This window comes from Photorhabdus tasmaniensis, assembly GCF_011189505.1.
GTDB classification, from domain to species: domain Bacteria; phylum Pseudomonadota; class Gammaproteobacteria; order Enterobacterales; family Enterobacteriaceae; genus Photorhabdus; species Photorhabdus tasmaniensis.
Genome location: NZ_PUJU01000008.1, coordinates 1 through 57,671, shown reverse-complemented (window position 1 = coordinate 57,671; position 57,671 = coordinate 1). Strand labels below are relative to the sequence as shown.

Genomic DNA, 57,671 nt, shown 5'->3' with positions numbered 1-57,671 from the left:
CAGTTCGCGGGCGACCTTATTCAGCGCCTGAATTTCGATGGGGTCGCCAAGTATGGTAGCGGTACCGTGCGCCTCAATCATGCCCAGACTCGAAAATGGCATACCCGCTACCCGATATACCTGCGAGATGACCTCCGCCTGTCCCTGGATGCTGGGAGCCTCAAAGCTCACTTTTCTATCACCGTCATTGTTCATGCCGGATTCGACGATAACCGCGTGAATAGGGTCGCCGTCCGCGAGTGCGTCTTCCAAAAGCTTTAACAGCACTATCCCCACGCCGTTGCCGTTCACCGTGCCTTTACTGTCATCGGCAAACGTCTTACAGTGCCCATCGGGCGATAGGATCATACCATCCTGATACAAGTAGCCCCCCGCCACCGGGTCAGTGATGCATGCGCCACCAGCCAGCGCCATTTCGCACTCGCCCGCCAGAAGCGCTTTACAGGCCAGATGTACCGCAGACAATGAAGTCGAGCAGGCAGTCTGCACGTGCACCGCGGGTCCATTCAATTTCATGCGATAGGCAATTTGTGCAGCGAACGCAGCCGGGTCGTTATAGTTGCCGACATCGAACATTTCCGAGATATCCTGACTGGCTCCCGTGAATTGATCCAGTCGCGCCAGATTCAACGTAGAACCGATAAAAACACCGGCGTTTAACATCGACTCACCAGGGGACAATCCCGCGTCAAGAAAGGCGTTGAAACTGACTTCGTGCAGCACCCGGAGTTGCGGGTCCATTTTCCGCGCTTCCCGTTGCGAGTAGCCGAAAAATTCATAATCAAAGCATTCGGCATCCTCAAGGGAGGCTTTCGCAGGGACGTAATTGGGAAGGTCGATGATCTCGGGCGGCGCGCCAGCGGCCAAAAGTTCTTCCCGAGAGAAAAACGACACCAATTCCCGCCCCGCCGACAGATTGTTCCAAAAGCTTCGCCAATCCGGACTTTTGGGAAATCTGCAAGCAATGCCAATAATAGCCACTTCATTACCGGTATATTCACGCTTCATAATACTAAACTTCCTCTTACTTTACGCCGCCTGTCCGCCAGTCTGCTTTTACCTGACCGGGCCGACGAGAGAGTAGATTCTTGGGATGTCTGCTTGCCAGAATCGGATCGAACGACTTCGTTGTCTGCATTTTCGGCAGACAAATTGCTCTGCTTGATCCAATCTGCGAAGGATGCAATGGTTGGGTACTCGAATAAGACGGCAACGCCGATCTCCTGGTTGAATGCCTGCTGCATCTGGGATTGCAGTGCGATTATCTTTATCGAATCGCCACCTGCATCGAAGAAATTAATGTTTGCAGCAACGACCTTGTTTTCCAGAACCGTGCTCCAGATAGCCTGCACTTTTGCTTCTACAGCGTCTGTCAACGGCGCATAATTCATGGAAGCTTGCGTTTGCAGTCGTTGGGTCGCGTACTCCTGTAGTCGCTTACGATCAACCTTGCCGGTAATAGTGCGTTCAAAACCGTCTACAACCACAATGAGCGCAGGCGTCCACGACTCAGGAAAATGCTGGCGGATGTGTTCTCGCACACGGGCCCCCAGCATCGCAGGCTGTTCACCGCTATCGACGAAAAGATGCCATTGTCGTTTCCCCTCCCACACCGTCGCCGGCAGCAAACAACAGGCTTTAACCGCCTCTAACATCTCAACGGTGCGCTCCAGTTCACGTGGCTCAATGCGAACGCCGTTCACCTTCACCTGATCGTCAATCCGCCCCAGGTACTTAAAGCCAGAGTCACGAGAAAAAGTGACCGCGTCGCCAGTGCGATAAAAAGATTGTTCATTGTATTTGACGAAATATTTATTAGATTCAAGCGAATTGGTCGCGTAGCCATAAGCGACCGCCCGGCCTCCCACCCAAAGCTCACCGCGGACACCCGCGGGTAATGGCTTGCCGAATACGTCTGCACAGTAGGCGGTAACGTTTTGAATTGGCCAGCCTAAGGATATTTCCGTGGCAAGAGACTGTTTGGCGTTGAGGCAATCCACAGTTGTCTCACTGGGACCATAGTGATTGTTGACGGCGTAGCCCTGCTTCAGCAAATCGTCCCTGAGCCGTTTAGGTAACTCTTCGCCTCCGAATACCCACAATCGCATAGCAGGGAAGAATGGCGCACCTTGAATGAGTTGTGCGATGGCCCCAGGAATAAAGTTGATTAAAGTGATTGACTCATCCCGCAGCAGATCGATGAACGTCTGTCGCTCCAACAATCCATTGGGTGATGGATATATCAGGGTAGCGCCGACAACAAAGCTACCAAACAGATCTTCCACACTGGGGTCGAAATTCAGATCAGTCAGCCCGAGCACCCGGTCAGCAGGCGCAAGGCCGGTTTCCCTGACAAACCAATCCAGCAGGTTCGCCACCGATTCATTACGGATGGAGATGCCTTTAGGCGTGCCGGTGGTTCCTGAAGTGAAAATGAAGTAAAACTCATCTTTAGGCCGCCGGTTGCGCCATAGCGTCAATTCATCAGAGGACGGCGGCAATGTCATCTCCGCCTCAACATCCAACAACAAGTGACGACCGATGTCAGCGCTGATCTCCCCGTTCAGAGAAGCGCCACATAAGACAATGCTGCAATCCGCCAAAGCTAACAGGTTTTTTTTGCGTGGCAGCGGATCTTTTGGGTTTACATAGAAGTAACTACCGCCACTGAACAGTATCGCCAGTATCGCCTGAGTGGATAACAGCCCCTTTTCAAGGTGGACAGCCACTCTGTCGCCAGGGACGAAACCCGATACCTGTAGCCGTTCCTGCAAGGCGCAAACACCCTGCAACAGCGCGTGATTGCTGATCCGATGCTGTCCGACGATCAAACTTATCTCTGGGGGAGACTCACTAAGGCGCTGATAAATACCTAGCAGCAATGCATTGATATCCGGCATTTGCGCATTTTGCTCCCCCATCACCAGAGAGAGTCCCTCTGCGCCGTCCGGACTGAGTTTTAAAACCAGATCTTCAACCAACACATCCGTGGAACCCTTAACCCAATCCGCCGCCAAAGATTCAAAAGCGTTAAACACCGTTTTTACCGCGTCAGGATCACCTTCAAAAGCCTCTCCCGCACTTAACCCGACTTGCCATCGTTCCACGCCAGAAACTGTCAGAGTCAGACCGAAATGCGTCGTCTCTTCGCTGTGTAAATCCGTCAGAAACGCACCATAACCGGTGTCCTGTAACGTGGCATCGATGGGATAGTTATCGAAGACGACGATAGAGTCATAGAGTTCGTCACGTATCCCCGCCTCTTCTCTTATCGCCAGGGGCGGCGTTTTTTCATGTTTCTGCGTCTGTTGTAGCGCCTGAAAAACAGCGCGCAACGCCGTCTCTAAGTTCCATTTGCCATCGAGCGTAAAAATCAACGGCACAGTATTAATGAACAGCCCCAAAGGTTGGCAATCGGTGTTTTGCGTCAAAGCCGCTCCTCTTCCGGAAAACGTGCAGCCGAAAGCGACAGTTTTTTGGAAGGTAAACTTGGTCAGCACCAGTGCCCAACACAAATAGACGAAGCTTGCCGGAGTAACACCAGCGTGGCGACAAAGCGACTCTATCGCCGCTTTGCGCTCTTCGTCCCACATGCTGTTCACCACCACTTTTTCGCCTGGTTTTCGCTTGGTCGCGGCATGTTCAGAGGAACGGAACAGTGGTTCAACCAGCAGTTTTGTCGTCGCAGAGGCTTCGCCGTCAGGCAGGCGTTGAAAAACACTTCGCCAGTATTCACGACTGAGCCCCAGATCGTCTTTACTTAACCCTTTCCAGAGTTGTTGCGCATACAGTCGTGAGGTCAGAGAGACGATCTTTTGTTTACGCAATCCCTGTAGCCAAAGGGAAATCAGCAGCGAGCTACTCCAGCCATCCATCAGAATATGGTGAAAAGAGAAGGTGATGCTTACGGTTCCCGCAGGAACATCGTGGAAGCAAACGATCCGGAACACTTCTGTGTCCAACTCAAACGGCGTCGTTTTCGACTGAGCCAGCCAATCAAGGCAGCGTTGTTTTCTCGACGGCAGCGGGTCAGCCGGATCAACGCGGACATATTCAATCGGGATTCGCGGCAATGCGTATATGACCTGATGGGGAACACGAATCCCTTTCCAGATAAAAACCGATCGCAGAGCAGGCTGTGACTGCTGTATCTGGCACCATACATCAAGAATCTCTTCTTCACTGACGTCAACTTTCAGGCTGATTGCCACGCCGATGTGATAGGCGCTATTTCCATCTTTTAATGCATGAAACAGCAACCCGTTCGCTTGCGGCGTCATTTGCAGCAATTCTTCAATATAGTTGGTAGAGTTGGACTGCGTCATACTCAACGCCCTACCGCATCAAACAAGCTTTGCAACTTCATCTTCTCCATAGACAAAGGGAGACCTCCGCTCTCCTCAATAATCCCCAGCCACTGCTGTGTGCGCTGGTGGAGAAAGTCGCATTCCTCAGGGTTCATATTTTTTTCTTTCATCCTTTGTTTTACCTCATCCCTGATTCGCCGCAGTCGTTCTATCGCCGCCAAATCCGCTATGTCAGGCAGTCTTGAGCTGTAAAGATGGAAATAGCAACACCTGAAAAACTGCTCCAGCCGATTCGCTGTGGCGCTTAAGTCTTCAGCGAAAGTGAAAATTTCATCCGGTTGGCACAGAGGTAGCATAGGCAATCCGGCACGCTCAGACAGATAGCTCAATACGGTTTTCGGTGAAATTTCCAAATAGCGGGTGACACCGTTCTGCGCAACATATTGCAAGCTTTGCAGCCATTGCACCGGAGACGTCAGGTGCTGCAAAATCGATGATTTCAGGTTCTCCGCTGGCAATTCAGCGCCACTGACGTTGCAAACAAGTCTGGAGATAAGCGCATCCGGCTTGCCTGCGTCAGGCAAAAAGTCAAGCCGCGCCTCTAATTCCGCTTTTGCCTCCGCCATTAAAGGCGAATGAAACGGGCCACCGATTTTCAACGGATAAAACAACCCTCCCAACGCCTCCATACGAGGCGCGAAGCGTCGAATATCAGCCATCACACCGGAAACTGTCGCCTGATCAAACGCATCGATGGCGGATATGTACACCTCCACGCCGTCGTCTTTTCTGGCTTTCTCAACTTCCTGAACCACGACTTCGGCTGGGATGTGCAATACCCAACACATTTCGCCCTGATCGTAATTGCGGGCGCAGGCCTCCACCACTTCCGAACGGATGTTCACTATTTTGGTCAGTGTCGCCAGATCAAGATACCCGGCAGAGCACAGGGCTGGATATTGTCCCAGGCTGTGTCCCATCACAAACTCGGGAACCAGTCCACAATACTTCCGTAATATGTCGGCGATGGCGACTGTCGTCGCCGTGAGTGCCAGTTGGGCGATACGCACTTGTTTCAAGGTATCGCGCTGGTCGCCGTGGATAACATCGTATAAATCGACCTGAGACAGCTCCGACACTTCTTCCAGACAGGCCCGATACTCGGGATACTTTCTGAATTCGGCAAACATGTCCGGTTTCTGCGCCCCCACTCCGGGAAATAAAAACACTGTCTTCGCTGAGTCGATAGCGGTTCTCATGCTGAGGCTCCATTAATAATGAGATCGAGCTCCGATTGCGAGAGCTGACAAAGAGGAAAATCCGAAGGGATCAACGCCCGCTCCGGACAATGAGCAGTCTGTCCATCATGAAATGCCTTGTTCCAGACATCGTTCCAGGCCGATAACTTTTCATTCAATTGCGTCAGGTAGCGCCGGGCATCATTACCGTCAGCGCCAAGAACACCCAACCTCAACTCAACGAAAACAGAACCGGACTCGCGACCATCGCGAATAAGTATGTCAAAGTCGGCCACACTCTTTTCGTCGAGATGTCGAAAACCACCCGACAGGGAATGAACCAGATTGAAATGACTCCATGTTCCGCAACTGCCCAGTCCGAAACCAATGTCGTTGATGCAGATTAGTGGCCGCACACCCGTGCCATTCAGCCCCAGTTGGTCTTTCCAGTCCAGACTGCCTTCATACAGGCACGACTTCAACGCGCGCAAAAAGTCGCACGGATGATCTAAGGGAACATTAAGATTCAATTGATTGAAGCCGGTAAACCAACCCACCGCGTTCGCCATTGCTGCATTCCAGATAGCGGGCATTTCCGCCTCGGAGAATAAGCGTCCGTGATTTTCAAACAGCACGGCGGGCTGCTCCAGCAGCACGCCGTTATCCTGCACAACCTCCATCAAAGCGGCAGCGATCAACTGTGAACGTTCAGCTTTGCAGCGTTGCGCCATGAACCCTAAGTTATCGCCGGAAACTGACAGTGCCAAAGTGACGGCAGCAACCGCCGGCAGATAAAAAGCGTCGTCATGTAGCACAGGTTCTGCATAAGAGGTGTGATCCCGCAACCATTTCCCCCAAAGGAACGCTCCCTGCTCCACATCAGCATTAGCCTGGGCCACCGATTCATTCAGCGCCTGATCCAATTCATCCAACAAGAAAATCCATGAGTGCACATCGCAAATAAGGTGATGGCAAACCCAGATCAGATAGTTTTTGTTCGAAACCGGATCGAACACCACTTCATGAACGCTGGGTTGATTCTCCAGACAGACCTCACCTTGCAATTTATTTAGTCTGTCTTCAAGGTGCTCCCCTTGTGCCAACACCTTTCCTTGCACCAACATATCGCAGCCATGCTGTTCCGGCTCCGAAGACGAAAAATGGAATTCGCTCAAATCCCGATTTGCCCTCAGGGAGAAGATTTTATGCCTTGCTTTTACCGCTGCGACGCCAACGTTTATACGCCCGGCGGAAACGGACCGTGGCAGTTCAAGCACCACTCCCTGTTGCAGTCGATCACCGTGTTTAAAGCGGTGTTGCTGGAACCAGCGCACACTAGGTAAATACTTCACCCAGTTTGCTTCGGATCCTTCTATTATGGCCGATATGGCCGAATCGGTTACCGCGTCCTCCGGCTTCTCCGCACACGCTTTTTCAAGCACAGAGCCTAAAGCTATCGAAGTTAACAATTCACTTGCGCCGATCCGAACACCTTCTCTGGCTAGCAACGCGACAAACCGGATCGCTTTGATCGAGTCACCCCCTTGCGCCAAAAATGAGGCCGTCAGATCCACAGTTTGCGGCCAGATCGGCCTTAAAAACTCTGCATCCAGCCATGAAGGGAGTTTGTAGGCTTCCTGCTCCCCCTGACCTTTCTCGTCAGTTGAACGAATATCAGAAGCATCAACCGCCACCCGCCTAGCCTCGGCGGTGAGTACGGCCATATCAACCTTACCATTAGCATTAACCGGCCAGGGCTGCACAGTGCAGTACAGCCCCGGCAGCCAAGCCTCAGGAATTTTGCTTCTCAAGCTTCTCTGGAAATCATGGCTGTCATACGGGACAGGCTTACTGCTGCACAAAGTGACCGTTTCATCTCTATCAATTCCATCAACATCATCAACAATCAGTTTCAGCACCTTCAACTGCCAATGGTGATCATCGTCTTGCCCAAGGTGCGTCAGCGTGTCTTGCACAGCTTTTTCAATTTCCGCAGGATGAATCCGGTGACCACGCACTTTAAATTCATCGTCGATGCGACCAACACAATGAAACACACCCTGTTCGTCCTGCAAACCCAGATCGCCCGTGCGATACCAACGGAGTCGCCCATCAGCGCTGCGCACGAATTTTGCTTCTGTCTGAATACTGTCGTTAATATACCCATCCGCCAACACCGGACCGCCGATCCATATTTCGCCTCTGAATCCACGGGGCATATTTTGGCCCCAGGCATCTCTTATCGACATTTCCGCTTTACCCAGCGCTTTGCCGATAGGCATAATCACACCGTTCGTCTTGCTGTTCCCGCCAGGCCCGCTCACTGAATAGATGCAACACCCTACTGTCGCCTCCGTCGGCCCATACTCATTGATCACCTTGCTGCCAGAAGGATAGAAATCAAGCGCTTTATTCACTAACACGACGGACAAGTTTTCTCCACCGACAACAAAGGTCAACGGATTGTGTCTCTTGGGGCTATGTTCAATCAGTAATGAAAGATGAGACGGCGTACATTTAACGCCCGTCAATGACTCATCGGCGAGAAGAGTCCGCAGCAGTGCCGGATTATCGCGAATGTCCTGTTCGTAAGCTTGTATAAAACCGCCCGATAAAACAGGGATCAGAATAGCAGTCTGCGTCAAATCGAATCCAAAGGAGGTGAACAAAGGCATATTAAACGGTGCCCCGGCAGCGTAAGCCTCTTTGGCCGCCAGCGCATAGTTCGCCAGCGCAATGGGAGAAATCGCAACGCCTTTAGGTTCTCCGGTCGATCCGGATGTATACAGGATATAAGCAGGGTTGCTGTATGCCTGTTTCGACCACGTTGGTTCTGGTCGCTCCTCTGGATGCGACATTTCTTCACATAACGCCTCATCCAGCGAAACGCGCAACAGTGGCAAATCCAACGCTTCCGCCAGATCCCGATCCGTACCCATGTAAATGCAAAGAGAGGCCCCCGAGTTACGGATAATAGTCGATAACCTGACCAAAGGCGTAGTGGGACAAACAGGAACCACCGTCACATTTTCAATAAGACAGGTCAGATAGGCGAGTATCGTTTCAGGAGAGCGTCTTCCCAAGATCAACACCGGATTGTGCCCGGAATGCTGGCCCCGCAACTGCACGCTGAACTGACGAATCCATTGCAAACCCTGGCGGTAAGTCAGGTTACCTAGCTCTACGCCTATACCTTGTCTGAACAACAAATTGTCAGCATAGCGTTCAAAAGCGTCGCGTAAATGAACGCCTATCGATTCTGCTCTGCAATCTAAACAAGCGTTGACTTCTTCTGTTTGCCCCATCACTTCAGCGGCCGCTTCCATTGCATAGTCAATGACAGTTTGCAGGAACGCGCGACATTGGTCGGATGACCACACCTTGCGAAAATCCGCATCAAGCTTGAAGCAGCCGCCCTCGAAGCGGTCGTGGATGTGAACAGTGGCGAACAGCGCCTCCACCGCCTGAATGTGATTAATCTCTACTTCTGCACCTGAGACAGTATGCTGAAACACGCCTGTTTGATAGGAAACACCGAAGGCCGGAATAATCCGCTTCCAGTCTTGCGATACAAAATCCCCCCAACGGGTGCCTGGGGCATAGCGTGAATGCACAATGGCTTTTTGCAGACGGTTTTTAAGGGTGCGATAGCAATCCGCCACCGTCTCCCCCTCCTCACGAAACACCGGAACCAAGACTGGTGCCACCGCCATAACGATTGACCGTTTTTCATCCTCGTTCCAGCGATTCAGCATGGGTGCCTGCAATAAAGCGCCATTGCCGTCTTCAATCACCATTTGCGTATGCGCGACAGCAGCGAAAAACAGCCGGAAAACAGAACCGCCGCTGCTCTTGAATCTGCGCAGCATGTCGTTTTGCGCTTCGCTCAAAACGACCCGTACACGCATAGAGCGAGGCTCCAATCCGCGATAGTCGCCAATCGGATAGCGGCAGGATATTTTGCTGGCACTTGCTGACTGCGTGTCGCCAAAAACACTCCGCCAATACGCGGCGTCCCTTTCCATGCGCCGGGAGCTCTCGTAGTCCCGCTCTCCCTCGGCAATAACAGAAAATAAGGGGGACGCCGCCTTCCCCATGCCCAGAGCTTCCTGCTCCAACGCCTCCGCCAAATGCTCCATCAGTATCGCCAACGCTGCACTGTCCGCCGCTGCATGATGCGCCTTCACAAACCATCCCGACTGTTCTTGTCGGAAACGCACAGCGAAAATTCGTATCGGTGTGAGTGACAATTCCTCCTCCACCAACAGTTGCCGCTCTGCCCAGCTATCGAAAGCCTGCCCAGGCTCCGGATGCCTGCTGAAATCCACCTTTTCCACTTCAGCCTGAGGTGCGTCGTGCCGGACTCCACGCCACTGTATTTCCAACTGTCCGGTTTCCAAATGATCGGTGACAAATCCAATATGGAATACATCCTGAGAATCCCGGACAGTTTCAGCCGCCCGCACCAGTTGATCCAGAGAAAGGGTTCCACTCAGACGCACAACGCCGCCCAGATAAAACCGATGGCCAGACAGATGAAACGCCTCCATTTTAAAAACGGTCTGTTGTGACCGGGATAGCTCAAAAATCGACTGATTCATGACTTAAGCTACCACTTTGGTGAAAAATAGATCCCGCATATTCCTGGCGATGGCTTTCCTATCAAGTTTCCCTGAGCTGGACCTCGGCAAACTTCGAGTCTGCCAATAACGGGTAGGCAACATGTAAGCCGGCACTTGCGCAGAGAGAAATTGACGAATATCCTGCGGATCAAACACCTCTTCCCCTACCGCGATCGCCGCGACAAGCCATTGTTCCTGCTCTTCGTCCTCAACCATACAGACGACAGCCTCGGTAATAGAAGGATAGTTGAGCAGATGATGCTCTATCTCCCCTAGTTCAATGCGCAGTCCGCGTAGCTTAACTTGCGTATCCTTCCGGCCCTGGCAGAAAAAGCCTCTTCCTTCCTCATACCATCCAAGATCACCGGTCAGGTATATCCGTTGTTGAAGTTCCGGGTGGAAAATAAATGCTTTATCGGTCAGGTCCTTCTGGTTGTAGTAGCCCTCGGCCAGACATATCCCGCCAATGGCTATCTCGCCTTCTTCCGAATCTGCTTTCAACGCCAGACTATCCTGGTCCAAGACGTACAACTGACACCCGGTGAGAGCCTGCCCAATGGGGATGACTCCCGGCAAGGTTTCCACGCAATCATAAAAACTGACGTCGATCGCCGCTTCCGTGGGACCGTATAAATTAGTCAACAGACAACGCGAAGCGAATACTTTCTGAAATTGATCAACCAGAGAGGCAGACAGCGGCTCCCCGCTCACATATACCTTACGCAGCGCCGGCAACAGCAAGGTATCCACATTGCCTTCCTGAAGCTCTTGCAGAACCGGCTTCAATAAACTGGGGACAAAGTGGACAACGGTAACATTCTCGTTTTCCAGTGCAGCCACTATACCTCTGGGAAATGACTCCAATCCCGGTTGCAGTAGATAATGACTCGCACCGTTCAAAGCAGGTAAAAATAGCTCCCATAAAGAGACGTCAAAAGTCAGCGCAGTTCTCTGTAGGATAGTGTCCGAATCCGTCATCTCACTGTGAGTCTGATGCCACTCCAGCCGGTTTATGAAAGCGCTATGATTTACCAAAACTCCTTTTGGCGTGCCGGTCGTACCGGAAGTAAAAATTAAGTAGGCGGGATCGGCGGCCCGCAATTGGGGCACTTTTTTGCCAGCGTTTTCTAAACGCTGAAAAGTGGATATTTCTGTCAGACGTTCACGCCTGATCAACTCCAATTCGGCATTAGCCTCAATAAACAGACTCTCCTGCGTCACATTGCAAAAAGCGATACGGCATCGGGCCGTCGCAAACATAGACGCCAACCGGGCGACAGGGGTTTTTACATCAACAGGAAAATAAACGCCGCCAGCAAGCAGTACCGCATATGCTGCCACCAGAAATTCCGGGCTACGCTCAAGACCAATGGCGACGCAATCACCCTGGCATACGCCGCGCTCATTAACCAGATAATGCGCCAGCCGTTGCGCTCTTTCGTATAACTCGCTCCAGGATAAAGAGTTGCCTTTTCCCCACCGTATCGCCGGGTTCTGGTTATCTTTCGCCGTGCTTTCGAAATAATCAGTAATAAGTTGACCAGTTTCCATGATGCCGAAATCCTCTGATTGCTGGCTTTGTTGCTCCCAAACTTCATTACGTCCAGCGTTACAGACGAACGCCAGGTAATAGCACCCCATCAGCCAGACTAAGCAGTCTGTCTTTTCAGGGTGAAATAAATTTAAGGAGTGGTTTATGAGATAGTCTGTGCAAAGTTGCAGTTGTACCGATTACATACCTCCTTGCCGATCAACATTTTTTGCAGCTCATTGCTACCTTCAACAACTTGCAGTATTTTCGCATCCCGATAGAGCCGGCTGACGCCATTACTCTCATCGCAACCGTGACCACCATGAATCTGCACGGCTTTCGCCGCGGCAACGCCAGCTTCCTGCGAGGCGAAAAGCTTGGCTTGAAGAATCTGCTCAAGAGCATCTTCATCCCTTGCTTCTTTCGCTTTTGTCGCTGATAAACAAACGAGTTGAGAGGCTAGCAGGCTACCGGACATTTCTGCCAGGTAACCGCGAATGATGCCTTGGTCCGCAAGTAACGAACCAAAGGTGGAGCGGGAGTTGGCCCTGCGAGCAGACGCCGCCAATGCCGCCTGTTGTATTCCCAGCGCCGCCCAGGCCACACTGATGCGACCAAAGTCCAACGCGTTGTTAGAGATGAGGTTTTGTCCAAATCCAGGCTTTCCTACAATATTTGTCTTAGGAACCCGGCAATCGGTGAAATCCAACACCGCCAGATATGCGCTCTTAAAGCCCAGCATATTTTTCTTGGCGGTCACTTTTAACCCTGGGGTATTTTTGGGAACTAATACGGCGGTATCCAACCCCTGGTATTTACCGAATACCAGAAATAGATCCGCGATCTGGGCGAAAGTAATCCAGGTTTTTTGCCCATTAACCCTCAGATAATCTCCATCTTCTTCAAACTTAGTCGACAGGTTTTTAGAGTCGCCACCGGCGGAAACTTCAGTTTGCGCGAAGGCACCAATGATTTCGCCCTTCACCAGCGGCGCGAGAAAGCGCTGTTTCTGATCTTGAGAACCCCAATCCTCGATGGTTTTCAACACCATTGAGTGAACATTCAGCAAACCGGTGAGCGAGCCGCTCCCGGCACCGATGGCCATGTTCAGCAATCCGAAAGTCGTGGCATCAAACCCCAGACCGCCGCTCTCAGTTTTCGCTAAACCACCTAACCAACCGTTATGCGCAAGTTTTTGCACAACATTTACGGGCGTCGCTTCTTCCAAGTCCCATTCATCGGCATAAGGAGCGACTTCAATAGCTGAAAATTGCTCAAATGCCTGTAACCACGCATTTTGCGAAGGTGACAAAAAGCGATTAAGCATTTACCGCCACCTTTCTGTCTAAGAAGTTGCAGACCGCCTGAATGCTGGAAAAATTGGCATTATCAAGGTCATCGATTTCAACCTTAATTTTGAAGTTTTTTTCAAGAAAGGAGATTAACTGGATAGCGGCCAAGGAGTTAACCAAGCCGGTTTCGAAAATATTGACTGAATCGTCTAAATCTTGCTTACCAGCAAGTTTGCACAGGTATTCAGACACTAACTTTTTACGCGCGGATACGTCCATTACTTACTTTCCTCTGTGAGCTCAATTTCATTGATCTTTTCTTTACAAAACCAGCCTGGAAACCGCTTATATGGACTAGAGCAACCGCTCAGGTCACTGATTTATTTAAAAAATCAATGATAAAACGAACTGTTCCAGGGCGCACAAAACAGTGCAGAATAAATATCCATGCGGGATGGCATGGAAAAATAGTTAACCACGAGATTAGCCTTTCTCAGGGTAATCTGACTTAAATATAAGCATTTTGGTCAATACGTGAAATTATTGTTATATCCATGTAATAAATGTAAGCTTTTTATGTAACTTTTGTCAATATACGTAAATTCAGTCAGCATCTCCGGCTCGCTAATTTTCCTGTACTGTTTCCGTAACACGTCTATAACCTCTTCCTGAGTCTCCCTCTGTTTAACATTCCACACTGAATCTTTAGATATTTGGACTAAACACTTAGTGGAATCAACAACGCGATTAACACAATGAAATTGCAATTCCCTGTTATCAGAGGGCAGCTCAGGAAAATCATCAGCTTTAGTAATGGTGTTTATAATTTATCGACGAAGATGTTTAAGCCTCACCAACCTGAACACTGACGAATGAACCATAATGGCATTGAGTTTACCCAGCCCATAAGAAGGGAAAAATTACAGGCACACGCCTCGCATTTTTATCGCTGGTTATCCCATGCCGCGAGTAATGATGTGAACAAGATGGCCCGCATTAATACCACTCTATTTATGATATTGGCAAACCGTTATCGCGTCTTTAATTAGCCGGTGAACACAATACCGCAAACGGCAATATAAAAGCACTGGATGAAGCCAGGGGGCATTATCAGTTTGTCGGGTTCAGGGAGCATTCTGATAAGAGTTAAATTATTTTTGTTGACCCTGTTTATTATATAAACGAAGATGTCAGAATAAGTAATATTAAACTGATGTAAGGAAGGCGTATGACATATAAAAAATATAATCCCAGTGTGGAAGGTTACATGGGGGATTTTTTAAGGGGTAATGTGGGGATTAATCAGCTAAAGCCTCAACATGAATTTTTTGATGCCGTAGGATTAGAAAAGGCATTAAGTGATAATACTCAATACCATATTGTTCTTACGTTATCAGAAGCCAAAAGCATTATTAAAGATATAAATCCTTTTCGTTCACCGAATCCATATGACGGAGAAGCATTTACAAGAGGCATAGAGGAGGAAAACAAGAAAAAAATCCTATGTCGTATGTATTTTCTGTCACAGATCCTGTTTCTACCTATGCCGGAAGTATCTATGATTTACATGGGTTCTATGAAGTTTGTAGAGAGTTTAAGAGGTTAAATATCACCGCGACAATACATGTAGGAGAAAACGGAAATAGGTATATTCACCTGTCGGGACATGCAGGTCTTAGACGCTTTGTCAGGGGAACACGATACGGTGCCAATCACCCTAAAATGCTAGCAATGGGGATAGGCCAGCAAGGTCTTAATTCAAGTATTGTCAAAGGTGTTAAATTCTGTATTATCTTTTCTATTGGTTACCGAGTGATAGAAAGTATTTTTAAGGATGAATATACCTTAGCCGATTTTATCGGCAACATAACAATGGATATGGCTAAGACAGCTATTATCGCTGTTGCCTCTTGGGCTGTAGGTACAGTTTTAACTGCTACAGCTATTTTAGGTGGCAGTATTGTCGCTGTTGCTGGAATAGTTTTGGTTACTGGTATTTTGGTAGCTTATGGTTTAGACATTCTTGACAAAAAATATGGAATAAGTGAAAAATTAATAGCGTTTTTAAAAGAAGCAATGAAAAGCAAACCAAGAACACCAGCAGCAGACTTACAATATTTTTTTAATGGATTAGGAAGGTTGAGGTGAATAATAAATATTTTAAAGCATTAGGAGGACTAATACTGTTATTAATAGTGACATTTATGATGTGCTTAGTTATTAATTCTGTTGTTTCATTAATACTAATGAAAGATGAGATAATATTTTCTAGCACAGTTGTCATATGTTTTATGTCTTTTCCTCTATTATTTTATTCTATATCAGGCTCTATCTTTTTCTTTATCTTTGATAGGCTGCCTAAATTTAACAAGTTGATTGTTAAGTACCTGAGCATGCTGATGATTGCATCATTTATCGTTAGTTTTCCGATATCTTTTTATGTTAGCTATAAGTTAAAAAATGAGGGTTATTTAACATGTGATAAAATATCGTGGATGTCACCAACAACTTATGTGAAAAATTTATCATTTTGTGAATGAAAACTTTGGTAAATATTCCGCCCTCATGCTTTCCTATGTTTAACCTCTGAAACATAGAGGCTTTTTTATTATTTATCATGATGTTAAATAGTGTTTTAAGCATATAAAAACCAATCGCAAAACATCATGAAAAAATTACTTGAATTGCGCCAGCAAAAAGCTGATCTGCCCCATCAAATGCGCCCCCTTCTCACTAAAGCAGAAGACGAAAAGCGCTCACTGAGCGACAACGAAACAGTTTGACGAATTGCGCAGTCAGTCCGAATCCCTGAATGCTGAAATGGCCCGTTATGAGGCTATCGCTGATGAGGAGCGCTCACAGGCAGGTAAACCCGTATCAGGTGATAAAGCAGTCAGTAATGATGAGTTACGTCACTATATCTTGACAGGGGAAACCCGTTCACTGTTTACCAGCGTTCCGGCTGATGGTGGTTATACCGTCATCCCTGAACTGAATAAGCAAATCATGCAGCAACTGACCGATGAATCAGTGATGCGTAAGATCTGTGCTATTAAAACCACATACAGTAACGAATACAAACAGCTTGTTTCTGTGGGCAATACGGTAATCAATCACGAAGAAGAAGGTAAAGCTCGCACCGAAACCAGTACGCCAAAGCTGGAAGAAGTCAGCATTAAGCTATTCCCTATCTGAGCCTATCCAAAAACCACACAGGAAATCTTAGATTTCAGTGACGTAGACATTATTAGGCTGGTTAACAACGGAAATGGGGGAGACTTTTGTCGATACCGAAGAAACGGATCTGGTCAGTGGTGACGGCGCTAAGAAAGTTAAAGGCTTTTTAACTTATCCTCGTGATACCAAAAGTGATCCAGCGCGTACTTTCGGGACATTACAAAAAATAGAAGTACCTGAGCAGATAGCAGATAGCAGATAGCCTGATTGACCTGAAATTTAAACTCCGCAATAAATACCGCAAAAATGCGGTTTGGGTAATGAACTCTAATACTGCTGCTAAAGTGCAAAAACTCAAAAACGGTAATGGGGATTATATTTGGCGGGAACGTTTACAGGCGGGTGATCCCGATATGCTATTGGGTTTGCCTGTCCACTATCTCGAATTTATGCCAGATGATGTGATCGGTCTGGGTGACTTCAAGCGGGGTTATTTCATCGTTGGCCATGAGACAGGTACCCGCACCCGTCCCGACAATATCACCGAACCGGGATTTTATAAGGTACACACCGATAAATATTTGGGCGGCGGTCTGGTAGACTCCAATACCATCAAGGTACTGGAAGTGAAAGCAGCCAGCAAAAAAAAACCTCGTTTTAGCGGGGCTTAGGAATTTCGATGCGTTCTATTTACATAGATAATGCCTTTAAAACATGAACCGGATCTTTCTCTATTGCTTTAAGCAATGCTTTTGCTGGCCCAGTTGGTTCACGCCTTCCCTGCTCCCAATTTCGCAAAGTTCCAACATTAACGGAAATTAACTTAGCAAAACCAGTCTGACTTAAACCGGTTGCCTGACGAATATTCTTTACTTTTACTGCTTCAACGTGAGTTTCACGAGAGGCAGCACGTTCGCCATTAATAATTTCGTTCATCTGTGTCATGCTTTCAGTTAGCTTGGAAAATAATTTACTATCCATTGTTACCACCCCTCATTTAGTGCTCTCAAGACTTTCTTTTCTGATTCGCTAAGGTCATCCTTGATACTTTTTTATAAATCAGCAACAGCCTGATGTGTGAGACATCTACTTTATAGTAATAAATAATGCGCACACCACCCCGCTTACCTTTCCCTCTAGATGCCCATCTGACTTTACGTAAGCCACCAGTGTGTTGGATAACATCACCAGCAGTAGGATTGTCTGCGAGATATTGCTGAAATTCATGATATTCATCGTCATTTAACAACTCTTTACAATCTTCAGTGAAGATATAGGTCTCTATAAATATCATGTTTTAGTGCGCCATTGGCGTACATTTTAGATGATAATATACGCTTTATCAGTATAAGCCAATGGCGCAGAGCATGGGTATATCTATGAAAAAACCCGCACAGTGGCAGGTTTATTGAATAGGTAATTCGTTTTTTGAAATAATTGCCAGTCTGTTTTGATAGTGTTCAGGATCTCCCCATAACCACGACTCTTTGCTAGCAATTTCCTCATCAGACAAAATTTTATGCAACTCACATGTGATCATATCGTAAGCATAAACATGCATCTTATACGCCAGAGCGTCATACATACGGGCCTGCCAAAAAGAAATGCCGTCATGAGTCTGATTCATATCTGACACGATCACATTATAAGATTCGAGCAAGTAACCGAAGAACACCTGACCAGCCAGTTCATGCAAAATCGTTCGGTGTTCACGCTTCAGAATACGCCAAACAAGAATTTGTGTTACTGGGCGACAATTTAATACTACATCAGGCTGTATGATAACCCTGTTATAATAAACGACTTCTTGAGACACATCGTTAAGCAGCGCCAGTTCAAAATGAGATTGATTAATTCGATCACCAAAGCGCCCATCAACGCGAACCATACGATAACCCGGAGCCAGTGCCAATCCGTTTATCTGATCGGTAATATCGATACCCTTAGATAACGCAATATAGAGGGTGTGATTATCTGAGCTCTCGTTCAAATGAGCGAAAACTGCATTAACCTTTCCAGGATCTACCAATCTTGTTGGCATGTAACCCCCTCTCACCGATAAATATGCCGCTAAGGTAATAATAGAATCACATTGGCATCAAATCAATAGCATTAGCTATATATGATAGGGAACCTCTAAAAACTTTCAATACAAAAAATAAGATCAATTTTGCACTCACCAATAAATGACTTTATTGTGTATGACTTTTTCTTGCTTTTTCAGGGGAAAAATAAACTCATCGCTTTTTCATCACATACCGGAATTAGGAACTGGCATCAATGATTTGACCACCTCTGGGAACGAATCCCTGTGCCGAAAGCTGATGCTTCGCCTCTTCAAACAACGCGCTGGCACCTTCCTGCCCAATCCGTTTTTCAAAACACCAAATCGTGTTACGGTCTGGAATATTAATGACATCGGTCAAGCGACAAAAACGTTGCCAGCTCATTCGGTCAAGCAATTGATATTCCATCTTTTCATCGGAAAGATGATGGAAATGTTTCAGGATAATGATGCGAACCATCACCTCAGTCGGGAATGGCGGGCGTCCCCCTTTGGGAGAAATAATACGTGGTGCGACACGGTCTATGGTGTCAGCCAGTGCCGAGAAATCAACATACTTATCAAGAACAAGCAGCGGATCACCTCATTCATCGATTTTTCGACGGTGATATTCGGATGCCAGCTTGTCTTTTTTTAAAGCAGAACGAGGCGGTATCATGACGGCATTACCTTGCAGAGAGGTGTTGTGTCTACATTTTACTCAATTTTGTGGCTGTGAAAAGTTTTTAGTGGTTCCTCTTATTTAACAAGTGTGTGGGAACATTATCCGGTGTAAATCCAGTCTGCAAACTCTGGTTTTCCTCATATTTTTCCTGACTGACTACATTCGCATTATCACTAATAGAAAAAGCCTTAAAATTATTCTTGTGATTCATATATATCCATTAAGTAATATTATTTTATAAGCAATATATTGAATTATTTTAAAAATAATCCTTTTGCAATTCATACCACTCAAAGTCTAGTTCAGAAAAAGAATAATGCGGCGTTCTTATGACTTAGAAGGTTAACTATTTTTATATCATTGTCAGCAATAAGTGGCTCAACATTTTTGAATCGAAAACATCTCAAAAACAGGAAATTACACAATTTAAGTTACAAGATCAATTAATCCTATCTGTCGCAATCTGTGAATAACTGTCACCAAATTGAACTTTTATTATATTATGGAGAAATTCACAAGTCAGACTATTTTATATCTGGATCCGCTAATGATCTCGCGCCATCAGGAGCAATTTTCAATACGGCAACTGATCTCGGTTGCCGTTGTTACCTTCCTAAATAAAGACAATGGATAGCGAATTTGAATTGATATATCGCAGTATTTTTATTGGGATTGGAGCAACATTAAGGCTTTACTATCTTAAATATAATAAAAGAACCAAACAATATCACTTCGCAACTAATTTAATAGACATTTAATCTACAATGACATCTATAATTAAACAATTCTCGTAATAAAAACAGCCATAATTATTATTTTCTCAAAAAATTTGTCTTTCCTGGCAATAAAGTATTAAACTAGCTACGCAACTCAAACATATCAAGATTGACGCTCGAAAACTGGGGAAAAAGGAATTGTAATATGAGTCATCACATCACCATATCACCTCAAATTATCAACACACTGGCAGCAAGTAATGAACCTTGGGGAATCAAAGATAAAAATTCATGCTTTATTTACGGCAATCTGGCATTAAAATTTCTTCAGAACTTTTCAAATGCATTTGAGTTTGAAGGGCGTTATGAGAATGAACTCCCTTGGGATAGCGCTAAATTTGCAGAAGAATTTATTAAGTATGATAAAAAAGTGATAGAAAAACAGCAAAGAATATGCTCAGTTGAAACACATATATTTGGAAAAGAGCAAGTCCTGTTATCTTATTTTTTCGAAAAATCGCCTTTTTATCATGAAGATGGAAACTGTATGGGTGTCATATATCACGGCTGGGAAGCCCAAAATTATTCATTAACTCACCTGCATCAATATCATGATAAACTCCCCACCTCCATTATGCTCCAACCACCGATTGATCTTTTTACTCAACGTGTGGGATATTATTTTTCTCTTTCTACAGAAAAACACCAGAAGACAGATTGGGCGAGTATTGAATATTGCCTATCGTACTGTTGAATCTTATATGGCTCGGATATATAACAAGATAGGGATTAACTCCAGTCAGCAACTGGAAGAATATTGTCAGGTTAATAACTTCAATCACTATATACCAGAAAGATTTTTATTGTATTAAATTACGTATTTATTTCCGGCCTCTATACGCCACCCTTGCCCATGATTAATGGACAAAATAACCATTCTTGCTGGAATATATTTTTATTTGAAAACATTATAATTATATTCAATAATTTTTTAAAGACTATACATGAAAAAATTTGGATGTAAAAAAGTTCCTTTTATCACCACTCAGTTAACAAATACATGGGATAGAAGCACAGAATCATGGTTTATAAAAGATAAGGAATTTCGCTTTATTTATGCAAATGCTATCTCTATTAAAGCTAATAAGTTACCTGAAAAATTTAATATTATTGGATATACTGATAAAGAACTCCCTACACCATTCAATCATTTTGCTAACCTTTTTGAAGAGCATGACCGCAAGGTTTTAGAATGTATGCAGAGAATATCATCTATTAGTACTTACCCTCAAGGCAATGGTCAACAACTTAAATCCTATTTTTGTAATAAATATCTATTAATGGATGAAGATAATCAATGTATTAGAATTATTTTTCACGCTAAAGAAATAGATCATTTCGCGGTATCTCATTACATGATGAATAATACCTCTATGTCCATTAGACTTAGGCCACCTAACAATATATTGACACAAAAAGAATGGACAATAATATTTTTATTCTGTCGCGGCATCCATAATAAATGTATTGCTGATGAAATGAAAATATCATTCCATACCGTGGAAAGATATTTTGAAAGTATCTATAATAAACTATCAATTAGCTCATCAATTGAATTAAGGCTATTTTGTAAAGAAAATGACTATGATATATATATTCCACCAAGATATTTTCAACCAATAGGTCACTTTTTATTATAAATAATCGATTTCATTATTACCTATTTCTCCCCCTATTTTATTTAATTTATCTTGGTAGTCGAATCTGCCTCGTAATAGTTAACTTTTTAATGTCCAGATGTCTATTTTTTGCAGATTTTAATATCAAACACCCTGCGATAAAAATATAAAGAAAAAGAATATTCATAAACACCAGTATCGACGGATCGAGCTAAATACCTCCCGCATTCTTCTCTGATAAAGAGAAATTCGGCGTCCCATACTCAACATAGTGGGTACACCACCGACAATAATGTAAATGCCAGGATGTTTACCACAAGTAATGTGATCCCCTTCACACGTAATTGCTCATCTATTCCCTCAAGGCAAAAGCCATTGATACAAAATCATCAGAAGTGGAGCAAAGTACAAAGTTGTTACAAATATCTAAGTGGAGTTTGAAATACAACTTTATATCTTGTAGCTATACCATTTTAAGTAAGTTTTTTATTTCATTATTCTTCAAAAATTAAATTAAGCGGAATTTACCTAACCTTAATTTTATTTAAGTTTAGTTATTCCAACAGCCAAAAAATTCAAACCTGGTTTTTGGGTTAAAAATCTCATATAGTTGATTATGCTGATAATTTACAAATATACCTTATCGAATTACAATGTCTCGCAGACTCTATTTAAGAAATATTTTTTAATTAATCGCACATTATTTCAATTAAATACTATTTTATGCGCATTATTCTGGCCCAGAAATAACACCTTTTCTTTCATCCTATTACAAGTCATCGTTATAAGAGTAGCTCTCTCCATCCCCGGTTTAGGACAGAAAATTCTTGATACATGTCACTTAATTACTCATAACTGAAAAATAAAATTCATTAATTTATCTGATTATTAATCATTATAAAATGTTTTTATATGCAATAGTATTATTTGTTATATTTACTCATAATTAAAATCCCTATATAAAATAATAATAATATTTGATTAATAAATATATGTATTTTGACGCGCAAGTTATTATATTATATTATGTGACCAAGATATTTTAAGTATAGTGAAGGTATAAATTAGCAGGCAGACCTCGCAGATAACGGCTGAAATAATCATTCAGGAGTCACAATGCAACATATAAAAAACAAACCCAATAATATCACCCCACAATTAATTCACATGTGGGAAAAAAGCAGCGAACCTTGGGGAGCTAAAGATCGCCAATCAAGGTTTATCTATGCCAATTCCGCTTTTTATCAACTACTCAATTTACCAGAAGATTTCGATATTACCGGGCTTTCTACCGATGAATTACCTTCTCCTATTGCAGAATATGCAGAAGAGTTCTACCGTCAGGATCAGAAAGTTACTCAAACCCTGCAACGAGTCACTTCATTGGAAACTCATCCATTTGAAGAACATAAGATTAAGCAAATCTATCTTTGTAATAAATATCCACTTTGTGATGAAGAGGGCCATTGTATTGGTATCACTTTTCATATGTGCAAAACTGAAAATTTTTCTGTTGCCTATTATTATGAAAAAACATCTCCGTCGGCACTGCAATTCGTACCCCCTAATGACACGCTGACGCAAACTGAATGGGAAGTTCTCTTTCTAACCCTTCGCTCATTAGATGAAGAGAGTATCAGTGAAGAATTAATGATAAGTACGGAAAATGTGGTTAATCAGATTCAGTCAATTTACCGAAAATTTGATTTGCCACTGCATGCAGAATTAAAAGATTTCTGCAAAGAAAACAAATTTGATCTTTATATTCCAGAAAGATTTGTCACTATTGGTAGCATAGAATTAGAATGACAATAAACTTAAATATCAACAATCAAATTTTAAGACTAGCAAAAGAGGAATGACACTATGAATAGTAAATTAACCATTTCATCCCAAATCATTAATACATTAGAGCAAAGTAATGACCCTTGGGGAGTAAAAGACATAAATTCATGTTTTATTTATGGTAATTTAGCATTAAAATCTCTTAAAAATTTTTCAAGTTCATTCGAATTTGAAGGACTTTATGAAGATGAGCTTCCTTGGGACGGTGCTGAATTTGCCAAAGAATACATGCTCCATGATAAAAAAGTGATGGAAAAAGAAGACAGAATATGTTCACTTGAAACACATATTTTTGGAAAAGAGCAAATTCTGTCATCTTATTTTTTTGAAAAATATCCTCTTTATCATGAAGACGGAAACTGTATAGGTGTTATATATCACGGTTGGCAAGCTCAGGATTTTTCATTAACCCGTCTATACCATGGAAAACTCCCTGCATCTATTATGTTTCAACCACCAACTGATTTATTTACTCAGCGGGAATGGGATATTATTTTCCTTCTTTTACAAAAATATACCAGTAAGCAAATGGGCAAAATGTTGAATATCTCCTATCGCACCGTTGAAACGCATATCTTACGGATATATAGAAGAATTGGTGTTAATTCCAGTTATCAATTAGAAGAATATTGCCGAATGAATGATTATGATCTCTATGTACCAGAAAGATTTGTGCATCCAGAAAGTAAGATGTTTCTTAACCTGTAGATTAAAAAGGAGTTTTTCTTAACATGAAGAAGGACTATACAATATCACCGCAGATTATTAACACAATGGAAATGAGCAATGAGCCGTGGGGAATAAAAAATAGTTCTTCAAATTTCATTTATGGTAATTCAGCGACAAAAAAATTTATTCACAATTTTAAAGAATCATTTGATTATGAAGGGCTTTATGATCATCAGCTTCCTTGGGATGGTGCTGAATTTGCAAAAGAGTTTATTATTCACGATAAAAATGTCATGACAAAAGGGCAAAGAGTATGTTCACTTGAAACTCATGTATTCGGGCAAGAGCAAATTCAGTCATCCTATTTTTGTGAAAAATTACCTCTTTATCATAACAATGGTAATTGTATGGGAATTATGTACCATATGTGGAAAGCTAAGGAATATTCATTGACCCAATTATGTCAATATTATGAAAAACTACCATCATCCATTATACTCCAACCACCGACTGATCTTTTTACCCAACGCGAGTGGGATATCATCTTTCTTTTTTTACAGAAGCACTCCAAGAAACAGATTGGAAAAATACTGAATGTCGCCTATCATACGATTGAAACACATATGACCAGAATATATTGTAAAATAGGCATAAATTCTAGTCGGCAACTGGAAGAATACTGTCTGAGCAATAATTTCAATCATTATATCCCAGAAAAATTTTTATTGTCTTAGATTACGTATTACTTCCCTGTTTATATATACTACCTTTGTTCATTATTTATTGATAAAATAGATAGCTCTACGGAATTTTCTCCTTGTTTTTAATAAGTATTTATGTTCAATAATTTTTAAAAAATAATTTCCTTAAAGGATATATATGAGTCAATCAGAATCTAAAAAAGTCCCCTTTATTACTCCTCAGTTAACACATATGTGGGATAAAGGCTCTGATCCTTGGTTTGTAAAAGATAAGGAATCTCGTTTTATTTACGCAAATAGCATGTTTATTAAAGCCAATAAGTTACCTGAAAACTTTAATATTATAGGATATACTGATGAAGAATTACCAACACCCGTTAGTGGTTTTGCTCACCATTTTAAAGAACATGAGCGCATAGTCTTAGCGTGTATGCAGCGAGTATCATCTATTGGTACTTATCCTCAAGGTCGTGGTCAACTACCTAAATCCTATTTTTGTGAAAAATATCCATTGATGAGTGAGGATAATCAATGTATCGGAATCATTTCTCATGCCAAAGAAATCGATCATTTTACCATATCTCATTATATTAAGAATAATATACCAATATCTATCTGCCCCAAGCCACCCAATAATTTATTGAAAGATAAAGAGTGGACAATTATTTTTTTATTTTGCTGTGGTATTAGTAATAAAGATATAGCCACTGAAATGAATATTTCATGCCGTACTGTAGAAAAACATTTTGAAAATATTTATGAGAAATTTTCCGTCACATCGGTTTTGGAGTTAAGGTTACTTTGCAAAAAAAAGGGTTATGACCTCTATATCCCACCAAGATATTCTGAGTCTATAGGTCATTTCTTATTATAAGTAGTTGATTTTACTATTAGCTGTTTCTCACCAAACTATTGATCATTGCAGTAATAATCAGGAATACAATAATGGCATCACAGATTTTTCTACTCCCTCAAACGATAAAGTTTTATGCCGACAAAACATATTGAAAGCGTTTTGGATGACTGACGATATATACCGCCCATTGCGGCGGATGTTACTCTATGTCCAGAATAATCTTCTGCTTACTTTAGCCTCTTACCTACAGCAAGGCGACGGCCTGCGCACAACTTTGACTCAGAATCCTCATTACCGTCTCCGCACCACTTCGATTGGGATTTATTCTTATCATTCGTTTCTCTAATGTGGGATCAGACTGACGGAATGTACCGGACACCCGGTAAAACAAAGGCGGTATTTCAAATTTTGATTCAGCACCTACCGGATAAGGCAGTGCACCGAGTTGATGGGCAAAACAAAGTACCTGTTCTGCAATCTCTTCATAAAATTCCACCAGCAATACTTTCGATTGTGCGTTTGCGATAAGAGCCTGTTTTATCTGCGGTATGACCCCCTGATTAAGCCAAATGACCAGCGTTTCATTAACCTGAGCCTGTACCGCATGCATCACTGGCGCAAATACCAGTCCACGCAATACTTCTAACGCCTGAAATCCCTGTACCTGACTTCCGCCTGAATACATATTACGCCGGATGCTGTCTATCAGCACTTGTTGACCTGCCACAACACCGACACCTTGCGGGCCGAACAGTTTAAAGCTGGAAAAAGTCGATAACGCAGCACCACATTCACAACCGATATGTTCCACTTTCATAGCAGCATAATTATCGTCAACCAGAACCGGCAGTGACGCCGAGTTCAGCAGCGATATGACAGCCACCAGCTCATAAGAATCATCAATTTTCTGCCGCGTGTGCTGTACCAGTCCGGCCACTGGCCGATGTTGCAAAATCGCAGTCCGTATTTGTTCTGGTTGATTAAAATCTGCCCGAATAAGATGTAATCCCATCTGTTCAGCAACCATCGCTGTCGTGGGATATAACGGCGCATCATGGATCAGCAGGGTATCGCCCGCGTTGAGTAATGCCGCTAACCCACAACGTATTGCGCCGGTTCCCGCCCCTTGCACCAACACGGCGGCCCCGACTGAAAAGAAACCAGCAATGACCCGTTCAACCCGCTGTGTCATCTGTGGCTGGTTCAACCCCGGTACCAACCCTAAATCTCCCGTGGTAAGGAAGTCTGCGCCGGGAAAATGCCGGCAGATAATATCAACCAAACGAAACTGTTTTTGCTGTGCCTGCGCCATATTCAGACTATGTAATGGATAAGTGTTCAATATCTGCTCTCCGGCTCTCCCCTCTATTTTTTCATCGAAAAATAAGGGGGAGCTCTATTCAATTAACCGATGCTTATCAAATGGATAATATTGGCTAAAATACCAACAATAATCGTTGCGATAGGCCCAATCGCCATTTCAACCAAAGGACGTTTAGATGTACGGTTGAGCAGGTAAATGCCCGCTACCACCATAAATCCCATTCCCGGCAGGATAGCGTTGGCAGCAATCATTCCCCCTACCAATAACGCAACTTCCAACATACGGGTAATGACAGTACGAATATGGTCGCCACAGGCTTTTACGCCAGGGTATTTATCCAGCCAGATAGCAATTTTTGCCAGTAGTTTAATTTCCATAAACATAATCACACTGCCGGCAATGAAGGCAATCCACAGGTTATTCGTGACTAATCCAGCGACAAACACGAACTTCATGCCGACCGGGCTATAAACCCCGGTGGCAATTGCCGTCATCCCCACTAACGGAACAAAACTGATCGCCCTGGCAAGCGCTACCAACATGGCGTTAGCCCCTTCACCCTGAGCCATCAGTTGCAGTGATACAGGGCCTTCTGCCAATAAACTGAGTGACATCGAGGCCGCTACCGCAGTTAAACCCCCACTGAGTACCAATAACCAGATGTTGTTTTGAATACGTTGGATCCGCGTGGAAAACAAGCCAACCAGCATCTCATTCGCGCCTTTAGCCGGATCTGGCCCATCTCCTGCTTTGGGCGCACGCTCTTTCATGGCAAAGTAGAACATCACAATCATTGAGATCAGCAACGCTATCCCGTTAGGATCCAGTTGTACCGGTTTATCCAGGGAACCGCCAAAACTCAGTGAGCCTATCGCTTTCGTCGCGACATACCCCACCAATGTCGCAATCAGTACCCATATCCCTTTACCATATCCGTACTGATAGGCCACAACAACGGCAGGAAACAACGCGAAGCAGGCAACAATGGGATCGCCCACTTTACTTAGGTTATTCATGAAATTAACCGGCAAATGGGCAAAGATATCGACAACAGATCGTAAACCCGTCATCAAAGCGACTGCATACAGCGCCCCCAAGACACCAGAAAGTATGAAACCTTTTTTACTGTTTGTGCACCAGGTACCAATGACGTCGGTTCCCAGTAACAGGCTATGCACCAGAATAATGGGTGCCGTCAGCGAGAACGGGATACCAAAACCGATAACCAGGCCAAAACTTAACGCAAAACTGGTCGCAGCCAGGGTTTTACGATTCATCCGTCCTTCAAGATGCTCCGGGATTAAAGGGCGCAACCCGTCATGAAACACCGCAATACCACGGTTAGCCATCATGGTGGATATTCCACCAATAACGGCCAGCAAACCGGCTTTAAACGGATCAATTTCCATTAAACGTGTGAAAAATTCATATTCCATCTTCCTGTCCTTATGAAGAAAAAATAGCCCTGATAACCACCGGAATAACAGCGTCTATATCCTGACCGGTAAAACCAAACGCAGTTTTCCCAGCGTTAATATGGGCAATAATTTCTTCATCAGGCAGGATTTTCCCCGGCATACTGATGGTGACGCATTGATCAATACCCACGATGGCAATCGCCATTGCCAAAGCGCCCCCACCGGTATTACAGGCACCCAGGTAGTAATCGGCATTGCCGTTCTTAAGGGCCATAGCGGCATCAATGTCGCCCATTAAAGTAATGGATGAGACTTTATCCCCAGCCAGGCGGCGTAAGGTTTCAGCAATTTTTTCCTTCTCAATTTGTCCTCCAATAACAAATCTCATATGTTTTTCCTTTATTTGAAAAATACAGCAGGGTTATCACGTAACATCAAATCAATTTCTATCTGCGTTAATCCGGCATTGCTTAACATCGGCACAAAAGTGCTGATTAAATATTCAAATCCATTGCCGCCATTAGCCTTCAAATGGGAACGACGGGTAATATCCATCGATAACATGACGCGGTTAAGCAGACCGCGTTGGGCCAGTGCCTGTAACATGGCAATCCGTTTTTCATCCGGGTAGTAATCGTTTTTGCCAATTGTGTCGAACTGTATGTAGGCCCCCTGTTCAATCATGCGCAGTATGCTGTCCAGATTGTCTCTGAGATCACAATGACCAATAACCACCCGTTCAGCATCTACGCCCCGCTTTTTCAGTAATGCCAATTGCTCAAGCCCCATCGTGCTTAATGAAGTATGGGTAGAGACAGGGCGCCCGGTTTCCAAATGCGCGATAGCCGCAGCGTGAAATATTTTCTCTTCATCAGGCGTAATCGCCCCTTTGCTGGAACCAATTTCCCCAATGACCCCGGCTTTCAACGTCGTACCATCAATACCCTGCTCAATCTCAGCGATCATTTCATCCGCCAGTTGTCGGGCGGTGGTGTGTGCCACATGCTGAGGAAAAAAAGCAGATTGGTAATAGCCAGTTGAGACCACCACATTAATGCCGGAATCCCTCATCAAATCCAGCATAAACTGTGGGTTACGTCCCATGTAACGATTGGTCATTTCTACAATATTGCGTACCCCCAGGCTGACCAATGTTTTCATCTCATCACAAATCAGGTCGTATTGATCCAGCCGGCAGTCAATGTTGTTTTTAAATGACGATAAATCAATATGCAGATGCTCATGCGCATAGGTATAGCCGGATGCATCAAACCGGTTTTGCTTAGTCATGAGGGCACTGCCCATTAGCAGGGATACGATTTCCCTGGCTGTCATAAAGCCCTTCCAATACCGGATGTCCTGACTGGATGCCGCTGACCAACGCCACATCACTACGGGTGGCAAATATCTGAGTGCGAAAGCACAACACGACAGCACAGCCGACCGGAAATTCACCGTTAAGGGAAAAGTGGTAATCAATACTGCTGTTATCCATCGGTAACAGGTGAGTGGATATGATTTGGCCATTTGGCATGAATATCAACGCGTTATGAGCTCGCCCACGGCGATAATAACCGCCTCCATAGCAATAGCTGTTGCCGTTAAACCGATGGGATATTTCTGTCAGATACAGCATAGCAATACGTTCGGGCTGTTCTCCCTGAAAATTGGCAAGGATTGTTCCGGTTAGTGCATGTCCGGGTTCTGTATGGGTAACACCATATTTTGCCAGTAACGACAACGTGCTACAGCTTGACGCCGACGGTGCATTTATCTGTGTTACCTCAACCCCTGCCCGCTGTAAAATCTCTTTTGCTTTCAACAAAGTAAATAAGTTCGGTGCAGGCAGCGTCTGTTGCAGCACCTCTTGCCACAATAAGCAAGGAAAATGTGTTAATCCCATCAGTTTTACGCCGGGCATCGCCATAATGCGTCGCACAACAGTGTTCAATGCCGATAAATGAAAACCTGCTTCCTGTCCGGGATATAAATGATCATGATCATCATAGATTTTCAGCATAATACATTGCACATTTCCTTTATGCTGTGCCAGATAGGAAATTTCCTCCGCTTTTTCTAAAGAAAATACCGTGATCACTTCCGGATGTTGCTGTATCACTGAGGAGATCATGTTACGGGGGATCTGTACCAGATGACCGGCATGGATAACCGGGATCTTCCTGCTCATGAATATCCTGGCTTCTTTAAAATCCACCGCAGTCACACCCTGATAACCCAGTTCTATCAGTTTATGTGCCAACCAGGGGTTACGCCCAATCTGTTTAGTCATCAGATACAGCGCAATATCATAGAACTTCGCTACCGCAAGCAATCGTCCGGCATTTTCCAAAACCTGATCAACGTCAATAACATAGCTATCAGGCAGTAAAGCTCCTTGCACCCATAATGTATGGGCGGTTTCAATCAGTGCAGAATTTTGTTTTTTGAGTGCGTTAATAAACATGCTGTACCTCCTTGTACGCCTGACAGCAATCAATGCCAAAGCAATAAATAATAAATGTTTAAGTCATCATTTTTTTGAATATTTGATGGAAAAAAATTCCCGTCACCTCTGTTGCCGTGCTACCCCTGATCTTTTGCCGCCCAAAGGCTAAACAAGTTCGCCAGCAGATAACCCTCTTCACAGGGATGTAATTGCACGTCAAATTGTGCCAGCAATGAAGCGTTAATCGCCTGCAAATGTGCAAAAGCATCAGATTGACGTACTTCCATCAGCAGTTCAGCATCCATTGAACCGATTTGTTCTCCCCGGCGCGAGCGCATCAACGCATTTGCCATATGTGTTATTACCATTTCACCCAGCCCGTTCCTGACAGGGATTTCCCAATCATTCTCAAGCTGAGTCACAACTTGCAACATGCCATCGCAGATGTCCTGATCGATGACATTTCCCTGACAGAGCAGATTCAGTCGATTTTCCATTTCATTTACTCCGTCCATTTCAAACTAATAACTTGGATCCTGTTGACCTGTCAGCACACGTTGTTGATGAGCCAATAACTCTGTTTTATTCACTGTAGTACGTAAAAGTTGTTGAATCGGAATGTCATCAACTCTGGTTAAAATCACCGCCTCAGAAGCTTGTATAAAGAACGGATTTCCATGGAGCGGTACCGCAATAAGCTCCCGGGAACTCAGTTCATATTCTCTGCTAACGTTCCAGATCACGGCGTCAATGTCACCTTTTGCTACCTTGTCCAGGCTCTCGTGGTAAGAGATACTCACCAACGTGATATCCTGCCCGGCAAAGTACACTTCTGTCATGATCTTCTGGTCGGCAGAGTGATGATCTAACCCAACACGACGGATGTTATGTTCTCCTCCCTTGCGATAAATCAGTTGATGTGCCCCAACATAGGTATGTGGGCCTAATCCAAGTACAGCGCACACATCACGCTGTTCCAGATAAGTTTGCGCCGCCAGATGAGATACCACTGCCAGGTCATAAATGCCGTTACGCAGACATTCCACCCTGGCGTCTGAACCTCTCATATGGGCGAAGTAAAACGGAATACCATCAAATTGCGCTTTCAGACCACTCGCCAGCCCTTCGTACAATCGGGTATAAGGCAACGGCATCACACAAACCACATTACCGATATCGGCATGTGCTAACAGCGCCTTGTGATCCAGACTGACCAGGTAACTGCCGTTACGCCCCCGCCGATCCACACAAATTGCACCGGAATTCTCCAATTTTTTTAATGCAAGTTGTACCAACCCAACCGACAACGCATAGTCAGACGACAGCTCTTCAATGGTCTTCAAGCGGTTACCATTGCACTCACCTAGCAGATAACGCGCCAGACATGCCTGAGCAACCCCCTCTTTTTTAAGCAGACCACGACTCATAATTATTCTTCATTTTTTTGAATGTATTTGTATCTAATTTAAAGAGACAAATAACAATCGGAAAATAGCAAAAATGCGAATGAGGTCACGATTAAATGAGTATTTTTTTACAATTGCCGAAAAATTCAGCTTTTCATTAAACTATTTTTACGCTTTGGCTGTGGCCGGCTCCGGACGTTTCAGCGCGGCATAAGCTAATCCTCCCAACAGTGTACCGACAATAATTGACATCAAATAACCCAGTACTGGTGTGATAGCACCTGGGATCAACAGTACAAACAAGCCACCGTGCGGCGCCATCAGTTGTGCGCCCACTGCCATAGAGATCGCCCCGGTCACCGCACCACCGACGATACAACATGGGAGCACACGCATCGGATCACGGACAGCAAAAGGGATCGCCCCTTCGGAAATAAAGCACAGGCCCAGCACCAATGCGGCTTTGCCGCTTTCCCGCTGAACGCTATCGAATTTCTTCCGGGCAATCAGTGTCGCCACACCCATTGCCAACGGTGGAACCATTCCCGCTGCCATAATGGCCGCCATCGGCGCATAGGTTTGCGAACTGAGCAAACCAACACCAAACGCATAGGCAGCTTTGTTTACCGCGCCTCCCATATCGGCACACATCATCCCACCCAAAATGGCACCTAACAGGAGCGCGTTGGTTGTGCCCATATTTGAGAGCCAATGGGTTAAACCCGCCATAATACCGGCGACCGGTTTACCAACAACGTAAATCATAATCAGACCGGTAATCAGGCTGGCGAATAACGGGATAATCAAGATCGGTTTTAGCGCGGACATACTCTGCGGCAACGTCACTTTAGTGCTGATCAACTTCGCCGTGTAACCGGCAAGGAAACCGGCAATAATGCCGCCGATAAAGCCCGCATTCGTGCTGGCTGCCAGCATGCCGCCAATCAGGCCGGGCGTCAGACCTGGGCGATCAGCGATTGAGAAAGCGATATAACCTGCCAGCACAGGTACCATCAAAGCGAAAGCTGAACCACCCCCGATCTGCATCAGCGCTGCCGCCAATGTGCCCGGTTCTTTAAATGCGGTGATACCAAAAGCAAATGACAACGCGATACACAGACCACCCGCCACCACCATCGGCAGCATATAAGAAACGCCGGTTAACAGATGGCGATAGATGCCGGTGCTCTCTTCCCCTTGCCCGGCTTTAGCATCTTGTCTTTCCGGCTCGAAAGGCTTTGCTTCAACCAATGCTTTATCAAACTCTTGAACCGTTTTCTTCAACGCCAGGCTGGTTGAGGTGCGGTACATCGGCTTACCGGCAAATTTCGCCAGATCTACGTCAATATCCGCGACTATCAGCACCAGATCCGCGTCTGCCACCTCTTCCGGCGTAATAACATTACCCGCTCCCACTGAACCGCGGGTTTCCACTTTCACCCACCAGCCACGCTTTTTGGCTTCGGTTTCGATGGCTTCGGCTGCCATAAAGGTATGTGCCACCCCCGTAGGACAGGCGGTAACCGCAACAATACGTTTTGTGTCACAACTCAGGTCGGTTGCCGGCATCTGATATGGCTTCGCGTCAGCTTTTGCTTGCCGAAAGAACTCTTCCGGTGCATGCAATGCCTGTTCCGTGTTGCCAAGATAAACTCGTTTGCCATTCAGGGTGTTATCGGCGGGTATGGTATCGCCGGTCACGACCACCAAATCGGCTTCAACCGGATTTTCTGTCAGTATCAACCCATTTTCCGCCGCAGCGGCACTGAGGACAGTTTTCACCAGATAGCTTCCGGCCAGTCCTAATAAAGGATCAACGATAAGCAACGTTTTCATTACACCGCCCTCTCACCCAAACCGGAAGCAATCGCTTCACCAATGGCAGCTATCGCCTGCCGTGCATCATCACCGTTGGCAGTGACGTGAAGCCGATGACCTTTTTTAACACCCAGCGCCATAATTTTCATCAGGCTGCGGCCATTTACCGGTCGACCGGCACCATCAAGGTTGATCATGGTAATTTCGCTGGAGAATTGCCGGGCAACGTTGACCAACACCGTACTTGGACGGGCATGCAAACCGTGATCATTGAGCACGATGAACTCCCCGCTGAACATTTCACTTTGCTCTGATTCGCCATTGGTCAGCAATGCCAGTATCGTCGGCGCATCAGCTTTCAGCAAACATTCGGCTTTTTGTGTTAATAGCAGGTTGCTCAGGTGATGCAACACATTCAGCGGTTGGTCGTCAGTAACCGCAACGGTCAACAACATCACCACCACCGGTTCGTTGTCCCGCGTGCATAACCGGCTGACGGCTACCGCGCTGGTTAAGTTACCGTCAGGGCTATCATTTAGCCAAATCCCCTGTCCGAGATCCAGCGGTTTACTGTTAATCACTTTGCTGACAAAGGTCGTATCCACTGCACCCGCTTGCTGTAACCGCCCGGCATTCAACGCCTGTAGCGTCATCAGATCGCCGGCATTAATATCCAGAGAAATCAGGCTGGTATCGAATTTAAACTCGGCTTGCTGGCCTTCTCCCATTAGCAAGTTACGCAGTGCCTGAGCTGAATCAATAGCTTTTAGCTGCCCGGCAATGCGATCGTCGCTCAACAGGTGTGCTAACTGACGCAATAGTGACAGATGCTCATCGGAACATGCAGCAATTCCAATGACCACATAACACATAGCGCCTTTATCCCATTCCACACCCTGTGGGAAGTGAAATACCTGTACGTCAGTTTTCAGCACCAAATCACGGGTATTGATCGTGCCATGCGGAATGGCGATACCGTTGCCAAGGTAGGTCGAAATTTGCCTTTCGCGTTGCAGCATGCCGTCAACATAAGCATCACTGACGTTACCGCTAGCGGCTAGCATGGCCGCCACCTGACGGATGGCATCCTCTTTACTGGTTGCAGTTGCACCAGTGTGGATATTTTGCAGAGCCAACTGGAACATAATTTTCCCCTCTCACTGAAGATAGAATCGTCTCAGTAATACTGAGAAAAAAGCGTTAAAATCCACCGTAAAAGAAAAAGCAATAAAACTGAAACGTTTCAACTAGTGTGGAGTATGATCAATTGTTATTCAATATTTGCACTGTATAATATTGCAATTTTTTGAGATTACGCACAGTTTTCCCGGTATCTTTCTTTGAGTATCTCCAGTTCAAGGAATTAGCAAACAGATAACTACCAAGAATATCACCCAATTGCGAAGAACTGTGATGGCGATAATGAAGCTATTCAATATTTATGCTTAAAGTTAGTCAAATTGTAATATTCTGCAACAATATGTGAATACAATAAATAACAGAGGTGGAGGCGATTAATCGTGGAATATTGGTACATGGTGATAAAGCTAGCTATTCTTTTATCTTCCAGGGATGAGATCCAATAATTAATGAAATGACCAAATAGACAAATAAAACATCTGCGTGATAATAAATTAATTAATAATCAGCACATTATCATAGTGATAGCTCGAAAATAGAAAAGTGAGTTAAAGATTTTTTTATTTATTGCAGATTATCTTTCTGAGCTGTTAGCTAATTCCATTTTGATTTTTTTGTTTTTAACTTTATTTTTCACTCATTCCATATTATATTTCCAATAATTTATTATAGATTTATTTTTTCGTGTATTTTCGAAAAAAACCTTGCTATCTGATAATTGTTTAATAATGATTATCTAAGTTCTGTTATATCGCCAGATGCCGTTTATCATTATCAACAGGGGTTAACTGATTAGCTTTCGTTTCTTTCCCTTTCTCAATATTCAACTTTCTGTGTGAGTTGTATTTCAAGACTGGGAATAGGATTTTTACTTTATTTCTTTGATGTAAGCATTCATCAATTTTAGCCGGAGAAGCCGGGTTGTTCTTTCAACACATGATGTCTGGCTACGTGCCATTGCAATGTTAAAAGAAGGAAGTCATATCGATGAGTAATTTCGATACATAAAATAACATCATCAAGGCCATATTACTGATTTACGGGAGATCCCAGTAGTATGTTCTCCTCATCCACGGGAATGAACCATAAATGAAGCGATAATTCAATTGACTTCAAATACTGTTCCTCATTAATTAATATTGCTTTTATGTATGCGCCTAAACAGGCGCATACATCAGAGCCACTTATTCAACTGAACAGGCAGAAGCCCTTGGGACATAATCGAAGTGTAATTCCCGACTCCGGTTTCTTTTTACACTCCAGACGCCGTGAAAGCGCTCTGCATTACTGGCGGTATACCGCACTGTGTGGCGAATATTACTGTGTCCAAGATAATCTTGTATCAGCCGAGTATCCACCCCCCTATCTGCAAGAGCAAAACCGCAGGCATGCCGCAACATATGCGGGTGCGAACCTATAGAAATATTAGCCCGTTGCCCTAACTGGCTAATAATTTGATAAATGCGCTGGCGAGTCAACGGGTTCCCGTAACGTGACAAAAATAACCAATCGCTATCCGCACCCTGAAAGGTTTTACGCACTTTGAGCCAAGCCTTGATCGCCCGAATTTCATAGCCTAAAAGAGGATGATTTGTACAAAATCCACCTTTCAAACGCCGGATGTACAAACTTCCATCTTCCAAATCCAGATCGGATAACCGTAGATACCTAGCTTCACTAACACGTAAGCCATGAACAAAACTCATATATACCAGACAATAGTCGCGCTCCCGATTAGAGCTCTCTTTTGCTACTTCCAGCATACTTTCCACTTCGCGTTGCGTCAGATGTTTTCGTTGACCCATTATGGTCTATCCCAAATATTCTTTGCTTTAACGCATTGAACACACTGCGTTATCTGTAACTGATTAAGACCCGGAACCAACCCTAAATCCCCCATAGTAATTAAATCTGCGCCAGGATGGCGGCAGATGACTGAACGAAATTGCTTTTGCTGTGCCTGATCCATGTTCAAGCTGTGTAATAGATAAGTTTTCAATGTCTGCTCTCCGGTAGCCCTCCCCTATTCTTACCATCACACAATAAAAAGAAAAATAGTGATTCAATTAACCATCCCTCAACAAATGAGCCATGCCGGCTTAAAATATCAACAAAAATCACTGCGATAGGCTCAACAACCATTTTAACAAAAGGATCTGTGCCAGATTGATTTTTGGTTCAAATCACAAGGAAGGATGTTGATGTAATAATGTATGCCAGCTGTCGATAAACGTTCCATCTCTCTATTTTTCTGCCGGAGAAATCCGGCGGGCAACAAAATGACTGGCTGGTCACACTAACACATGTTCCTTTGTGCCAAACGATGCAGTACACCATCCAGATACGAAATTCGATTTTTTAAATCGTCGTTCAATTTTACCCATGTCGCCATAATAATGCCCTTCACTGCCAAGTGGTACCTTTAAAAACCCATGCATTATGACTCATTATTCCCCTTTTCAGCTAATTATTTATACAAAAATATGATTTGCGAGTGTACTCACACGTTTAAAGATCACATGTTGTTCATTTTGTTATTTTTTATTTAAAACAATAATATAGATATGATTTTATCTTCCCATACGGCTATTCTTAATCTGTCTAATAGTATCCATGCCAAGGAATAAGTTAGTGAAAAGAATCATTGATGTGTTGCAAAACCCCGGTAAATCTTCATACGGTCCAGTGTTGATTTCAGCAAACCGAACAATTGATCTCCTGATCCGCCATCTCAGTATAGAGCAACCTGACATTAGTTTTTTCCGTCAGAACAACACCAATGATGACTATTATATTCAAGTTAGTTAAAACCACACCAGATGATCGCGGCAAACAAGAAAAATAGGAAAATAAACATAAGGATGTTAAGTATTAGATTAAAATCATATAAAAAAATTTAAATAATTCCAATGGTAAATAGTATTTATAGTTACATTCACCATCTAGAGATATTTTTACATCAAATAATAAATCATTTAACTAACACATATAGGTAAAAATAAAAAATATTATTTTTTTTACGAATTAACTGTTGCAATATATTATATAATCAGGTTATTTTAAGTGGAATCATTAAAAACTCTTCAGATAATTACTTAAATGATAATTAAGGAGTTGCCATGTCAAATATAATAAACAATAAAAATAATATCACTCCGCAATTAATTTGCATGTGGGAAAGAAGTAATGAACCTTGGGGAGCTAAAGATTGCCAGTCAAAATTTATCTATGCCAATCCTGCCTTTTACCAACTACTCAACTTGCCTGAAAATTTTGATATTACCGGGCTTTCCACAGCCGAATTACCCTCGCCTATTGCAGAATATGAAGAAGAATATTACCGTCAGGATCAAAAAGTTATTCAAACTATGCAAAAAGTAACTTCAATGGAGACCCATCCATTTGGAGAAGATAAAACTAAGCAAATCTATATTTGTGATAAATATCCGCTTTGCGATGATCATGGTCGTTGTATCGGTATCACTTTTCATATGTACAAAACTCAAAATTTTTCTGCTTCTTATTATTATGAAAAAACCCCTCCAGCAACACTGGAGTTCACACCACCTAATGATTTATTGACGCAAACTGAATGGGAAGTTCTTTTTCTGACCCTTCGCTCATTAGATGAAGAAAGCATCAGTGAAAAATTAATGCTGAGTACAGAATATGTTGTTGATTGCATTCAATCAATTTACCAAAAATTTAATCTATCACAACAGATAGAATTAAAAGATTTCTGCAAAGAGAATAAATTTAATCTTTATGTTCCTGAAAGATTTATATCTTTCGGAAGCAAAGAATTATAAACTTATTATTAATTATATAAATAGGATTTGATGATGGAAAATACCAATAAAATAGCTATTCCCCAACAAATGATAAATACGATGGAAATAAGCAACGATCCATGGGGTATTAGAGATAAGACATCGTGCTTTATATATGCCAATAAAGCCTATTGTGATCTCCTTAATTTACCTCATAATTATAATATTGAAGGAAAATATGATAGAGAGCTTCCTGCACCAACAGCAGAATTTGAAGCTGACTTTCAATCACATGATCGCAAAGCAGAAGAACTGGAGCAAAAGGTATACTCACTGGAGACCCATCCTTTTGGTAAAGGTCAAATTCTTTGTTCATATTTATTTGAATTATACCCTTTCTATAATGATTCAGGAAGTTGTATTGGAACTCTATTTCATGCAGGTAAAGTAAAAGATTTTTCTCTAACACATCTGTTTTATGGAAAATTACCAGAATCCGTTATGTTTCAAGCACCATCTGAAATTTTTACTCAACATGAATGGGATATTATTTTCCTGTTTCTACAAAAATATTCCAGCCAACAAATCGAACAAATACTGAATATTTCCTATCGTACCCTTGAAATTCATATATCAAATATTTATCGTAAAATTGGAGTAAATTCCGACCGACAACTGGAAGAATATTGTCGCCTTAATGATTTTCATCTCTATGTACCAGAAAGATTTTTGCAACAAGAAAGCATTATGTTTTCCTAAATCAGAATATTATATAAAAACAGATATGACTAGAAAAATTTCGACTATTTCGTCACAAATAATAAACACCGTGGAAACCAGCAACGAACCGTGGGGAATAAAAGATAAATCTTCCTGTTTTCTCTATGGTAATGATGCATTAATTAAACTTCAAAATATCAATACCACTTATGACTATGAAGGTAAATATGATAGTGACATTCCCTGGAAAGGCAATGAATTTTCTGAAGATTTTATTAAACATGACTTGAAAGTAATGGCAAATGAAGAGAGTGTTTTATCATTAGAAACACATGTATTTGGAAAAAATAAAATTTTATCATCTTATTTCCAGGAAAAATTTCCACTCTATGATAATGAAAACAAATGTATCGGCATCCTTTTCCATGCTTGGAAAATTCAGGATAACTCACTCACTCGGCTATTCCATAACAAACTACCCGCTTCTATTATGTTTCAATCACCGACTTACCTCCTTACTGAACGAGAATGGGAGGTAGTCTTCCTTTTTCTGCAAAAATACAGCAGAAAGAAAATCAGCCAATTACTTAATATTGCTGATAAAACCATAGATGGATACATAAGAAATATTTATAATAAATTTAAAGTTAGTTCAGATTCACAACTGGAGGAATATTGCCGGCTAAATAGTTTTGATCTCTATGCACCAAAAAGGTTTTTATTGTCTTACTTATAAATGTCGTCTATTTATTCAAATTTTTATAAGGTAATAATGTTATAAAGGTCAAATATGAGTCAATCAGGATGTAAAAAAGTCCCTTTTATTACTCCTCAGTTAACTAATATGTGGGATAAAAGTTTAGAACCGTGGTTTGTAAAAGATAAGGAATTCCGCTTTATTTATGCAAATGCAATGTTTATTAAAGTCAATAATTTACCTGAAAACTTTAATGTTATCGGATATACCGATAAAGAATTACTAACACCAGTTAATAAATTTACTCACTTTTTTGAGGAACATGATCGTAAGGTCTTACAGTATATGCAGCGAATATCATCTCTTACCACTTATGCTCCAAACAAAAACGAACAATTTACATCCTATTTCTGTAATAAATACCCATTAATGGATGAAAATAATCAGTGTATTGGCGTAATTTCTCACGCCAGAGAAATACATAACTTTACCGTGTCTCATTATATGGAGAATGATATTCCTGTATCGATTAGATTTCAGCCACCAAACAATATTTTGAAAGAGAAAGAATGGGTAATAATTTTTTTATTCTGCCGTGGCGTCAGCAATAAATATATTGCTGACGAAATAAAAATTTCATATCGCACTGTGGAAAAATATTTCGAAAGTATCTATGAGAAACTATCGGTTAACTCAGCTATTGAATTAAGAACATTTTGCAAAGAGAATGGTTATGATCTTTATATCCCCCCAAAATACCTTCAATCTATAGGCCATATTTTGCTATAAATAATCACGATTTCATTATTACGTATTTCTCTCTGACCTGTTTAATTAATCTTCGTTCCGCTTAAATTTTCTCCTAAACTGATATATGGAAAACAATTTGATAAATCAAAATAAAGGGCTTGATACAAAGCTAAATCATCATTTTTATGAATATTTTCGTCTCCTTTGCTAAAGGCTTTTAGAAAATTAAGAAACCACGAGACCAGCATGAGCACTGATTGAAGCTTATTATGGTCGAATGGTTTGCATTAATATTTTGGTAATAGAGATCGAGACAGGGCTCCCATAACCCTGTTTCAACCCCAAACTCCAGATGTTCCAATCAACGAACAATAACGCCCAACAGAATTCCCAATGCACCAAAGTCAGCGTCACTGAATGTCGTGTTAGCAATACCAATATCCCCCAGAACAGGTAACAGGAATACAGGCAGAAAAGTTATCAGCAAGCCCTGTGCAAAAGCACCGAGAATAGCCCCTCTGCGGCCACCCGTCGCATTACCGAAAACCCCAGCCGCAGCGCCAACGAAGAAATGTGGTACAACACCGGGAATAATTACCGTCATACCCAATATATACAGTATAAACATACCGATGATACCGGCAATAAAACTACTCAGGAAACCAACTAATACCGCATTAGGCGCGTAAGGGAATACAACCGGACAATCCAAAGCAGGTTTAGCATTCGGAACCAGTTTGTCAGAAATTCCTTTAAACGCGGGGACGATTTCTGCAATCACCATTCTCACACCTTGCAATATGATATATACACCTGCGGCAAAGGTAATGGATTGCATTAGCGAGAACATGAACCTATTTCTTCCACCACTGACTTCTCTCACAAAATCACCACCGGCAAACAAGCAAGTGACCATGAAAATAATTGCCATCGTGAAAGAGATAGCAACCGGTGTATCACGCAGGAACAATAAGCTTTTCGGTACATTCATCTCTTCCGTTGAGTGCTCTTTGTTACCCAGTTTACTGCCAATAAAACCGGACAAAACATAAGAGAGCGTGGAAAAATGCCCAATGGCAACGTCGTCAGAACCTGTCACTTTCTTCATATACCGATGGGCGATCGCCGGAAAGAAAACCATAGCAACCCCAACAACCACAGAACCAATAACCACCAGCATAGTTCCGTTGATCCCTGCGGTTGCCAGAATGACTGCGACCATCATGGACATAAACAGTGTGTGATGCCCTGTCAGGAAGATGAATTTCCACGGGGTAAAACGGGCAATCAAGATGTTGATCACCATAGCAAAGAACATAATCATTGCCATTTCTTTGCCAAAACTTTTCTGCGCAATGGAAACAATTGCTTCGTTGTTTGGTACTACCCCCTGAATACCAAAAGCATGTTGGAAAATTGCAGCAAAGTCCCCCAATGAAGAGACGATTAATCCGGCCCCGGCCCCCAGGATCACAAAACCCATAATGGTTTTTATGGTACCTTTGATACATTCAGTCACCGGCTTTTTTTGCGCGACCAGACCAATAAGTGCGATAAATCCCACTAAAATCGCAGGCTCTGACAATACATCACTCATCAGAAAATGGAAGAATTCCATGACAGCCTCCGGTTACAATGCACCAAGTTCGGCTAATGCCATGGACAGACGCGCTTTCATTGCAGCTTTATCTACCATATTGTCCAGCGCAACAATTTTGCCATCGACTGCCTGAGCAACCAGTTGTTCTGCAATATCTTTTGTACCAACAAAAATATCGCTTTGAGTTGCTTTTGCTGAACCCAGATCAACATGATCAACGCTGGCATCTATCCCCATCTCTTTCAGAATACTTTTAATGCTCATTTCCATCATCAGGCTGGTACCTAGCCCATTTCCACAAACGACTGTAATTTTCATACTGTTTTCCCATAGAAAAAAATAGTGAATTAATATTTGTTAATAACAGCAAGAATCTCTTCTTTACTTTTAGCCTCCATCAGCAACCCGGTATCTTGTTGATTATCAAATAGTGCAGCAAGTTGAGAAATCACTTCAATATGGCTATTGCTGTCAATCGCTGCCAAGACAATCAACAGTTTGACCGGATCATTTTCTTCAGAACCAAACTCAACACCTTTACTAATAACGGTTAATGCTAAGGACAGCTTATTGACACCTTCCTCCGGTCTGGCATGTGGCATGGCAATTCCCGGTCCGACAACGTAATAAGGCCCAATGGCCTCATGAGAGCAATAAATAGCATCAATATAACGGAGTGAGATTGAATGATTCTCCACCAGAGGCTGGCAAGCAATAGCAATAGCTTCGCGCCAGTCTTCAGCGTCAGAGATAATTTGGACTACATCACTGGTAAGTAAAGTTTTTAGCATCGGCCTCTCCTGAAATTATATTCCGCTTTCTATCCCCTGTTCTCTACCCAGTGATATTAGTCACAAATGGTAGCGCTATCTATCATTGCAACTCATTATTGTGATAGCGCTATCATTTGTTATCTGATCGATTTACCTGAATATGAAAAACACGTCATGGTTTTTTTCCCACGACTTGCCTGAGATAAGGTAGAATCCCACCGTCAAATTCATAGCCGTTAGTTAAAAAAAGAAAAATATTGATGGAAAAGACACGAAAACGCCGTAATACAGGGCGAGTAACATTACAAGATGTTGCTAAGTATGCCGGTGTCGGTTCAATGACGGTTTCTCGCGCATTGAGAACACCAGAAATGGTATCGGATAAATTACGGGAAAAAATCGAACGGGCCATACAGGAATTAGGCTATATCCCCAATGGCGCTGCCGGCGTACTTGCCTCAGGCCAAAGCAATATTATCGCGGTTCTTGTTCCATCTCTGACAGACAGAGCCAGCGCCACATTTATACAATCCCTGCAACAGGTGCTGAATAAACATTCCTTCCAGGTTTTACTCGGATGTCATGAATATAACCGTAATAAAGAAGCCGAAATTATCATGACATTGCTGCAAAGCAACGCAGCTGCATTGGTTATCTTCGGTTCTCAACTGGCAGATAAAACCTATAACAACATTTCTCATATCAATATCCCGATTATTAATGTCGCGGGATCTCATCAACAACAGACAACGATCAATATAGAAACGGATTTTTCCGCAGCAGTTTATACCCTGACTGAACATATGCTGAATAATGGCCGCAAGCATATTGGTTATATTGGCGCACAGATGGATAATCGTTTGCAAAATCAGCAAATTAATGGCTGGAATAAAGCCATGCTACATCACTATCAGAACGCAGACCAAAATATCACTACGCCAGATACTGCCAGTATGCAATTTGGTTGTCAGGCAATCGCTGAAATGTTATTACGTCAACCGGAATTGGAAGGCGTGATTTGCAGCCATGAAGTGATTGCCTTAGGAGTGATGTTTGAATGTCAGCGTCGTCTGCTTAAAATACCGGCTGATCTGGCTGTTGCCTGCCTGGAAGGCTCTGATAACTGCGATCACACACAACCAACACTGACATCAATCCGTATTGACTACCCCAAAATAGGAAAGGACACAGGAAAATGGCTGGTAAAACTGCTTAATAAACAGGATGAAGATGAGCCAGAATATCAAAATAATCAATATCACCTGTTTTCGTATAAGTTTGAGCCAAGACAAAGTGCTTAACGGAGTTAAAAATCCCAGGAAGATGTCACAAACTGCCACAAAAGCCTATAAAAGCGCTAATTATTTAGCAAAAACCGCCGTAAACCCTCGTCCAGTGCGGACGGGGATATCAGGCGAAAAACCCAGAGGGCTTTAGGGCTGGCGACTCCGACGTCTCCTGACTGAATTGATATCTGCCGGTAAAACAGGCTAAAATGAATGCACTTTATCAATGAGCGCTGAACATGTTAAGAGCGACCAAAGTCCGCATCTACCCCACACCCGAACAGGCAGAGTATCTTAACGGCCAGTTCGGTGCGGTCCGTTTTGCATACAACAAGGCGCTGCACATTAAAAAGCAGGCTTACAAACGTCACGGCGTGAGTTTAAATCCGCGCAAAGACCTCAAACCGTTACTGGCGGTCGCGAAGAAATCCCGCAAGTATGCCTGGCTCAAGACATATGACGCCATCGCGTTACAGCAGGCGGTGATCAATCTGCATACCGCATTTGATAATTTCTTCAATCCGAAGTTGCGCGCCCAATTTCCCACGTTCAAACGCAAACAGGGCAGGCAATCCAGCTACCATTGTGTTGGGGTGAAAGTGCTGGAGGGCGCAGTGAAGATCCCGAAATTGTCACCGATAGAAGCGTGCATACACAGAAAAATTGAAGGTGAGGTGAAGAGCATTACGCTGTCCCGAACCGCCACGGGAAAATATTTCGCCGCTATCCTGTGTGACGATGGAAAAGAGGCGCGGGAAAAGCCGGGCGTTATCACCCGCGTGACCGGTTGCGATATGGGTTTGTCCCACTATCTTATTGAGTCGAATGGGGAGAAGGTCAATAACCCGCGTCACCTTATCAACGCCACCCGTAACCTGCGTCGAAAGCAGAAATCGCTGTCCCGCAAACAAAAGGGCAGTGCTAACCGCGGCAAGGCCCGATTACGTCTGGCGGCAGTCCATGAGCGGGTAGCCAATGCCCGCGCCGATTTTCAACACAAACTCTCTCGGACAATGGTTGACGAAAACCAAGCGATAATTGTTGAGACGCTGAAATCGGCCAACATGATGAAGAATCACCACCTTGCCCGCGCTATCGAGGATGCGGGCTGGAATAGTTTCCTGATGAAATTGGAATACAAAGCCGCAGCAGCGGGGGTCCACCTGGTGAAACTGGATCAGTGGTTCGCCAGTTCGAAAACCTGTCATTGTTGCGGTCACAAAGTGCCGGAAATGCCGCTGCATAAGCGGATCTGGTCATGCCCTTTCTGCCGAGTCGAACATGACCGCGATATCAATGCGGCGCTCAACATCCAGAGCAAGGGCATAACAGCATTACAGGCGGCGGGACTCGTCGTTTCTGCCCACGGAGGCCAGTGTAAATCCGTCATAAAGACGGTTGCGGCCTGAGAAGTGGGAAGCCTCGCCATTTTTTACGGCGGGGAGCAGTCACTCTGCTGACAATTTAGATCATGTGGCTTAAAAGGAAAACCCGCGCAGTCTTCAACCCGATTGACTATGTCAGCAATTGTCGTTTCAGCCAGGGTAGCTTCCAATACACAGGTAATACGCGAGAACTCATCTTCCAAAACCGGAGTAATATTGTGTCCGATATAACATTTGGGATTGGGTTTGGAACGGTGCAACGTGAAATATAATGGGTCTTCAACTGTACGATAAACATCCAGTAATGAGACCTGCTCCGGTGGCCGGGCCAGTAACGCTCCCCCACCCTGACCCATTTGCGAATAGGTCAACCCGGCCTCGGCAAGAGCACCCAGAAGCCGGCGAACGACAGTCGGGTTAGTATTCACACTTTTTGCGATGTCTTCGGAGCGTACAGCTTGACCATGATGAAGCGCAATATCAGTGAGAATATGAATAGCCACGGCAAAACGGGTAGATGTCGGCACTGGAAAACCCTGTATATCTTAAGGATGTCATTGAGAATAGCAGAAAATAAGAAAAAAGTTATATGATATGTCACTAATTTCGCCGCAGAGTAAATAGTGAAACTCAGAATGTCAATCTGTCTGATTAACATTCCTGCTCCTCCCGATCTGTTACCACATATCATTATCTGGTTTAGCTCGTGTAACGAGCTTGATATATCAGGTTAGATACGATCTGTATGGGCACGTTCAATCTGGAGAGTATCGGCAACCTGCTGTAATTTAATTAATCGCCCATCCCGCACTGTCCATATGTGGACGAAACGAGAAATAAATCGTTTGCCTTTCTTTATTCGTCCCAAGTAATTACCCAACACAATGACATGATCACCTGACTCGAAATATTCAGAGCCATCTGCAACGAATTCATCAGTATCGTTAAAAAGTGGCACAAAAAAATTATTCAATATATCTTCAATTCCTTCATAAACCCCACTATATCGAGAGCCCTCAGTAATATCCCAAACAACGTCATTCCCCATGATCTGGCGAAGAATATCGACATCACCCATAGAATCGTAAAAACGACGAACAATAGATATATTTAATGAATCTGACATTGATACTTCTCCTTCAAATTACCCCACGTTGATAATAGGGCCGACTCTGGTAAAACGAGCCGACCTGATATTCTGGGATGTTCAGTAAAAATTCTATAAAATTTTTAATTTACATCCCTGGAAAATAACCCGAACATCTTTCATCTTAGGCTATCCATTGCGGGTAAGATATCCCCTTACCTAGGTAAGCACAGGATAATCGATATAGCCTACGGGCCCAGGAACCATAAAGGTTTCCAGTTGTTGTTCGTTAAATGGCGCTTCAACTAAAAGCCGGTGAGGTAAGTCCGGGTTAGAGATGAACAAATGACCGAAAGCCACCGCATCAGCCCTGCCGTCAGCAAGGGCTTGCGCGGCACTCTCTCTTGTCAGTTCCTCATTGGCAATATAGGTTGACCCAAAGGCTTCTTTTATCATCTTGCCCAAATCACCGTCAACAACAGGATCACGCGAAAAAATGAAAGCAATTCCACGTTTACCCAGTTCACGCGCGACGTATCCGAAAGTCACCATAGGATTGGAATCCGCCATGGCGTAATAACCACCGCGTGGTGATAAATGCATACCAACACGAGATGCTCCCCAGACTGAAATGCAAGCATCTGTTACTTCAAGCAGCAACCGGGCCCGGTTTTCTACTGAACCTCCGTACTGATCTGTACGCAGATTAGCATTATCTTGCAAAAATTGATCGAGCAAATAGCCATTGGCACCATGTATTTCCACGCCATCAAATCCTGCTATTTTCGCATTTTCCGCTCCACGTCTGAACATCTCAACAATGCCAGGAATTTCATCAGATTCCAGAGCCCGCGGAACCACAAAAGGGCGTTTTGGGCGTAATAAGCTGACATGACCATCAATTGCAATCGCGCTTGGAGCCACTGGCCGTTCCCCATTAAGGAAAATGGGATCCGATACCCGCCCCACATGCCAAAGCTGCATAAAAATACGCCCACCGGCAGCATGTACCGCATCCGTAACTAACCGCCACCCCGCAACTTGTTCGTCTGACCAAATGCCAGGAGTATCAGCGTAACCCACGCCCTGTGGCGTTACTGAAGTTGCTTCACTGATAATCAAACCAGCAGATACGCGCTGAACATAGTATTCCGCCATCAGAGCATTGGGAATACGTCCTTCTCCCACGGCACGGTTACGTGTCAGAGGAGCCATAATGATACGATTCGGCAAGTCGAGATCACCAATGCGAATTGGGTCAAAAAGTGTAGGCATATTTTTTTCTCTCATATGGACTAAATAAATGCTCTTCGTTACACATCATCAATCGATACATAACCAGGTATACCAACAGCAAACAACATCGGTCAGGGAATGTCTTCATTCTCAAACCTTCAGCAACGAGGGGATCCGCCAATGTGAATTAATGTAACTTACACAGTTACATTAAACAAGAGGGGAGTGACATAAAAAAGGCCACGTAATACGCAGCCTTGAAGCTTTCTTTAATGGATAGAGCCCCTATCCAATGAATTTTAAATCAGCTTTTCTGTGTCGCTTTTGTTCCTGATAGAAATTTTCATGAGGGCCAAAGTTCAGCAGGTACAACTCTATTTTCCCTTCAATCCAACAATAGCCAAGCAATGTTAACTGGTTATTTAACTGAAATTTATGAACTCGAAGGAAACTTAAATCGCCTTTCTTCTGTTCACCGATTTCAGGGTTATCAATTATTCTATCAATCTCATCTTCTACTATCGTAAGAAGATTTTCAGATAACTTAGATAATGCCTTAGAGAAACGCCTTGTTTCGTAAACATCAATCTTTGGATCTTTTTGTCCTTCTGACATAACGCGATACCTTACCACTGTTGACTTCGCTTTTTGCCAGTAAAGAATCAAGAATAAAAGAGTACGGCAAATCGGGGTTATCCTCAGCAATGCGCCCAATCTTAGCCCAATGCTCTATTTGCTTAGGTACACTTCTACTTGAAGCTTCTGCGTAAATCTTGACATCATTCACGAAATCATTATCTAAACGTATACTGATAGCCATAGCGTGCTCCTCTGGGATTTTGTACTACATGCGATATGAAGCGCATACGCATAAAATGCAACATTTTGTTGCATTATGCAATCATTGATTACAATTTCTCTATATCAATTCCCATGATACAAAAAGCCATGCAATATATAGATTGGAAGACCCGATTCACCAATGAATCACACTCATGATACAAATCGGGTACTTTTAAATTATTTACGATTAGATTTCGGCTGCATCCAAATATTTTGCCATCTCATCATCAGGCACCATACCACCGCCGGTTGCCCAAACCAGATGTGTAGCCTGTTTCATTTTGTCCACCGAAAGGTTTCTACTATTCAGGTAATCAAAGTTTCCGCTAACACGAGAAGGGCCAACCATCCCAACTAACGCCGAAGGCTCCAACCGGATACCCTCATCACGATTAAGTAAGCCCAACAGATTATACATTTCCTGATCATGAACGGTATAAAAACCATCCAGTAAGCGTTCCATAGCGCGCCCAACAAAGCCGGAAGCCCTTCCTACCGCAAGACCATCAGCAGCAGTAATATTGTCGATACCAATATCCTGTACACAAATATTGTCGTGCAGACCGGTATATACCCCCAACAACATACAGGGAGAATGGGTAGGTTCAGCAAAAATGCAGTGCACATGATCACCAAAAGCCAGCTTCAATCCGAACGCGACACCACCAGGACCACCACCAACGCCACATGGCAGGTAAACGAATAAGGGATGATCTTCATCAACTACCATATTCATTTGCTCAAGCTGCGTTTTTACCCGTGCACCCGCTACAGAATACCCCAGAAACAATGTTTGAGAGTTTTCATCGTCGATAAAGAAACAGTCAGGATTAAATTCCGCTTCTTTACGGCCCTGGGCCACCGCCACCCCATAATCTTGTTTATATTCCACAACATTAACCCCATGTGAACGTAGCTTTTGCTTCTTCCATTCACGGGCATTGGCAGACATGTGTACGCTGACGTTAAAGCCTAACTTCACACTGATAATACCAATGGATAGCCCCAAATTACCGGTAGAACCTACAGCAATGCTGTATTGATTAAAAAACTGCCGAAACTCTTCTGAAAACAGTTTGCTGTAATCATCGTTTTCAGAAAGCAAACCAGCCTGTAATGCTAATTTTTCCGCGTGAGTTAATACTTCATAAATTCCACCACGGGCTTTAATCGAACCAGAAATGGGCAAGTGGCTGTCTTTTTTGAGCAAAACTTTTCCTGCGATATTTACACCATAATGTTGCTCTAGTGTTTTCTGCATCGTAGGAATAGCGACTATCTCTGATTCAATAATGCCATGTGTGGCTTCCGTTTCTGGGAAAGCTTTACATAAATAAGGTGCAAAACGATTCAGGCGTGCTTCAGCATCCCCGACATCATTAGCATCCAAACCCACGAAAGGTAATCCCTCTTTAAAAGTGGTGTTACAAGGGTTAAACCAGAAGATTTCCTCCAATTCGATTAAATTTTTTACTAACGGATATTCATTTAGTAATTGTTGAATCTCAGTACTTTTCATTTATGTGTTAACCCAAGATTGGTGTTTCCCTGGTATATAAAAAAACAACTCTTACTTTTTTAATTATTAGAATTCTTATTATATTCAATATGTTATGTTTACTACGATTTTCTATAAAACACCAAAACATCACAATTTATTTATATTTTATCTTCCCCTTGTTTTGATTACTACGTTACTGTTTATTTTTTATTATTTTAGCTCTAAAGCTGCCTATTTTATAGGCTTCCCTGGTACTGACACATTCGCACTTCTTATTCTTATTTTTCAAGACTGAGCTATTATTCCCTCTCATTACACGATAGTAGAAAGGAGAAATGTCCCAGCCAACGCAACAATAGATGCAATAAATGTTGCGGTTGTATAGTATTTAAAAGTTTCACTGAGCGTTGCGCCACAATACTGCTTAACCAACCAAAACAGCGAATCAGTTACAATAGTACAGCCGATAGCCCCGGAACCAATAGCTAACGCAATAATTTCAGGGCTGATATCCGGATATAACGGCAATATTGGTGAAACAATCGCTGTTGCGCCCATCATTGCTACAGTTGCTGAACCAACCGCTGCATGCAAAATAATAGCAACCAACCAAGATAAAAGAATTGGATGCATATCCAGGCCCGACAAAATAACGGCCAGCGTATCACTAAGCCCACTTGCTTTCAGAATGCTATTAAATGCTCCGCCTGCACCGATAATCAATAAGATATTAGCAATAGAGGCGAAACAATCTTCCGTCTTCGTCAACAATGTACTCATGCCCACATTTTGCCTGATGCCTAAAGTATAATAGGCAACAAACGCGGCAATAAACATGGCTGTAATAGGGTTGCCGATAAATTCCAACACCGTATAAAACGTGGTGCCTTTTTCCATATTTAATTCGGCAGCCGTTTTAATCAACATCAAGCCAATTGGCAATAACACAGTAAACAATGTCATGCCTAAAGAGGGTAAATCCTCTTCCTTGTGAACTTTAATTTTAGAAAATTCAGCCGGAACCGATTTAAAAGGCAGACGGCTACCGAGAAATTTCTGAAATAATGAGCCACTAATCAAAGCAGCAAACAGAGCAACTATCAGCCCATAAACAATGACTGAACCAATATCCGCACCCAGTTTATTTGTCACAAACAATGCGGCCGGATGTGGAGGAACAATACAGTGAACCGCCATCAATGCCACACACAATGGGATCGCTAATTTCAACAGTGACGTGTTGGTTTTCCTGGCAATAGAAAACGCCAGTGGGATTAACAATACTACCCCCACTTCAACAAACAACGTAATACCACACACCAGACCAATCAGTACCATAATGATATCTGGTGAAAACCATCGGCATTTTTGCAATGTGATACCAATGCGCTCTGCGGCACCGGATATCTCCATCATCTTACCAAGAATGGTCCCCAGACCAATCACCACCGCCAAAAAACCCAGCGTACCACCAACCCCTCCCTCAATAGCACTCACCATCTCAACAGGGTTCATTCCCATTAATGCACCGACATAAAAACTTGCCAACAATAGCGCCAAAAAGGGGTGAATTTTTAATTTAATTATCGTAAATACAATTAACACAATACTTGTGAGTAACGTACCTATCACCCAAGGTTGTGAATCCACTTAATCATTCCCCACAGTTGACCTCTGTCTGTTACACGCTTTTTTACTATTGAATATGAATATTCCATTTTTGACAAATGATTAATACATAGTCATGCATGAACCAGATTGAGTCAATTCAGTGATATTGATCAAAGTTTTCACTTTATTTGAGATTTAAATCACTAAAACTATCTGAAACATGCCACCTTAATGATACGGTTGCATTACCCCGTCGTCGATAAAACAGAAACATTATAAATATGTACACAGATGATAATTTCATGGTTGTAAATAAGCTACTCAATGGAAACCAGTTATCAAAACTGCATACATTTGAGATAGCGGCCCGTCACTGCTCTTTTGCTCTGGCTGCTGATGAGCTAGCTATCAGTGCCAGTGCAGTCAGCCATCGAATCAGTTCACTGGAACAAGAGCTGGGGTTTAAACTTTTCCAACGTTTTCACAGAAAGATTGAATTAACTTGTGAAGGAAAGCGTTTATTTTGGACAATTAAATCGACTCTGGAGCATTTGAATCAGGAAATTCTGGAAATAAAAAATCAAGAGTTATCGGGTAATCTGACTATTTACTCCCGTCCTACTTTTACTCAATGCTGGTTAGTTCCCAAATTGGCTGATTTTAATCAACTATATCCGTCCATTAATCTGAATATTCTGGTCGGTAACGAAAATGTGAATTTCCGCGGCTATGGTATCGATCTTGCGATTTACTTTGATGATATTATGTCCAATGAGCTATCACATCAATATTTAATGAGTGAATACATTACTCCAGTCTGTAGTCCACAATATGCAGAAAAGCATAATCTGATGGGAAATATCGATAATCTGCAATATTGTACACTATTGCATGATAAACAAGCATGGAGCTACGATTCTGATACCAAAGAATGGGATACCTGGACAGAACACTTTGATATTACACTGGATCCATCACAAAAGTGTATCGTCTTCGATCGCTCTGACTTAGCTGCCGTCGCTGCAATGCACCACGCGGGTGTTGCAATGGGAAGAAAGAATATGATTTGGGAAAAAATTGAAAATAACGAATTAGTCGCGCCCTTTCCCGACACCGAAGTGCTATGTAAACAGTATTACTATACCTGTACCCTACCTCAACAACAGAATGAGAAAGTCAATGCATTTATTCAATGGTTGAAATCAACTATAAACGAATAAAAACATAACCCATCATCAGTCTGCCTCCAAGTAACCCCATCCTTCAAGACAAAGAGGAAAGGAGGCGATTGTCCTGCTAACGATTAGCTTTTGCGTTTTCACATTTTCCGATGCAGCGTGTGACAGCCATGAAACAAACATATAAATATCCCCGCAAGAATTGTTTCCCTACAAACTGCCATGTCAGACTATTTTTCATTCAATTCAGTACGCATTAACACGTTATTAATGTAGATATAAGTCACATTATTTGCATTCAGATAAGAATAGATTTATCTGTTTACCAACGACAAAATCAACATAACATTGATTTAATCATCTACATCAAAGCATCACCAGAAAATTAATTACCTGATTTTTTCTAGATATTTTTATTTCCCAACATCAACTATAACAGTCATTTTAGAGATATACTTCTGTTTTTCATGTTAATGTAATTATCTCCTCTTTTACTTAATCAACCAGTGAAATGATTGAAGAAATTTACAAAATGTTTAATATTTTTAGCTGACGAAATGGCTGATATTGGCAAAGTTAAAATTATTGGTCAGGTATTTTGACAGTCTGTTATTGATTATTAATGAAAAAACAAGGGGTTATTAATGGAAAATTTCAAATCTAAGTTACGTTCTCATGTTGAACATGTAAAAAAAGTAGGTGAACATTGCACTACGGAAGAAACGACAAAACAAGCATTGATTTTACCATTCTTAGATATTATTGGATTTAACCCTTATGATCCACAAAAAGTAAAAGCTGAATATGGGGCTGACTTTCCTGGTGCGAAAGCAAATGAACGAGTTGACTATGCCTTGTTTTGCCAAGGCGTCCCTGTAATGTTTATTGAAGCTAAATCATATAGAGAAAAAATAGAAAACCATTGCCCACAGCTTGCCAGGTATTTTAATTCAACACCCGAAGTAACTATTTCAGCTATAACAAATGGTGTCGAATGGCGTTTTTTTACCGACTTGAAACAAAAAAATGTTATGGATACTACCCCATTTTTACGTATTAGAATGGATGAAATAAGTGACGCAGATGCCAATCAATTATTTCGTTTTAGGCATGATAAGTTCAAACCAGAAGCATTAAGAACCTTGGCAGAAGAAAGTGTTTATTTATCAGCATTTACTAAAACAATAAGTTCAAGTTTACGAGATGTTGATACTGAATTCGTTCGTTATGTTGCAAGTAGATCTAATGTGGAACGTCAGCTTAACCAGCGCTTTATTGAATTAATAACACCTTTGGTTAAACAAGCAGTGGAAAAATCAGTTAGTGCAATGGTAGTATCTGGTCTTTCTAATAAACATATACCTTTAGACGATACTACTGTTAGTGGTGAATTAGAAAAAGACGCTAATCCGGTTGATGAAATTACAGATATTGTTGATCCAAACAATCCCAATATAGTGACTACGAAAAATGAATTAGCTCTTTTTGACAAAGTTATATCTATATTAGGCGAAGATCAGGAATTACAGTCAAAAGATACAGAATCATATTTCAGCATCCTTTATCGAGGAAAAACAAATCGCTGGATATTAAGATACTATGATAAAAAAAACCGTTCATGTATCCAACTTCCTATTGAGCTCACTGATGTTTTACTTAATGAGGTCTCTCGCGCAGGTTTGGAATGTGATGGTTCCCGTATTTTCTTCGATCACCCAGAAAATATACTAAGAATTGCAGGGATTATCTTAGATTCTTTTTATTACGTAAAAAATGACGAAAATTTCAGGAAAAAAAGTTAGGATAAAGGAGAGTACATTATGAGAAATTCATTAAGAACACTAGAAAAAGTCCCTGTTTCTATTATTATCTTAGACCTCATTTTATTTAATAATGATGATGAAAATATTAATTAAAATGTGTATCATGGCCATGGATAGGCCATAAAAATAAAACACAATTTTTTTATTAAAACCAATGTACATTAACACTTTATAGATATAAATCACATCTATGTAGTTAAGAAAACAATGTAACTATTTAATTTATATAGAAACAAATTGACTGCATTTAATCCAATGGAAAAATATTTAGTTCAAAAACCATCTCAACACTTTTAATCTATAAACAATTAATCTCCTTTTGATGTTCCTCAACCATTCATTATCTAATTTATATAAAAATAGACCACATTATTTTTCTGCTTACAACAAGTAATTTGCATTTAACTTCATTGTTTATTATTAGAATAGAGAATATAAATTGACGTTTTTTTGAAAAATTGCACTTATTAGTCGAATCCGCCGATGAATATTAAAACAATAAAGAAATTATTTATGATAATTAAAGTCATCCTTATCTACTGCTATCCACCAAGAGAAAGTAATAATAATAGTTAGTTAATCGTGTATAAAATCTAAATTTTATCAAAAAATATATACGCGTGACCCAAATTATGATATTTATTATAGCTATTATTAAGCAAGTCATTTGAATAGTTATAAATTAGTTTACTTCGAAATTATATAGAGTGCAATTAAATGCAAAAATTTTTACTAAACTGTGGCGCTATTTTTTCTGTATTTGCAATAACTTTACCTGCTCAAGCTGAACAACATACAGCTTCTATCGGGTATGCCTATGTGAAACCACAAGACGTTAAAGCGCTAAATGGCGCGACATTCGGTTACCGATATGAATTGGATTATCAATGGGGAGTGTTATCATCATTTACCTTTGCTAAAGGAGATGATGCAGAAACAATAGATCGCCCAAAAATTGATACTAAGTATTATTCTTTAATGACTGGCCCAACTTATAGAATTAATGATTATATTAGTTTATACAGTCAGGTAGGATTATCCAGAATAAACCTGAAATTATCCTATAGCGGTACTGATGCAAATGGAAAGACAAATGAAAATGCCTTAGGCTGGGGAGCCGGATTTATTGTAAACCCAACAACAAATACATCAGTTACAGTCGGTTATGAAGGCAGCCGATTTGATATCAAAGACGGTGTAGATAAATATAAAATTTCCACCAATGGCTTTAATATAAGCGTCGGCTATCGTTTCTAATTTAATCAATAAAAAGATTATATTATCACCAAGGTTAATTATCTTATATGATTTATAGCCTTGGTGATTTATTCAGAAATTTCAACATTTATGTTAACCACTATTGGAGATTTACAGAACCTAGTTTTTCTATTGTGTAAAAAGCCAGCGCCTTTAATCCATCCTATCAACATCACTATCATAACAGGCTTGGAAAAAGACCGGGGTAGAATAGTACCCGGTCTTAACAGTTTCATTTAACGGAGCATACAAAAAATAGATACAATATTCGGTAAGCTTGCCCCAAATATGTCCCAAATTAGAAATGAAATAAAGGAAGTTAATTATAACTGACTGATTTAGCTGGTGGGTTGTCGGGGGTTCGAACCCCGGACCAATTGATTAAGAGTGTATAGAACTACGTTTTAAAACAACTAGATACAGCGAAAACCGCAGCTCACAACGCACCATTTCGCAAAAGTTAGCAAAACATCGAATACGTATGAAAACTTTCACGTCCCAAATGCGTCCCATCAATTTCTAACAGGCAAATACTTATACACAGTAGACAGTGACGTATTATAAATCAGTGATAGCTGTTTACGTGTGTGACCTTTAACTAGTAGTCTTATAGCTTGTTGTTGTTCAACAGATGAAAATGACACTGGTCTTCCTCCAATTCTTCCATTTGCTCTAGCTGCGGACAATCCTGCATTTGTCCTTTCAACTATCAATTCCCGCTCCATTTCAGCCAAAGCACTCATCATATGAAAGAAGAACCTTCCCATAGCTGTGCTAGTGTCGATACTGTCAGTGAGGCATATAAAGCCGGTCACCCGGCTTTGTTTTTACTTCGGCACTGGCGGCCACTGCACATCAGGTGCTTGATTCACATCTACACGAGTGAGTAATACTCTGTACTTCTTCCATTCAAGCAAAGCAGCTTTCTCTGAGTCTGTCGCGACTTCCAAGTCAACAGAGTCTTGCAGCAATGAGAGTGTTTCATTTGCCTGTCGTAACAGTGCTGCTTGCTGTTGCTTGGCCTCATCAATCTGATGCGATTTGAGAAGGTCTTTATCTACTACCCATTCTTTACCGTTCCACTTGTCAAAATCAGTGGGTGGTTTTTTGAAGGTGAGCGTATCCGGTAATTCCCCGATTTCAGATATCTCAGTAGCCGCGCGAGTTTGCGTGTCGTAAGCGGTTTTACCCCGGTAATCAGGTAAGATTTCCCAACAGAGTTTATCTTCGCTACGACAAA

Annotated in this window: 49 protein-coding genes and 6 pseudogenes (1 of these 55 running past the window's edge); 21 read left to right on the top strand and 34 right to left on the bottom strand. The window is 42.6% G+C overall.

Going from position 1 to position 57,671, the window contains the following annotated elements; all coding sequences use genetic code 11:
- The 7 genes in view from C5471_RS05255 to C5471_RS05225 are tightly spaced (at most 53 nt apart) and all read right to left on the bottom strand, a layout consistent with a single transcriptional unit that may run on beyond the window.
- Positions 1-1,008, bottom strand: partial view of a type I polyketide synthase gene (locus C5471_RS05255; protein WP_133815764.1) — the 5' end (the start) only. It extends 5,541 nt beyond the left edge of the window; only the first 1,008 of its 6,549 coding nucleotides appear in the window; the start codon lies at positions 1,006-1,008; its stop codon lies off the left edge, out of view.
- The gene (locus C5471_RS05250; RefSeq protein ID WP_166295693.1) at positions 1,005-4,325 is read right to left on the bottom strand and encodes an AMP-binding protein; all 3,321 of its coding nucleotides are present in this window, start codon (positions 4,323-4,325) and stop codon (positions 1,005-1,007) included. The genes C5471_RS05255 and C5471_RS05250 overlap by 4 nt, the downstream gene beginning before the upstream one ends.
- A 2-nt stretch (positions 4,326-4,327) precedes the next feature.
- Positions 4,328-5,566 (bottom strand): ACP S-malonyltransferase, encoded by a 1,239-nt coding sequence (locus tag C5471_RS05245; RefSeq protein WP_133815765.1) that lies wholly within the window; start codon positions 5,564-5,566, stop codon positions 4,328-4,330.
- A complete protein-coding gene (locus tag C5471_RS05240; RefSeq protein WP_133815766.1) occupies positions 5,563-10,146 on the bottom strand; it encodes an AMP-binding protein in 4,584 nt (1,527 codons plus the stop codon). The genes C5471_RS05245 and C5471_RS05240 overlap by 4 nt, the downstream gene beginning before the upstream one ends.
- Positions 10,147-10,149: 3 nt before the next feature.
- Complete coding sequence (locus tag C5471_RS05235) at positions 10,150-11,808, bottom strand: amino acid adenylation domain-containing protein (protein ID WP_207627211.1); 1,659 nt, start codon at positions 11,806-11,808, stop codon at positions 10,150-10,152.
- 53 nt (positions 11,809-11,861) lie between these two features.
- Positions 11,862-13,025, bottom strand: a complete 1,164-nt coding sequence (locus C5471_RS05230; protein WP_133815767.1) for an acyl-CoA dehydrogenase family protein — start codon at positions 13,023-13,025, stop codon at positions 11,862-11,864.
- Positions 13,018-13,269, bottom strand: a complete 252-nt coding sequence (locus C5471_RS05225; RefSeq protein WP_012989112.1) for an acyl carrier protein — start codon at positions 13,267-13,269, stop codon at positions 13,018-13,020. The genes C5471_RS05230 and C5471_RS05225 overlap by 8 nt, the downstream gene beginning before the upstream one ends.
- 449 nt (positions 13,270-13,718) lie before the next feature.
- Here C5471_RS05225 and C5471_RS25235 point away from each other — a divergent pair.
- From C5471_RS25235 to C5471_RS05205, 5 genes and pseudogenes are all read left to right on the top strand, one after another.
- Positions 13,719-14,113, top strand: a pseudogene (locus C5471_RS25235) (DNA primase); the annotation flags it as partial.
- A 105-nt stretch (positions 14,114-14,218) separates the two neighbouring features.
- Positions 14,219-14,596, top strand: coding sequence for a hypothetical protein (locus C5471_RS05220; RefSeq protein WP_242688577.1), 378 nt, complete (start codon positions 14,219-14,221; stop codon positions 14,594-14,596).
- A gap of 116 nt (positions 14,597-14,712) precedes the next feature.
- A complete protein-coding gene (locus tag C5471_RS05215) occupies positions 14,713-15,138 on the top strand; it encodes a hypothetical protein (RefSeq protein ID WP_242688576.1) in 426 nt (141 codons plus the stop codon).
- Entirely contained in the window at positions 15,135-15,530 is a 396-nt protein-coding gene (locus C5471_RS05210) for a DUF1240 domain-containing protein (RefSeq protein WP_133815768.1), read from the top strand. The genes C5471_RS05215 and C5471_RS05210 overlap by 4 nt, the downstream gene beginning before the upstream one ends.
- A 126-nt stretch (positions 15,531-15,656) precedes the next feature.
- A pseudogene (locus C5471_RS05205) lies at positions 15,657-16,838 on the top strand (phage major capsid protein).
- A 19-nt stretch (positions 16,839-16,857) separates the two neighbouring features.
- Here C5471_RS05205 and nadS read toward each other — a convergent pair.
- The 4 genes and pseudogenes from nadS to C5471_RS05185 form a co-directional block, all read right to left on the bottom strand.
- Positions 16,858-17,148 (bottom strand): NadS family protein, encoded by a 291-nt coding sequence (nadS, locus tag C5471_RS05200; protein ID WP_133815769.1) that lies wholly within the window; start codon positions 17,146-17,148, stop codon positions 16,858-16,860.
- A gap of 2 nt (positions 17,149-17,150) precedes the next feature.
- Positions 17,151-17,461: pseudogene (locus C5471_RS05195) on the bottom strand (type II toxin-antitoxin system RelE/ParE family toxin).
- 111 nt (positions 17,462-17,572) lie between these two features.
- Positions 17,573-18,208, bottom strand: coding sequence for a hypothetical protein (locus C5471_RS05190; RefSeq protein ID WP_133815770.1), 636 nt, complete (start codon positions 18,206-18,208; stop codon positions 17,573-17,575).
- A 229-nt stretch (positions 18,209-18,437) separates the two neighbouring features.
- Positions 18,438-18,890: pseudogene (locus C5471_RS05185) on the bottom strand (transposase); the annotation flags it as partial.
- Positions 18,891-19,817: 927 nt separating this feature from the next.
- Between C5471_RS05185 and C5471_RS05180 the strand changes: the two are divergent.
- The 6 genes and pseudogenes from C5471_RS05180 (at position 19,818) to C5471_RS05155 (ending at position 25,380) form a co-directional block, all read left to right on the top strand.
- A pseudogene (locus C5471_RS05180) lies at positions 19,818-20,484 on the top strand (LuxR C-terminal-related transcriptional regulator).
- 132 nt (positions 20,485-20,616) lie between these two features.
- Positions 20,617-21,312, top strand: a complete 696-nt coding sequence (locus C5471_RS05175; RefSeq protein ID WP_133815771.1) for a helix-turn-helix transcriptional regulator — start codon at positions 20,617-20,619, stop codon at positions 21,310-21,312.
- Between the two features lie 1,095 nt (positions 21,313-22,407).
- Positions 22,408-23,100: a PAS domain-containing protein gene (locus C5471_RS05170; RefSeq protein WP_133815772.1), complete on the top strand. Its 693-nt coding sequence runs from the start codon at positions 22,408-22,410 to the stop codon at positions 23,098-23,100.
- Between the two features lie 57 nt (positions 23,101-23,157).
- Positions 23,158-23,844: a helix-turn-helix transcriptional regulator gene (locus tag C5471_RS05165; protein ID WP_133815773.1), complete on the top strand. Its 687-nt coding sequence runs from the start codon at positions 23,158-23,160 to the stop codon at positions 23,842-23,844.
- A gap of 23 nt (positions 23,845-23,867) precedes the next feature.
- Positions 23,868-24,539: a PAS and helix-turn-helix domain-containing protein gene (locus C5471_RS05160; RefSeq protein ID WP_133815774.1), complete on the top strand. Its 672-nt coding sequence runs from the start codon at positions 23,868-23,870 to the stop codon at positions 24,537-24,539.
- Positions 24,540-24,684: 145 nt separating this feature from the next.
- Positions 24,685-25,380, top strand: coding sequence for a helix-turn-helix transcriptional regulator (locus tag C5471_RS05155; protein ID WP_133815775.1), 696 nt, complete (start codon positions 24,685-24,687; stop codon positions 25,378-25,380).
- 226 nt (positions 25,381-25,606) lie between these two features.
- Here the strand turns inward: C5471_RS05155 and C5471_RS05150 are convergent, their stop codons facing one another.
- From C5471_RS05150 to C5471_RS05100, 11 genes are all read right to left on the bottom strand, one after another.
- Positions 25,607-26,704: an aminotransferase class V-fold PLP-dependent enzyme gene (locus tag C5471_RS05150; RefSeq protein WP_133815776.1), complete on the bottom strand. Its 1,098-nt coding sequence runs from the start codon at positions 26,702-26,704 to the stop codon at positions 25,607-25,609.
- 62 nt (positions 26,705-26,766) lie between these two features.
- The gene (locus C5471_RS05145; protein ID WP_133815777.1) at positions 26,767-28,122 is read right to left on the bottom strand and encodes a YhfT family protein; all 1,356 of its coding nucleotides are present in this window, start codon (positions 28,120-28,122) and stop codon (positions 26,767-26,769) included.
- A 10-nt stretch (positions 28,123-28,132) separates the two neighbouring features.
- Positions 28,133-28,492: a DUF2620 domain-containing protein gene (locus C5471_RS05140; RefSeq protein ID WP_133815778.1), complete on the bottom strand. Its 360-nt coding sequence runs from the start codon at positions 28,490-28,492 to the stop codon at positions 28,133-28,135.
- Positions 28,493-28,503: 11 nt separating this feature from the next.
- Positions 28,504-29,394, bottom strand: coding sequence for a phosphotriesterase-related protein (locus C5471_RS05135; protein ID WP_133815986.1), 891 nt, complete (start codon positions 29,392-29,394; stop codon positions 28,504-28,506).
- Positions 29,387-30,568: a YhfX family PLP-dependent enzyme gene (locus C5471_RS05130; protein WP_133815779.1), complete on the bottom strand. Its 1,182-nt coding sequence runs from the start codon at positions 30,566-30,568 to the stop codon at positions 29,387-29,389. The genes C5471_RS05135 and C5471_RS05130 overlap by 8 nt, the downstream gene beginning before the upstream one ends.
- A gap of 119 nt (positions 30,569-30,687) precedes the next feature.
- Positions 30,688-31,047 carry a PRD domain-containing protein gene (locus C5471_RS05125; RefSeq protein WP_133815780.1) on the bottom strand — a complete coding sequence of 120 codons (360 nt, stop codon included), beginning with the start codon at positions 31,045-31,047 and terminating at the stop codon, positions 30,688-30,690.
- Between the two features lie 24 nt (positions 31,048-31,071).
- Positions 31,072-31,977, bottom strand: a complete 906-nt coding sequence (gene yhfZ / locus C5471_RS05120; protein ID WP_133815781.1) for a GntR family transcriptional regulator YhfZ — start codon at positions 31,975-31,977, stop codon at positions 31,072-31,074.
- Positions 31,978-32,124: 147 nt separating this feature from the next.
- Positions 32,125-33,792, bottom strand: coding sequence for a PTS fructose transporter subunit IIBC (gene fruA / locus C5471_RS05115; protein WP_133815782.1), 1,668 nt, complete (start codon positions 33,790-33,792; stop codon positions 32,125-32,127).
- Positions 33,792-34,919, bottom strand: a complete 1,128-nt coding sequence (gene fruB / locus C5471_RS05110) for a fused PTS fructose transporter subunit IIA/HPr protein (RefSeq protein WP_133815783.1) — start codon at positions 34,917-34,919, stop codon at positions 33,792-33,794. Before fruB ends, fruA begins: the two co-directional genes overlap by 1 nt.
- Positions 34,920-36,098: 1,179 nt before the next feature.
- A complete protein-coding gene (locus C5471_RS05105; RefSeq protein ID WP_133815784.1) occupies positions 36,099-36,719 on the bottom strand; it encodes a tyrosine-type DNA invertase in 621 nt (206 codons plus the stop codon).
- Entirely contained in the window at positions 36,719-36,913 is a 195-nt protein-coding gene (locus tag C5471_RS05100) for a hypothetical protein (RefSeq protein ID WP_133815785.1), read from the bottom strand. The genes C5471_RS05105 and C5471_RS05100 overlap by 1 nt, the downstream gene beginning before the upstream one ends.
- Before the next feature lie 632 nt (positions 36,914-37,545).
- Between C5471_RS05100 and C5471_RS05095 the strand changes: the two genes are divergently transcribed.
- The 5 genes from C5471_RS05095 (at position 37,546) to C5471_RS05075 (ending at position 40,890) form a co-directional block, all read left to right on the top strand.
- Positions 37,546-37,722, top strand: coding sequence for a hypothetical protein (locus C5471_RS05095; protein WP_166295686.1), 177 nt, complete (start codon positions 37,546-37,548; stop codon positions 37,720-37,722).
- Positions 37,723-38,033: 311 nt separating this feature from the next.
- On the top strand, positions 38,034-38,723 hold the full coding sequence (locus tag C5471_RS05090; RefSeq protein WP_133815786.1) for a PAS domain-containing protein: 690 nt from the start codon (positions 38,034-38,036) through the stop codon (positions 38,721-38,723).
- Between the two features lie 30 nt (positions 38,724-38,753).
- Positions 38,754-39,443: a helix-turn-helix transcriptional regulator gene (locus C5471_RS05085; protein ID WP_339959192.1), complete on the top strand. Its 690-nt coding sequence runs from the start codon at positions 38,754-38,756 to the stop codon at positions 39,441-39,443.
- Positions 39,397-40,140, top strand: coding sequence for a helix-turn-helix transcriptional regulator (locus tag C5471_RS05080; protein ID WP_339959191.1), 744 nt, complete (start codon positions 39,397-39,399; stop codon positions 40,138-40,140). Before C5471_RS05085 ends, C5471_RS05080 begins: the two co-directional genes overlap by 47 nt.
- Before the next feature lie 54 nt (positions 40,141-40,194).
- Positions 40,195-40,890: a helix-turn-helix transcriptional regulator gene (locus tag C5471_RS05075; RefSeq protein WP_133815788.1), complete on the top strand. Its 696-nt coding sequence runs from the start codon at positions 40,195-40,197 to the stop codon at positions 40,888-40,890.
- 322 nt (positions 40,891-41,212) lie between these two features.
- Here the strand turns inward: C5471_RS05075 and C5471_RS05070 are convergent, their stop codons facing one another.
- The 3 genes from C5471_RS05070 to C5471_RS05060 are packed head-to-tail and all read right to left on the bottom strand — an operon-like array spanning position 41,213 to position 43,242.
- Entirely contained in the window at positions 41,213-42,469 is a 1,257-nt protein-coding gene (locus C5471_RS05070; RefSeq protein WP_133815789.1) for a PTS ascorbate transporter subunit IIC, read from the bottom strand.
- Positions 42,470-42,481: 12 nt separating this feature from the next.
- Positions 42,482-42,769: a PTS sugar transporter subunit IIB gene (locus C5471_RS05065; RefSeq protein WP_133815790.1), complete on the bottom strand. Its 288-nt coding sequence runs from the start codon at positions 42,767-42,769 to the stop codon at positions 42,482-42,484.
- Between the two features lie 29 nt (positions 42,770-42,798).
- Positions 42,799-43,242 carry a PTS sugar transporter subunit IIA gene (locus C5471_RS05060; protein ID WP_133815791.1) on the bottom strand — a complete coding sequence of 148 codons (444 nt, stop codon included), beginning with the start codon at positions 43,240-43,242 and terminating at the stop codon, positions 42,799-42,801.
- 242 nt (positions 43,243-43,484) lie between these two features.
- Between C5471_RS05060 and C5471_RS05055 the strand changes: the two genes are divergently transcribed.
- Positions 43,485-44,525, top strand: coding sequence for a LacI family DNA-binding transcriptional regulator (locus tag C5471_RS05055; protein ID WP_133815792.1), 1,041 nt, complete (start codon positions 43,485-43,487; stop codon positions 44,523-44,525).
- A gap of 224 nt (positions 44,526-44,749) precedes the next feature.
- Entirely contained in the window at positions 44,750-45,919 is a 1,170-nt protein-coding gene (locus C5471_RS05050) for an RNA-guided endonuclease InsQ/TnpB family protein (protein WP_133815793.1), read from the top strand.
- A gap of 23 nt (positions 45,920-45,942) precedes the next feature.
- On the opposite strand, the gene C5471_RS05045 is transcribed toward C5471_RS05050, so the two are convergent.
- The 7 genes from C5471_RS05045 to dsdX all read right to left on the bottom strand — a co-directional run bounded on the left by C5471_RS05045 (position 45,943) and on the right by dsdX (position 52,212).
- Positions 45,943-46,422 (bottom strand): Rrf2 family transcriptional regulator, encoded by a 480-nt coding sequence (locus C5471_RS05045; RefSeq protein WP_021325935.1) that lies wholly within the window; start codon positions 46,420-46,422, stop codon positions 45,943-45,945.
- 203 nt (positions 46,423-46,625) lie between these two features.
- The gene (locus C5471_RS05040; RefSeq protein ID WP_133815794.1) at positions 46,626-47,021 is read right to left on the bottom strand and encodes a nuclear transport factor 2 family protein; all 396 of its coding nucleotides are present in this window, start codon (positions 47,019-47,021) and stop codon (positions 46,626-46,628) included.
- Positions 47,022-47,201: 180 nt separating this feature from the next.
- Complete coding sequence (locus C5471_RS05035) at positions 47,202-48,257, bottom strand: alkene reductase (RefSeq protein WP_133815795.1); 1,056 nt, start codon at positions 48,255-48,257, stop codon at positions 47,202-47,204.
- Positions 48,258-48,503: 246 nt separating this feature from the next.
- Positions 48,504-48,833: a type II toxin-antitoxin system RelE/ParE family toxin gene (locus C5471_RS05030; protein WP_133815796.1), complete on the bottom strand. Its 330-nt coding sequence runs from the start codon at positions 48,831-48,833 to the stop codon at positions 48,504-48,506.
- Positions 48,802-49,038, bottom strand: coding sequence for a TA system antitoxin ParD family protein (locus tag C5471_RS05025; RefSeq protein ID WP_133815797.1), 237 nt, complete (start codon positions 49,036-49,038; stop codon positions 48,802-48,804). The genes C5471_RS05030 and C5471_RS05025 overlap by 32 nt, the downstream gene beginning before the upstream one ends.
- Before the next feature lie 210 nt (positions 49,039-49,248).
- Complete coding sequence (locus C5471_RS05020; RefSeq protein WP_133815798.1) at positions 49,249-50,580, bottom strand: D-serine ammonia-lyase; 1,332 nt, start codon at positions 50,578-50,580, stop codon at positions 49,249-49,251.
- A 294-nt stretch (positions 50,581-50,874) separates the two neighbouring features.
- Complete coding sequence (dsdX, locus tag C5471_RS05015) at positions 50,875-52,212, bottom strand: D-serine transporter DsdX (protein ID WP_133815799.1); 1,338 nt, start codon at positions 52,210-52,212, stop codon at positions 50,875-50,877.
- 242 nt (positions 52,213-52,454) lie between these two features.
- Between dsdX and dsdC the strand changes: the two genes are divergently transcribed.
- The 3 genes from dsdC to C5471_RS05000 all read left to right on the top strand — a co-directional run bounded on the left by dsdC (position 52,455) and on the right by C5471_RS05000 (position 56,431).
- Positions 52,455-53,393 (top strand): DNA-binding transcriptional regulator DsdC, encoded by a 939-nt coding sequence (dsdC, locus tag C5471_RS05010; RefSeq protein ID WP_166295683.1) that lies wholly within the window; start codon positions 52,455-52,457, stop codon positions 53,391-53,393.
- 602 nt (positions 53,394-53,995) lie between these two features.
- A complete protein-coding gene (locus tag C5471_RS05005) occupies positions 53,996-55,153 on the top strand; it encodes a type I restriction endonuclease (protein ID WP_133815800.1) in 1,158 nt (385 codons plus the stop codon).
- 738 nt (positions 55,154-55,891) lie between these two features.
- Entirely contained in the window at positions 55,892-56,431 is a 540-nt protein-coding gene (locus C5471_RS05000) for an Ail/Lom family outer membrane beta-barrel protein (protein WP_133815801.1), read from the top strand.
- Between the two features lie 512 nt (positions 56,432-56,943).
- Here the strand turns inward: C5471_RS05000 and C5471_RS04995 are convergent.
- Positions 56,944-57,237: pseudogene (locus C5471_RS04995) on the bottom strand (recombinase family protein); the annotation flags it as partial.
- A gap of 21 nt (positions 57,238-57,258) precedes the next feature.
- A partial coding sequence (locus C5471_RS04990; protein ID WP_166295680.1) for a tail fiber assembly protein occupies positions 57,259-57,671 on the bottom strand: 413 nt, incomplete at its 5' end.

Excerpts from the sequence above, each read along its gene's own strand:
- C5471_RS05225 (WP_012989112.1), bottom strand. The coding sequence starts at position 13,269 with ATGGACGTATCCGCGCGTAAAAAGTTAGTGTCTGAATACCTGTGCAAA.
- C5471_RS05105 (WP_133815784.1), bottom strand. The coding sequence starts at position 36,719 with ATGGGTCAACGAAAACATCTGACGCAACGCGAAGTGGAAAGTATGCTG.
- C5471_RS05070 (WP_133815789.1), bottom strand. The coding sequence starts at position 42,469 with ATGGAATTCTTCCATTTTCTGATGAGTGATGTATTGTCAGAGCCTGCG.
- C5471_RS05040 (WP_133815794.1), bottom strand. The coding sequence starts at position 47,021 with ATGTCAGATTCATTAAATATATCTATTGTTCGTCGTTTTTACGATTCT.
- C5471_RS05240 (WP_133815766.1), bottom strand. The coding sequence starts at position 10,146 with ATGAATCAGTCGATTTTTGAGCTATCCCGGTCACAACAGACCGTTTTT.
- C5471_RS05050 (WP_133815793.1), top strand. The coding sequence starts at position 44,750 with ATGTTAAGAGCGACCAAAGTCCGCATCTACCCCACACCCGAACAGGCA.
- yhfZ (WP_133815781.1), bottom strand. The coding sequence starts at position 31,977 with ATGAGTCGTGGTCTGCTTAAAAAAGAGGGGGTTGCTCAGGCATGTCTG.
- nadS (WP_133815769.1), bottom strand. The coding sequence starts at position 17,148 with ATGGATAGTAAATTATTTTCCAAGCTAACTGAAAGCATGACACAGATG.
- C5471_RS05080 (WP_339959191.1), top strand. The coding sequence starts at position 39,397 with ATGTACCAGAAAGATTTTTGCAACAAGAAAGCATTATGTTTTCCTAAA.
- C5471_RS05215 (WP_242688576.1), top strand. The coding sequence starts at position 14,713 with ATGCTAGCAATGGGGATAGGCCAGCAAGGTCTTAATTCAAGTATTGTC.
- fruB (WP_133815783.1), bottom strand. The coding sequence starts at position 34,919 with ATGTTCCAGTTGGCTCTGCAAAATATCCACACTGGTGCAACTGCAACC.
- C5471_RS05135 (WP_133815986.1), bottom strand. The coding sequence starts at position 29,394 with ATGACTAAGCAAAACCGGTTTGATGCATCCGGCTATACCTATGCGCAT.
- C5471_RS05090 (WP_133815786.1), top strand. The coding sequence starts at position 38,034 with ATGTCAAATATAATAAACAATAAAAATAATATCACTCCGCAATTAATT.
- C5471_RS05140 (WP_133815778.1), bottom strand. The coding sequence starts at position 28,492 with ATGAGATTTGTTATTGGAGGACAAATTGAGAAGGAAAAAATTGCTGAA.
- dsdC (WP_166295683.1), top strand. The coding sequence starts at position 52,455 with ATGTACACAGATGATAATTTCATGGTTGTAAATAAGCTACTCAATGGA.
- C5471_RS05155 (WP_133815775.1), top strand. The coding sequence starts at position 24,685 with ATGAGTCAATCAGAATCTAAAAAAGTCCCCTTTATTACTCCTCAGTTA.
- C5471_RS05220 (WP_242688577.1), top strand. The coding sequence starts at position 14,219 with ATGACATATAAAAAATATAATCCCAGTGTGGAAGGTTACATGGGGGAT.
- C5471_RS05250 (WP_166295693.1), bottom strand. The coding sequence starts at position 4,325 with ATGACGCAGTCCAACTCTACCAACTATATTGAAGAATTGCTGCAAATG.
- C5471_RS05235 (WP_207627211.1), bottom strand. The coding sequence starts at position 11,808 with ATGGGGTGCTATTACCTGGCGTTCGTCTGTAACGCTGGACGTAATGAA.
- C5471_RS05085 (WP_339959192.1), top strand. The coding sequence starts at position 38,754 with ATGATGGAAAATACCAATAAAATAGCTATTCCCCAACAAATGATAAAT.
- C5471_RS05025 (WP_133815797.1), bottom strand. The coding sequence starts at position 49,038 with ATGGCTATCAGTATACGTTTAGATAATGATTTCGTGAATGATGTCAAG.
- C5471_RS05020 (WP_133815798.1), bottom strand. The coding sequence starts at position 50,580 with ATGAAAAGTACTGAGATTCAACAATTACTAAATGAATATCCGTTAGTA.
- C5471_RS05125 (WP_133815780.1), bottom strand. The coding sequence starts at position 31,047 with ATGGAAAATCGACTGAATCTGCTCTGTCAGGGAAATGTCATCGATCAG.
- C5471_RS05030 (WP_133815796.1), bottom strand. The coding sequence starts at position 48,833 with ATGTCAGAAGGACAAAAAGATCCAAAGATTGATGTTTACGAAACAAGG.
- fruA (WP_133815782.1), bottom strand. The coding sequence starts at position 33,792 with ATGAAAACGTTGCTTATCGTTGATCCTTTATTAGGACTGGCCGGAAGC.
- C5471_RS05035 (WP_133815795.1), bottom strand. The coding sequence starts at position 48,257 with ATGCCTACACTTTTTGACCCAATTCGCATTGGTGATCTCGACTTGCCG.
- C5471_RS05160 (WP_133815774.1), top strand. The coding sequence starts at position 23,868 with ATGAAGAAGGACTATACAATATCACCGCAGATTATTAACACAATGGAA.
- C5471_RS05060 (WP_133815791.1), bottom strand. The coding sequence starts at position 43,242 with ATGCTAAAAACTTTACTTACCAGTGATGTAGTCCAAATTATCTCTGAC.
- C5471_RS05245 (WP_133815765.1), bottom strand. The coding sequence starts at position 5,566 with ATGAGAACCGCTATCGACTCAGCGAAGACAGTGTTTTTATTTCCCGGA.
- C5471_RS05075 (WP_133815788.1), top strand. The coding sequence starts at position 40,195 with ATGAGTCAATCAGGATGTAAAAAAGTCCCTTTTATTACTCCTCAGTTA.
- C5471_RS05145 (WP_133815777.1), bottom strand. The coding sequence starts at position 28,122 with ATGGAATATGAATTTTTCACACGTTTAATGGAAATTGATCCGTTTAAA.
- C5471_RS05170 (WP_133815772.1), top strand. The coding sequence starts at position 22,408 with ATGCAACATATAAAAAACAAACCCAATAATATCACCCCACAATTAATT.
- C5471_RS05165 (WP_133815773.1), top strand. The coding sequence starts at position 23,158 with ATGAATAGTAAATTAACCATTTCATCCCAAATCATTAATACATTAGAG.
- C5471_RS05055 (WP_133815792.1), top strand. The coding sequence starts at position 43,485 with ATGGAAAAGACACGAAAACGCCGTAATACAGGGCGAGTAACATTACAA.
- C5471_RS05190 (WP_133815770.1), bottom strand. The coding sequence starts at position 18,208 with ATGCCAACAAGATTGGTAGATCCTGGAAAGGTTAATGCAGTTTTCGCT.
- C5471_RS05130 (WP_133815779.1), bottom strand. The coding sequence starts at position 30,568 with ATGTTTATTAACGCACTCAAAAAACAAAATTCTGCACTGATTGAAACC.
- C5471_RS05005 (WP_133815800.1), top strand. The coding sequence starts at position 53,996 with ATGGAAAATTTCAAATCTAAGTTACGTTCTCATGTTGAACATGTAAAA.
- C5471_RS05175 (WP_133815771.1), top strand. The coding sequence starts at position 20,617 with ATGAAAAAATTTGGATGTAAAAAAGTTCCTTTTATCACCACTCAGTTA.
- C5471_RS05000 (WP_133815801.1), top strand. The coding sequence starts at position 55,892 with ATGCAAAAATTTTTACTAAACTGTGGCGCTATTTTTTCTGTATTTGCA.
- C5471_RS05065 (WP_133815790.1), bottom strand. The coding sequence starts at position 42,769 with ATGAAAATTACAGTCGTTTGTGGAAATGGGCTAGGTACCAGCCTGATG.
- C5471_RS05230 (WP_133815767.1), bottom strand. The coding sequence starts at position 13,025 with ATGCTTAATCGCTTTTTGTCACCTTCGCAAAATGCGTGGTTACAGGCA.